General features: G+C 43.5%; 43 protein-coding genes, 6 tRNA genes and 2 riboswitches (2 of these 51 running past the window's edge). Of the genes, 25 read left to right on the top strand and 24 right to left on the bottom strand.

All coding sequences use genetic code 11. The features are described from left to right. The 9 genes in view from atpD to B151_RS0108985 are tightly spaced (at most 11 nt apart) and all read left to right on the top strand, a layout consistent with a single transcriptional unit that may run on beyond the window. Positions 1-1,183, top strand: the 3' portion of a protein-coding gene (gene atpD / locus B151_RS0109025; protein ID WP_020403298.1) for a F0F1 ATP synthase subunit beta. The gene continues 257 nt to the left of window position 1, outside the view; only the last 1,183 of its 1,440 coding nucleotides appear in the window; the start codon falls outside the window, past its left edge; the stop codon is at positions 1,181-1,183. Further along, positions 1,170-1,559 carry a hypothetical protein gene (locus B151_RS0109020; protein ID WP_051069733.1) on the top strand — a complete coding sequence of 130 codons (390 nt, stop codon included), beginning with the start codon at positions 1,170-1,172 and terminating at the stop codon, positions 1,557-1,559. Before atpD ends, B151_RS0109020 begins: the two co-directional genes overlap by 14 nt. Position 1,560: 1 nt before the next feature. Beyond that, positions 1,561-1,866, top strand: a complete 306-nt coding sequence (locus tag B151_RS0109015; protein ID WP_020403296.1) for an AtpZ/AtpI family protein — start codon at positions 1,561-1,563, stop codon at positions 1,864-1,866. Between the two features lie 11 nt (positions 1,867-1,877). After that, positions 1,878-2,153 (top strand): ATP synthase subunit I, encoded by a 276-nt coding sequence (locus B151_RS18345; RefSeq protein WP_169332202.1) that lies wholly within the window; start codon positions 1,878-1,880, stop codon positions 2,151-2,153. Positions 2,154-2,155: 2 nt separating this feature from the next. Continuing rightward, positions 2,156-2,866 carry a F0F1 ATP synthase subunit A gene (locus tag B151_RS0109005; RefSeq protein ID WP_020403294.1) on the top strand — a complete coding sequence of 237 codons (711 nt, stop codon included), beginning with the start codon at positions 2,156-2,158 and terminating at the stop codon, positions 2,864-2,866. A 2-nt stretch (positions 2,867-2,868) separates the two neighbouring features. Continuing rightward, positions 2,869-3,138, top strand: a complete 270-nt coding sequence (locus tag B151_RS0109000) for a F0F1 ATP synthase subunit C (RefSeq protein WP_020403293.1) — start codon at positions 2,869-2,871, stop codon at positions 3,136-3,138. 1 nt (position 3,139) lies between these two features. Next, positions 3,140-3,931, top strand: coding sequence for a F0F1 ATP synthase subunit B family protein (locus B151_RS0108995; protein WP_020403292.1), 792 nt, complete (start codon positions 3,140-3,142; stop codon positions 3,929-3,931). After that, a complete protein-coding gene (locus tag B151_RS0108990; RefSeq protein ID WP_020403291.1) occupies positions 3,928-5,454 on the top strand; it encodes a F0F1 ATP synthase subunit alpha in 1,527 nt (508 codons plus the stop codon). The genes B151_RS0108995 and B151_RS0108990 overlap by 4 nt, the downstream gene beginning before the upstream one ends. A gap of 2 nt (positions 5,455-5,456) precedes the next feature. Continuing rightward, on the top strand, positions 5,457-6,338 hold the full coding sequence (locus B151_RS0108985; RefSeq protein ID WP_020403290.1) for a F0F1 ATP synthase subunit gamma: 882 nt from the start codon (positions 5,457-5,459) through the stop codon (positions 6,336-6,338). Positions 6,339-6,347: 9 nt separating this feature from the next. Here the strand turns inward: B151_RS0108985 and B151_RS0108980 are convergent, their stop codons facing one another. After that, a complete protein-coding gene (locus tag B151_RS0108980; protein WP_020403289.1) occupies positions 6,348-8,180 on the bottom strand; it encodes an adenosylcobalamin-dependent ribonucleoside-diphosphate reductase in 1,833 nt (610 codons plus the stop codon). Positions 8,181-8,410: 230 nt separating this feature from the next. Between B151_RS0108980 and B151_RS0108975 the strand changes: the two genes are divergently transcribed. Together B151_RS0108975 and B151_RS18340 are read left to right on the top strand one after the other, a co-directional pair. Beyond that, on the top strand, positions 8,411-8,824 hold the full coding sequence (locus B151_RS0108975; RefSeq protein WP_020403288.1) for a DUF6567 family protein: 414 nt from the start codon (positions 8,411-8,413) through the stop codon (positions 8,822-8,824). A 91-nt stretch (positions 8,825-8,915) separates the two neighbouring features. Further along, entirely contained in the window at positions 8,916-9,218 is a 303-nt protein-coding gene (locus tag B151_RS18340) for a hypothetical protein (RefSeq protein ID WP_157470834.1), read from the top strand. A gap of 60 nt (positions 9,219-9,278) precedes the next feature. Here the strand turns inward: B151_RS18340 and B151_RS18335 are convergent, their stop codons facing one another. The 7 genes from B151_RS18335 to B151_RS0108930 all read right to left on the bottom strand — a co-directional run bounded on the left by B151_RS18335 (position 9,279) and on the right by B151_RS0108930 (position 16,905). Then, complete coding sequence (locus tag B151_RS18335) at positions 9,279-9,839, bottom strand: flavodoxin domain-containing protein (protein WP_020403286.1); 561 nt, start codon at positions 9,837-9,839, stop codon at positions 9,279-9,281. A 135-nt stretch (positions 9,840-9,974) separates the two neighbouring features. Continuing rightward, complete coding sequence (locus tag B151_RS0108960; RefSeq protein ID WP_020403285.1) at positions 9,975-10,469, bottom strand: BCAM0308 family protein; 495 nt, start codon at positions 10,467-10,469, stop codon at positions 9,975-9,977. A gap of 3 nt (positions 10,470-10,472) precedes the next feature. Beyond that, positions 10,473-11,150: a dienelactone hydrolase family protein gene (locus B151_RS18330; protein WP_020403284.1), complete on the bottom strand. Its 678-nt coding sequence runs from the start codon at positions 11,148-11,150 to the stop codon at positions 10,473-10,475. A 21-nt stretch (positions 11,151-11,171) separates the two neighbouring features. Continuing rightward, the gene (locus B151_RS0108950; RefSeq protein ID WP_020403283.1) at positions 11,172-11,831 is read right to left on the bottom strand and encodes a phosphoribosyltransferase; all 660 of its coding nucleotides are present in this window, start codon (positions 11,829-11,831) and stop codon (positions 11,172-11,174) included. 51 nt (positions 11,832-11,882) lie between these two features. Beyond that, positions 11,883-12,284: a TraR/DksA family transcriptional regulator gene (locus tag B151_RS0108945; protein ID WP_040516826.1), complete on the bottom strand. Its 402-nt coding sequence runs from the start codon at positions 12,282-12,284 to the stop codon at positions 11,883-11,885. 152 nt (positions 12,285-12,436) lie between these two features. Continuing rightward, a riboswitch (TPP riboswitch) is annotated at positions 12,437-12,529 on the bottom strand. 342 nt (positions 12,530-12,871) lie between these two features. After that, positions 12,872-12,963, bottom strand: a riboswitch (TPP riboswitch). Between the two features lie 269 nt (positions 12,964-13,232). After that, the gene (locus B151_RS0108935) at positions 13,233-15,761 is read right to left on the bottom strand and encodes an efflux RND transporter permease subunit (protein WP_020403279.1); all 2,529 of its coding nucleotides are present in this window, start codon (positions 15,759-15,761) and stop codon (positions 13,233-13,235) included. 4 nt (positions 15,762-15,765) lie between these two features. Beyond that, a complete protein-coding gene (locus B151_RS0108930; RefSeq protein ID WP_020403278.1) occupies positions 15,766-16,905 on the bottom strand; it encodes a bactofilin family protein in 1,140 nt (379 codons plus the stop codon). A 198-nt stretch (positions 16,906-17,103) separates the two neighbouring features. Between B151_RS0108930 and B151_RS0108925 the strand changes: the two genes are divergently transcribed. From B151_RS0108925 to B151_RS0108910, 4 genes are all read left to right on the top strand, one after another. Next, the gene (locus B151_RS0108925) at positions 17,104-17,430 is read left to right on the top strand and encodes a DUF5335 family protein (RefSeq protein ID WP_020403277.1); all 327 of its coding nucleotides are present in this window, start codon (positions 17,104-17,106) and stop codon (positions 17,428-17,430) included. A 10-nt stretch (positions 17,431-17,440) separates the two neighbouring features. Next, on the top strand, positions 17,441-26,125 hold the full coding sequence (locus B151_RS0108920) for a glycoside hydrolase family 94 protein (RefSeq protein WP_020403276.1): 8,685 nt from the start codon (positions 17,441-17,443) through the stop codon (positions 26,123-26,125). Positions 26,126-26,265: 140 nt separating this feature from the next. Continuing rightward, on the top strand, positions 26,266-27,387 hold the full coding sequence (locus tag B151_RS0108915; protein ID WP_020403275.1) for a chemotaxis protein CheB: 1,122 nt from the start codon (positions 26,266-26,268) through the stop codon (positions 27,385-27,387). Positions 27,388-27,425: 38 nt separating this feature from the next. Then, positions 27,426-30,140 carry a cation-translocating P-type ATPase gene (locus B151_RS0108910; RefSeq protein WP_020403274.1) on the top strand — a complete coding sequence of 905 codons (2,715 nt, stop codon included), beginning with the start codon at positions 27,426-27,428 and terminating at the stop codon, positions 30,138-30,140. A 9-nt stretch (positions 30,141-30,149) separates the two neighbouring features. Here B151_RS0108910 and B151_RS0108900 read toward each other — a convergent pair. The 7 genes from B151_RS0108900 to B151_RS0108870 all read right to left on the bottom strand — a co-directional run bounded on the left by B151_RS0108900 (position 30,150) and on the right by B151_RS0108870 (position 31,988). Further along, a tRNA-Glu gene (locus B151_RS0108900) sits at positions 30,150-30,222 on the bottom strand. 61 nt (positions 30,223-30,283) lie between these two features. Continuing rightward, positions 30,284-30,357, bottom strand: a tRNA-His gene (locus B151_RS0108895). Between the two features lie 11 nt (positions 30,358-30,368). After that, positions 30,369-30,441: transfer RNA gene (locus B151_RS0108890), tRNA-Glu, on the bottom strand. A gap of 48 nt (positions 30,442-30,489) precedes the next feature. Then, positions 30,490-30,560: transfer RNA gene (locus tag B151_RS0108885), tRNA-Cys, on the bottom strand. A 20-nt stretch (positions 30,561-30,580) separates the two neighbouring features. After that, positions 30,581-30,654 (bottom strand) — tRNA-Arg (locus tag B151_RS0108880). 69 nt (positions 30,655-30,723) lie between these two features. Further along, positions 30,724-30,797 (bottom strand) — tRNA-Pro (locus B151_RS0108875). 60 nt (positions 30,798-30,857) lie between these two features. Then, the gene (locus B151_RS0108870) at positions 30,858-31,988 is read right to left on the bottom strand and encodes a glycosyltransferase (RefSeq protein WP_157470831.1); all 1,131 of its coding nucleotides are present in this window, start codon (positions 31,986-31,988) and stop codon (positions 30,858-30,860) included. A gap of 123 nt (positions 31,989-32,111) precedes the next feature. Between B151_RS0108870 and B151_RS0108865 the strand changes: the two genes are divergently transcribed. Continuing rightward, positions 32,112-33,188: a hypothetical protein gene (locus tag B151_RS0108865; protein WP_040516793.1), complete on the top strand. Its 1,077-nt coding sequence runs from the start codon at positions 32,112-32,114 to the stop codon at positions 33,186-33,188. A gap of 91 nt (positions 33,189-33,279) precedes the next feature. Here B151_RS0108865 and B151_RS0108860 read toward each other — a convergent pair whose 3' ends face one another. From B151_RS0108860 to rpsT, 3 genes are all read right to left on the bottom strand, one after another. Next, positions 33,280-35,859, bottom strand: coding sequence for an ATP-dependent Clp protease ATP-binding subunit (locus B151_RS0108860; protein ID WP_020403271.1), 2,580 nt, complete (start codon positions 35,857-35,859; stop codon positions 33,280-33,282). Positions 35,860-36,003: 144 nt separating this feature from the next. After that, entirely contained in the window at positions 36,004-37,524 is a 1,521-nt protein-coding gene (gene gpmI, locus B151_RS0108855; RefSeq protein WP_020403270.1) for a 2,3-bisphosphoglycerate-independent phosphoglycerate mutase, read from the bottom strand. A 12-nt stretch (positions 37,525-37,536) separates the two neighbouring features. Beyond that, entirely contained in the window at positions 37,537-37,788 is a 252-nt protein-coding gene (rpsT, locus tag B151_RS0108850) for a 30S ribosomal protein S20 (protein ID WP_020403269.1), read from the bottom strand. Between the two features lie 129 nt (positions 37,789-37,917). On the opposite strand from rpsT, the gene cmk reads away from it, so the two are divergent. The 6 genes from cmk to B151_RS0108820 all read left to right on the top strand — a co-directional run bounded on the left by cmk (position 37,918) and on the right by B151_RS0108820 (position 47,341). Beyond that, on the top strand, positions 37,918-38,583 hold the full coding sequence (cmk, locus tag B151_RS0108845; protein ID WP_020403268.1) for a (d)CMP kinase: 666 nt from the start codon (positions 37,918-37,920) through the stop codon (positions 38,581-38,583). A gap of 60 nt (positions 38,584-38,643) precedes the next feature. Then, positions 38,644-40,665: a 30S ribosomal protein S1 gene (rpsA, locus tag B151_RS0108840; RefSeq protein ID WP_020403267.1), complete on the top strand. Its 2,022-nt coding sequence runs from the start codon at positions 38,644-38,646 to the stop codon at positions 40,663-40,665. 112 nt (positions 40,666-40,777) lie between these two features. Next, positions 40,778-43,654 (top strand): sensor histidine kinase, encoded by a 2,877-nt coding sequence (locus B151_RS0108835; RefSeq protein ID WP_020403266.1) that lies wholly within the window; start codon positions 40,778-40,780, stop codon positions 43,652-43,654. A 9-nt stretch (positions 43,655-43,663) separates the two neighbouring features. Further along, positions 43,664-44,296: a response regulator transcription factor gene (locus B151_RS0108830; protein WP_020403265.1), complete on the top strand. Its 633-nt coding sequence runs from the start codon at positions 43,664-43,666 to the stop codon at positions 44,294-44,296. Positions 44,297-44,390: 94 nt separating this feature from the next. Continuing rightward, complete coding sequence (locus tag B151_RS0108825) at positions 44,391-45,761, top strand: hypothetical protein (RefSeq protein ID WP_020403264.1); 1,371 nt, start codon at positions 44,391-44,393, stop codon at positions 45,759-45,761. Between the two features lie 44 nt (positions 45,762-45,805). After that, positions 45,806-47,341 carry a hypothetical protein gene (locus B151_RS0108820; RefSeq protein WP_040516789.1) on the top strand — a complete coding sequence of 512 codons (1,536 nt, stop codon included), beginning with the start codon at positions 45,806-45,808 and terminating at the stop codon, positions 47,339-47,341. Between the two features lie 85 nt (positions 47,342-47,426). Here the strand turns inward: B151_RS0108820 and corA are convergent, their stop codons facing one another. From corA to B151_RS18320, 3 genes are all read right to left on the bottom strand, one after another. Next, on the bottom strand, positions 47,427-48,527 hold the full coding sequence (corA, locus tag B151_RS0108815; RefSeq protein ID WP_020403262.1) for a magnesium/cobalt transporter CorA: 1,101 nt from the start codon (positions 48,525-48,527) through the stop codon (positions 47,427-47,429). Positions 48,528-48,756: 229 nt separating this feature from the next. Beyond that, positions 48,757-51,312: an ABC transporter permease gene (locus B151_RS0108810; protein WP_020403261.1), complete on the bottom strand. Its 2,556-nt coding sequence runs from the start codon at positions 51,310-51,312 to the stop codon at positions 48,757-48,759. Then, entirely contained in the window at positions 51,309-52,028 is a 720-nt protein-coding gene (locus tag B151_RS18320; RefSeq protein ID WP_020403260.1) for an ABC transporter ATP-binding protein, read from the bottom strand. Before B151_RS18320 ends, B151_RS0108810 begins: the two co-directional genes overlap by 4 nt. Before the next feature lie 115 nt (positions 52,029-52,143). Here B151_RS18320 and B151_RS0108800 point away from each other — a divergent pair, with 115 nt between their 5' ends. Both B151_RS0108800 and B151_RS0108795 read left to right on the top strand, forming a co-directional pair. Next, positions 52,144-52,761, top strand: a complete 618-nt coding sequence (locus B151_RS0108800; protein WP_020403259.1) for an arylesterase — start codon at positions 52,144-52,146, stop codon at positions 52,759-52,761. A gap of 99 nt (positions 52,762-52,860) precedes the next feature. Continuing rightward, a complete protein-coding gene (locus tag B151_RS0108795) occupies positions 52,861-53,751 on the top strand; it encodes a PIG-L family deacetylase (protein WP_020403258.1) in 891 nt (296 codons plus the stop codon). A 97-nt stretch (positions 53,752-53,848) separates the two neighbouring features. Here the strand turns inward: B151_RS0108795 and B151_RS0108790 are convergent, their stop codons facing one another. The 3 genes from B151_RS0108790 to B151_RS0108780 form a co-directional block, all read right to left on the bottom strand. Next, positions 53,849-54,517, bottom strand: a complete 669-nt coding sequence (locus B151_RS0108790) for an SIMPL domain-containing protein (RefSeq protein WP_245550385.1) — start codon at positions 54,515-54,517, stop codon at positions 53,849-53,851. Between the two features lie 46 nt (positions 54,518-54,563). Next, positions 54,564-55,088 carry a hypothetical protein gene (locus tag B151_RS0108785; RefSeq protein ID WP_157470828.1) on the bottom strand — a complete coding sequence of 175 codons (525 nt, stop codon included), beginning with the start codon at positions 55,086-55,088 and terminating at the stop codon, positions 54,564-54,566. 85 nt (positions 55,089-55,173) lie between these two features. After that, positions 55,174-55,890, bottom strand: a complete 717-nt coding sequence (locus B151_RS0108780) for an SGNH/GDSL hydrolase family protein (protein WP_020403255.1) — start codon at positions 55,888-55,890, stop codon at positions 55,174-55,176. A gap of 267 nt (positions 55,891-56,157) precedes the next feature. On the opposite strand from B151_RS0108780, the gene B151_RS0108775 reads away from it, so the two are divergent. After that, on the top strand, positions 56,158-57,671 hold the 5' portion of the coding sequence (locus B151_RS0108775) for a TonB-dependent receptor (RefSeq protein ID WP_020403254.1). It continues 1,324 nt past the right edge of the window; only the first 1,514 of its 2,838 coding nucleotides appear in the window; the start codon lies at positions 56,158-56,160; its stop codon lies off the right edge, out of view.

Below are 57,671 nucleotides of genomic sequence, written 5' to 3'. Positions count from 1 at the left end.
CTTATTTTATGATACCGGAGAACCTTTGAAGATCCCTGTTACCACAAACCTACAGGGACGAATGCTTAATCTGTTTGGGGAACCGATAGATGAAAAAGGAGACATCGAAGCCGGGGAATATCGGTCAATTTTTCAGCCCCCAATACCACTATCAGCCCAACAAACCGGGCAGGAAATATTAACTACGGGCATCAAAGCCATGGATCTGCTTTCTCCACTTGAACGGGGCGGAAAGGCCGGTTTATTTGGCGGGGCAGGAGTAGGAAAGACCGTCCTTATCATGGAAATGATCCGAAATATGGTAGCCCGCCATGAGGGTATTAGTTTATTTTGCGGAATCGGAGAACGTTGCCGTGAAGCCGAGGAATTACACCGGGAAATAAGCGCAGCCGGAGTGCTGGATAATACCATCATGGTTTTTGGGCAGATGAATGAACCTCCGGGAGCTCGTTTTCGGGTAGGACAAACAGCCCTGACCATTGCTGAGTACTTCAGGGATAATCGGCGAAGGGATGTTTTGTTGCTCATCGATAACATTTTTCGGTTCGTTCAGGCCGGCTCCGAAGTATCGGGACTGATGGGAAAAGTAACTTCCAGGTTAGGGTATCAGCCAACTTTGGGGAGTGAGCTGGCTCAGCTTCAGGAACGCATCTGTAATACCAAAAGCGGAAGTATCACCTCCATTCAGGCGGTTTATGTGCCGGCTGATGATTTCACCGATCCGGCGGTAACCCATACCTTTTCACACCTGTCCTCTTTTATCGTTTTGTCGAGAGAGCGGGCAAGTCAGGGCTTATATCCTGCCATAGATCTGTTAAAATCGGGATCAAAGATGCTGGCCCGCCATATTGTGGGAGACCGCCACTACCGGGTAGCACAGTCAGTTAAAGAAACGCTGGCACACTACGAAGATCTCAAAGACATCATTTCGATGTTGGGCATGGAGGAGCTTTCCGGTGAAGATAGGCAGTTGGTACATCGGGCACGGCGGTTGGAACGCTTTTTTACCCAACCATTTGCAGTCACAGAGCAGTTTACCGGGGTTTCAGGAAAGATGGTAAGCACGGAAGAAGTCATAACAGGATGTGAACGCATTTTGGATGGAGAGTTTGATGAGGTTCCCGAACAGCAATTATTCATGATCGGAAATATTGAAGAGGCACGGAAACATGATGCAGCTTAAAGTAATGGAGCCGGAAAAGATGATCGCAGATGTACATACTGACAAAATCATAGCGGAGGGGGTAAACGGGCATTTTTGCCTGAAGACAAAGCACGTTGATTTTGTGTCGGCTCTGGAAGCCGGGATCTTGCTATACACGGTTGGGGAAGAAGAACATTATATAGCTGTGGATGAAGGAATTTTGGTGAAGTGCGGCGAACAGGTACTTGTGTCTGTTTTGAATGCCATAGAAGGAACTGCGTTGCAGGAATTGCAGCAACGAATACTCAAGGAGTTCAAGAAAACAGAGGCTATGCATCGGGCTTCAAAAATAGCCATGAAAAGCATTGAGACCGATCTGTTGCTCCGTTTGTTAGAGTTTGAGAAAAATCACTGATATGGGAATAAAAATGGCCGAAGATCATAAAAAAGGCGAAAAATTGGCTGAAGAAATCGGTGAGAAATCATCCAGAAAGATCCGTGCCAAAAAAGAAAAACATAAGAACCTCTGGTATGGGTTGGGCATGTTTGGGCTTGTTGGCTGGGCGGTGAGCATACCGGCGTTGTTGGCTTTGGCTTTAGGCATATGGATCGATCACAGTTATCGCTCCAAATACTCATGGACGCTTATGCTTCTTGTACTTGGAATTGCCCTGGGTTGCATAAATGCCTGGTATTGGGTTACAAAAGAATCGCGGGGATAAATATGGAAATCTTGTCATATATATTATCCCTCTTCGCCGGCTTAGCACTTGGCGTGATCTATTTTGGAGGACTTTGGTTTACCGTGATCAAGATCAATGCTTCTGCGTCTCCGGGGTGGTGGGTTTTTGGCAGCCTTATTCTTAGAATGACCTTACTCATGCTGAGTTTTTATGCCCTCATTCAGTTTCATTGGTCATATCTCGCGGTTGCATTTTTAGGGTTTATGGTGGCAAGAGGCATGATCCTGAATCGAAAAGGTAAAGTGACGATCTCAGCGGGAGATTAAATATGGAATTGAATATTGATGATATCATATATTGGGATTGGGGATTCTTGAAAGTGAATGCAACTCTGCTTTTCACCTGGATCATTATGACGGTTTTAATCGGGATGGGAGCATTTGTTGCGGCTAACCTGACTTCCGGAACCGGTATCTCCAAAAGACAGGCTTTGTTTGAGTCGCTGGTGGTTTTCATTGTTACCCAAATTGAGGAAGCGACCCAACAAAAGGCGGATAAATATTTTCCCTTCATAAGTACACTGTTTCTGTTCATTACCTTTTCGAACGTAATGGGAGTGATACCGGGAGTGCATCCTCCAACCGTTTCATTGACTACAACCGCTGCACTGGCATTTTGTGTGTTCATAGCCGTCCCGGTCTTTGGAGTTAGTACCAGAGGATTCAAGACTTATTTCTCCCAATATGTAAAACCCACCCCGTTGATGCTGCCTTTTAACATCATCGGAGAACTTTCTCGGACGCTTGCTCTGGCCATCCGCCTGTTTGGAAACATTATGAGCGGCAGCCTGATCGTTGCTGTGCTGCTAAGTTTGAGTCCCCTGTTCTTTCCGGTGGTAATGCAAGCTTTTGGACTGCTGATCGGGGTTATTCAAGCATACGTGTTCTCCATTTTGGCATTGGTATATATCGCATCAGCAACCCGGACACATCAAGAACATGCCTCAGAAACCGAACCTTCAACTTTAGAACCGGAGTAACTATGGATATGCAAAGTATCATTGGAATGGTCTCAATAATAACAGCCGGATTTACCATTGCTATTGGCTCTATAGCTCCTGCGCTGGGAGAAGGTAAGGCCTTATCCCAAGCCCTGATGGCCATAGCTCAACAACCCGACGAAACGCCTGCGATCACCAGGACACTTTTTGTGGGATTGGCGATGGTAGAATCAACAGCGATTTACTGTTTCGTTGTAGCTCTTATCCTGATCTTTGCCAATCCGTTCTGGAATTTTGCGATAGGAGGTTAGTGTGGAATTGGACGGATTCACATTCATTGCGCAGATAATCAATTTCTTGATATTGCTTTGGTTGATGCAGCGGTTTCTTTATAAACCGGTTTTGAAGGTCATGCAAAAACGGGAAGATGAGATCACAGCACGGCTTGATGAAGCTCAAAAAACGCTGAAAGAGGCGGAAGCAAAACGAGAGGCTTATCAGCAAAAGATGGATCAGTTTCATCAAAATGAAAAAAACATGATGAATGAAGCCCGTCAGGAAGCGGAGGAATACCGAAAGAGTTTACTCACGCAGGCACGATATGAGATCGAGAAATTGCAGGACCGCTGGAAGAAAACGGTCGACGAAGAAAGAGATCAGTTCTTAACGGAACTGGGGAAAAAAGCTTTTGACACAATCATGGAAAGTGTACAAAATATCGTCAGAGAACTATCCGGACAGGAACTGGAGCATCACGTATTGGCGGAATTCATCCACAAGACAGGTACTATTACAGCGGAACAGATCGCTGCTTTCACCGAAAGTGACGACCACCATCTTGAAGTATCTACTGCTTTTGCACTCAAAGAAAAGGATCGTATAAAACTGAAGGCTATCCTAAAGGAAATTTTCTCTGATGACCTCAATTGTGAGTTTCTGGAAGAACCGGAACTTGGGCTTGGCATTGAGATCCGAACTTCAGGATGGAAAATGGGCTGGAGCCTTAAGTCATATATTGAAGTGCTTAAGGCTGAAATGGAATTCTTTCTTAAAGCGAAGGCACAGGATGAAGTTCATTCAGAAATCAAGGAGACAGTAGTATGACCGGAACCACTCTCATATCTGCAGCTGATCGAGCTTTAGCCGGAATTGAAGAGGCCTTGCAAACCCCAAAAAAGGTTCAGCTACGGGAATATGGAAAGGTGATATCGGTGGGCGAGGGCTTTGCAAAGGTAGACGGACTCCCCCGGGCGGGCACCGACGAGCTGGTTTGGTTTGAAAACGGTTGTCCGGGACTGATCTATAACCTGGATGATGAAGAGGCTGGAATTATCTTGCTGGGAGAAGAGCAGGAGATCGAGGCGGGAGATGAAGTATACCGATCCGGAGATGTCCTGAAAGTTCCGGTAGGTGAAGAGCTTTTGGGACGGGTGCTGGATCCGTTGGGCCGTCCTTTGGATGGCAAGAAACCGATCACCAGAAAAGAAGAATGGCCCATTGAACGGCCGGCACCTCCTATCATTCAGCGCGCGCCGGTAGAACGGCCATTGCAAACCGGCATCAAAGTGATAGATGCACTTTTCCCGGTTGGAAGAGGTCAGCGGGAGCTTATCCTGGGAGACCGTCAAACCGGCAAAACCGCGATCGCTGTGGATACCATCATCAATCAAAAAGACAAAGAGGTGGTTTGCATCTATTGTGCCATTGGCAAGCAAAAAACGGCTATTGCAAGGGTCATTGATGATATCCGTTCAAAAGAGGCACTGCCATTTTCGATAATAATTTCAGCCAGCAGCGACAGCCCCGTTGGAATGCAATACATTGCGCCGTATGCAGCTACCAGCATCGGGGAGTTTTTTATGGAGCAGGGAAAAGACGTTCTGATCGTCTACGACGACCTGACCTGGCATGCCCGGGCTTACCGGGAGCTGGCGTTGTTAATGCGCAGGCCACCGGGAAGAGAAGCCTATCCCGGAGATATTTTCTACATCCATTCCAGGCTGTTGGAACGGTCAACGCATCTGAAACCGCATTATGGCGGCGGTTCTATGACGGCATTGCCTATCGTGGAGACGCAAGCGCAAAATATATCAGCATTCATACCTACAAACCTGATATCCATCACCGATGGTCAGCTATACTTGTCACCCATTCTATTTCAAAAAGATGTGCTGCCTGCTGTTGATACCGGGAAATCAGTTTCGCGGGTGGGCTCAAATGCACAGCTTCCGGCCTATCGTTCCGTTACAAAAAGATTGAGGCTGGCTTATGCTCAATTTGAAGAATTGGAGTCCTTTTCGAGGTTCAGTTCCCGGCTCGATGAACCCACTCAGAACCTGATCCACCGGGGACGTTTAATTCGTGAGATTTTAAAACAACCGCAGCTCAGTCCGGTTTCGGTGGAAGTGCAGATCGCAGAGCTTTTGGCTGCCATGTCGGACCAGATGGATGATGTGCCGCCGGAGCGTATTTCCGAGATAAAATATGATCTGTCAAAGGCCATTCAATCCCATTCAGATGAGATCAGTAAAACCATAGATTGGGAACAACATCTGGATGATGAGGGCCGAACTTTTTTAATGGATATCATCAGCCCTCTAATAGCACCTTATGTGGCTAAGGAGTGATCATGCAAAAACTGGAACAGCTACAGAGAAAAGTAAGCAGCGCTGAGGAACTACAATCCATTACCCGGACCATGAAAGTCATGTCGGCAGTTAGTATTCGTCAGTTCGAAGAAGCTGTGAAATCCTTAGCCGAGTATTTCGATACATTGGAATTGGGAATGCAGATCGTTTTGCGGACTGCAAATGTGTACAGCATCCGGGATCTTGAAAAAGAAAGGGATCCCGGAACAGGGGTCATAGCAGTAGGTTCCGGACAATCGCTGTGTGGCCCGTTCGACGAAATGCTCACTTCATACATTTTAGAAAAAACAGAAGAGATGGACCCGGCAAAACTGCAGTTTTATGTGTTGGGAGAACGTCTTGCAGGGCATTTGAAGATCGAAAAAAAGCGGATCGACCGGATCTTTGCGACGCCGGCTTCGGTGGACGGGATCAATGATGTGGTTTTAGCCTTATTGAATGGGATCGAACAATGGCAATATGAAGCCGGTATTGGGTCTATCCTCGTAATTCACAACAAACCCCTTGCCAAAAAAGGATTCACACCAAGAACACAATACCTTTTGCCTCTCAATAAAGCCTGGCTGGATAGGCTTACCACCCGAAAGTGGCCTACCAACAATATTCCAACGTTTACCATGGATCCCGAAGAACTGTTTACGGCATTATTACGTCAATACCTGTTTGTGTCTTTGTTTCGAGCTGTTGCGGAGTCGTTGGCGGCCGAGTACGCCAGTCGGCTTGCAGCCATGCAGCGGGCGGAGACTAAGATCGAGGAGCGTTTGGAAATACTGAGAGCGGAGTTCCTGAGGGAAAGGCAAGCCTCCATCACCGAAGAATTGCTGGATATTATGGCAGGTTTTGAGGCGGTGAAAAATGCTTAGATGAAGCAATCAGTCTGCCTCCCTGTCAATGGTGCAACAGTGAACATTGGTTTCTCCATTGGTATGTTCTAAAATGGATCCGGTAACCCAATTGGGGCGAAATGTTGTACATCCTTTCAATTTGAGTTCATACGCAAGGTCATACACCTTTTTAAAATCATCAAAACTCATATTCTCGGGAATGTTGATCGTTTTAGAGATGGAACTATCCACATACTGCTGTATGGCCGCCTGCATTTCCAAATGCTGTTTAGGAGAAAGTTGAGTTGCAGTGACAAAATAGTCCGGCAACGGTATTTCCGGTGACTTGTATAAGATCCATTGCAAGTAGGCATAATCATTAACCACATTTGAGCTGCTATTGCCTTCAGCATCCAAAATATGTCGGTTGTAGTTGAGGTCAAATACAGGTTCAATACCGCTTGAGATATTTCCTGCCAAAAGGCTGATGCTGCCCGTGGGAGCTATAGACAATAAATGACTGTTACGAATGCCATGCTGCTCGATCTGTTCCCTGATATTATCAGGTAGTTTTTTAATGAAAGGAGATTGCAAATAGTATTCTTTATTGAAAAGGGCAAACGGCCCTTTTTCTTTTGCCAGATTGATGGATGCCTGATAAGCAGTATGACAAATCAGCTTCATGATCTTGGAAGACATTAATCGCGCTTCCTCACTTCCATAATGCAATCCCAGCATGATCAGAGCATCAGCTAATCCGGTTATTCCAAGCCCAATTCGGCGGGTTTGAATGGCTTGTTTTTGTTGCTGAGGCAATGGAAACTTTGAGAGTGAAATGACGTTATCGAGCATTCGAACGGCGGTGGTCACAATGGCTTTTAAATGTTCACCCTTAAGCGTGGCCCCTTCTAAAAAGGGGCGTTCAATAAACTGGGTCAGGTTGATGGAACCGAGATCGCATGCACCATAAGGTGGAAGGGGAACTTCCCCGCACGGATTGGTAGCAGAGATATGCTCGCAATAAGATAAATTGTTCATTTTATTGATTCGGTCAATGAACAAANCCCCCGGTTCTGCATACTGATAATTTGCTTTTAGAAGAGCCCGCCACAATTCCCGGGCTTTAATAACTTTCATTACAGAGCAGGAAACAGGGGTTTCCGAATGAGCCCATTTTCTCTTAAGAGTAGCCGGAGGAGTCGTTTTTTCATCCGAAAGGTATGCGGAAGGAAATACCAGAGGCCAGTCCTCATCTTTCCGGACTGCACGCATAAAGTTATCAGTGACCAGCACCGAAAGGTTGAAGTTGGTTAATGCACCGGATGTTTTTTTAGCACCGATGAATTCAAAAATATCCGGATGATCGCAACGCAAAGTGGCCATCATTGCTCCCCGGCGCGATCCTGTGGAAAGCATGGTGGCGCACATGGCATCCCATATCTTCATGAATGAAACCGGGCCTGATGAAACTGTATGACTGCTTTTGGCCCTGCATCCTTTAGGGCGTAAAGTTGAAAAATCGCAGCCGATGCCTCCGCCTTTTTGCATGGTGAATGCGCTTTCTTTCAGGTTCTCGAAAATGGAAGGGATGGAATCCTCTATAGTGCCCATCACAAAGCAATTGAAAAGAGTGACGTCATGTCCGGTTCCGGCTCCCGCCAGAATCCTTCCGCCGGGAATAAAATGGAAGCCTTCCAGTGCTTTATAGAATTCCGATTTCCAGTGCAGTTTATTCTCATTCTCCGCTGAAGCCAAAGCAGAAGCAACGCGCATCCAGGTATCCTCAATAGAAGTTTCTGTGATATCCGGACTTTCTTTCAAGCGATATTTTTGGTCCCATATTTTTTTTGAAACAGGTTGTTTGAGCGAAGAGGTTTCCATGACGTCAGATGCTTTAAAGCCCTCCCAATATTTAATTGCTTAGCTGTTTTATGGTACCGAAAGCTCATTTTGAAGGCCAAAAGCAGGAGTCGGAATTTGTTGTAAGGCTTTTCCCTAAGAAGTAATTGTGCCGTTAAGGATTACACCGAAAACAGAAATCGGCTTACAAATTATGTGGAGGATCTTAACTAAATAACCCTGCAAATCAACATTCAACAAACCTTATAAAAATGAAGATTCATTTGATATTATTGGCCATAGCGGGTGCTTTTTTGGCATCGGGATGTACCAGCACCGGAGCCTATCTTTCCGGAAACCAAACGATTGTTGAACTCTCTGAAGGGAATTATACCATTGCAGGCACCAATGTAAGTGGGGAATCAGAATCGGCGTATGTACTGGGTTTGAGCTATTCTACCGGAATCATGTCTACTACTTTTGCCGTCGCCAGGGTTGAGGGTACCGGTATGATCTATGCGGAAGCACTTGATAATTTATGGCAGAACTTTGAGCGCGATTACGGAATGAGCGCCAACCATAAATTAGCACTGGCCAATGTGCGTTATGATACGGACATCCTGAACCTGTTTTTCTACACTAAAATAAAGGTGATCGTAAGGGCAGACGTGATCGAATTTGACTAATACAAAAAGTAGGAATACACCTGTCATTGCGTTGATCCGGGAACAGGTATAATCCTGAAAGAAATCATAATAAGGAGGGATCATGATGAGCATGGGATCTGTATTTTCGTTTATAACGGTCGGCTTATTGGTAGGGTTTATCATTGGGTCATTGATCAAAGAAGAAGGGATTTCGCTTTATGCCAACATGTTCTGGGGCGTAATTTCAGGATTGATAAATGGCTGGATCGGCTTATGGTTTCTGCAGGGAGATGGTGTCTTTTTTGCTTTCCAGGGAACGTGGGCGTTTCTATTCCTGGTGAACGTGTTTCATCAACATCATGTGGAAGATGAACTTCCGCTACCTGAAACCAATGCCGCTATCATTCACAAGCTGACTTTCAAAAATAAATAAATGCTACCTGGAGGAAACCATAAGCATATTTGTTGATTCTCTGATCTCTTGCCGAAAAACTCAGGAACTTACTTTTTCGGAGCTGTGAGATTCTTTTACGGCATGCTCGATTTTCGTGAGAATACGCTTTACCTGTCCCCAGTCGGTGTATTCGTAATCTTCGGAAGTATTGGTTTGAGCATCATTTTTTGCAGCAATGTTTCGGAGAATGTATTTCTTGAACCAATTGTATTTTGAGTACCGAATAGCTCCGGCTACTTGTTCCACAAAGGTAGGATGCCACCCCGTCTTGCTGAGAAAGTCTTTGGTGATAATATCCAGTTCTTTCCATCCTTCGGGCACATCGTTAGCCGCTGTGAGGCTTACCGAGATAAATGCCCCGATCGTATTATTCAGGATCTTGGCATGCTCATGCACATAATGCTCAACAGAAGTTTGATATTTTTCATGGTGGATAGATGAGGCAATGATTACGGCATCAAAACCAAAGGGACTTAAATTGGGGCCGCTGGCATCGTTCATTGAAACAGTATGTCCACTCAGCTTGGCTTCGTTTCGCAATACTTCACAGATCTTTCGGGTCTGTCCTTCTACAGTTCCATATATAATGAGCAGTTTCATGGCAATTGGATGTAATTGAGAGGTTGAACTGAAGCTATCTAAAAGGAAACTGTTTTCAGGACAGGAAATATGACGAAGGCGAGTAGGGAATACCCTTACAGCATTAAAAGGCCTCTCAACATATAGCCTGAAAACTTAACGTACCCAATGAACACGGGCAATGCTTTCGGCATCATACGATATTTCAAGATCTCCCTGATAGGAATTCTTAAGAGCATCGCCGATCATACGTGGCAGATGCATCCCGGTAGTGGTGATCACCGTTTTCCCATCTTCTTCCGTAATGCGCATGATCCTTTCCATTGGATGTTCCTGAGTTTCCTGCTCTTCCAGGTTCCGAAACAAATGAAGGATCTCCTCTCTGTGTGTTTGATAAAAATCGCCTTCAACTTCTACGAAACCGGCAGGATAGCCATCCTCAATACGCTGGCATGCGGGACATAATTTCTCGTTCTCCACAAATTCGATCGATTCCCAGCTCCAGCGGCCTTTGGTGAAAACAGCCCCGCAATTGGGACATAGAGTTGGATCCGGTAATTTCTGTTTTTGTTGATAAGGATCGCCTCGTTTATCCTTAAAAATACGAGCCCGGTCTTGCTTGAAGAGATTTCCTTTTTTCTTTCGTTTCATATGTCACCTTTCGTCTATAAAATCTTTTTGAATACTTACTGTTGGCCAATACAAATATTTTCGAAACCAATTAGATGCCTCTTCGGCAACGCGTTCCAGAGTACCTGCCTCCTCAAATAAATGGGTAGCTCCCGGAATAACTTTAAGTTTTTTGGGAGAGGAGATCATATTGTAGGCGATCTCATTTAATTCCAGCACCACGTCATCATATTCACCGACAAGCAGTAATAGGGGACTTTTAAGCTGTTTTAGGAATTTTCTGGCTAAATCAGGCCGGCCGCCTCTTGAAACGACTGCCTGAATAAGATCATCACCTAAAATACTTGCGGCCTGAATGGCAGAAGCCGATCCGGTACTTGCACCAAAAAAACCAAAGTTCAAAAGCTGAAATTCAGGGTCTTTCCTGAGCCATTTGGTAACGGATATCAAACGTGAGCTTAGTAACTCAATATCAAACCGGCGCTCTTTTCTTTGATCTTCATCGGGCGTGAGCAAATCGAATAGCAAGGTTGAAAATCCCTGTTCGTTCAAATATTGAGCTACAAATTTATTCCTTGGGCTCAGTCTGCTGCTTCCACTGCCGTGAGAAAAGATGATAAGTCCCGCTGAATCGGTGGAGTGAGATAATTCACCTTGCAGGGTATTTTGTTCAATTGGGATATCTATTAGCTGATGGTTCATTTTACATGCAGGTCAAATAGTTCAGGTTTTAACCAATGCCTTCGACTTGTTTTGGATGATATTTTCAAGCCGCAGGAACTTCATAACGTCATCATCGGTAAGATTCTCAAAGTGATGATAGGCTTGGGAAACGGCGAAGAAATTTTGTGGAGTTTCCAGAACAATGACTTCATCCGCTTTTTCAAGGAGTTGTTCTGAAACTTCGACCGCAGCTACCGGAGCAGCAACCACAATCTTTCCCGCCCCTGCTTTTCGGCACAAGTCGATGGAGGCAAATACAGTGGCTCCCGTTGCAATACCATCATCAACCAAAATTACCGTTCGGTCTTTTATTTTAGGCAACGGAGCTCCATTTCGATACATTTTAGCCCTGCGTTCGATCTCCTTTTCCTCTTTTTTGATCACTTTCTCAATCAGCTCTTTGGAAAGCCGGGCTTTAGCTTTTGGGTTGAAGTAAAGGCTTTTATCTTCGGCAATGGCACCAAAAGCAGCTTCCGGCTGATCAGGATAACCCAATTTTCTGGTGATGATAACAGACCAGTCATAACCCAGTTCCTCCGCCAGAAAATACCCGACCTCTACGCCTCCCCTGGGTATGGCCAGTATAAGCGGATCTTCATTTTTGAAGGCTTCTAACTCGATTGCAAGCTCCCGGGCCGCTTCTTCTCTATTTTTGAACATAGTATTTCAGTCTGAACAAAGACTGCCTCTCTTGATTTCTGTTCGGGTTTATTATTCATCTTCGGCCAACCCTTTCTTTTTGGCGTAGATACTAAAGCGCGTATGCGGAACGGCTTCGAGCCTTGCCCGGGAAATAGGCCTTCCCGTTGCCTGGCAGATACCATACGTTCCGTTATCAATTCTTTCCAGGGCATCGTCAATTTGTTGGATATACTTTCGGGTGCGGTCCATCATTTGATAGTTAAATGAATCCCGTTCGGTGCCGCTGCCCAGTTCCTCCAGATCAGATACCGTCAGGTAGTCCGGGTCATTCTCACTGTCTCTGTTGTAAATATTATCGGAGGCTATGCGGATCTGCTCCTCGGCACTTTTCCGTTTCGCCAACAGTATATTTCTAAAGTGCTCGAGTGTTTTTTTGTCTAAGGGTGATTTTGAGACCTTTGTGTTTTCCATGACGTTGCCCACTGGTGAAGATTGAATAAATTCCATCTTTAGATAAGATCAAAAGTGGAATTATAAGGACAGCAGGACGGTATTTTTGATGTAGGATAAAACCCCGCAGCATAAAAAAGGCCCGAAGCGGTTAAGCTCCGGGCCACTCAATAATTAGAAAGTCACCATTTCCTTTCGCCGGTATGATCCGAATCAAGTTTTGGAGGTTTCCTCTCAGCTCGATGTGAGCACCCTCAATGGTCGGCTTTCGGGTTTGCTGATTATCATCAGCATCCCTTATCGATAACCGGAGCACACTGTTTGGAGAATCGGTCATGACCATTCCCATCAGTAACCGGCGGCTTCTTTTTCCGGTTGATCTCCGTTCTAATTAAAGAGCCGGAGACTGTGCCCTTTATCAACTATCAGTAGATCAAAGAATCTGGTAGAAATATAAACGAACATGACTCCGGGAAAAGCAGGGCAAAAGCAGAAGGCCTTGTAGGATTTTCACCGTTAAATTGTAAGGTGATTTTTCTGTTGTTAAGGAGTAAATAAGATCAAACAAAAAAGGCCCGAAGCGGTTAAGCTCCGGGCCAGTCAATATACCAGAAAGTCGGCCATTTCCTTTCGTCGGCATAGTCCGAATCAAGTTATAAAGGTTTGATCTCAGCTCATCACAAGCACCTCAATGGTCGGCTCTCAAAGTTGCTGATTATGCATCAGCAAAGATATTGAACCGGAGCATCACACCACAAAATGCTTATTACGGCTTTTAGTGCATGGAATCGGCGGGCATTTTTCCCGATTCATTACTTTCTGTCTAAGGAATAGTAATTGTGCTCTGTTTTTCGATTTCAGTCAGTGTGTCAAAGAATCTGGGTGCAACATACACCGTGTAAGAATGAACCGAAGCAGGAAAAAATAGGAGTGCATTGTAGGTTTTACGAACCGCAGTTTGTAATGAAATCAGCTACGGGATGAGTGGTCATTTTGCTCAATAATGTGGATGATGGCGGGTAAAAGCACCAGGGCAGCCAACAGCGATAAACCGATGCCAAACGTTGCTAATTCACCGATAGAACGAAGTCCGGGATGAATGGAAAAAAGCAAGCCGCTAAAACCAAGGATGGTAGTGAAAATACTAACGCTGATATGTTCACCGGTAGAATAAAGTACTTTGCGGATCGAGCCTTTGCCTTCCTCAAGGTATCGATGAACGATATGGATGCCGCTGTCATCTCCGATCCCCAGAATGGTCGGGAATACCACAAGATTATAGAAATTGATCTTCCAGCCGAATACTTCCATCAATCCAAAAAGCCACACAAAGCTGGCAACTAAAGGCAGTAAAGCCAGCAGAACCCATTTCACCTGGCGTAATATCAATAACTTAAAAATAACAATGAATGCAATCGTTAAAGCGACCATTAGCGGAGTCTCTTCCATTAAAAGTCGGAGCATATCTGAGGCGACGATAGATGTGGACCCGGCATAATAGGTCGTTCCGTCAGGCAGGGTAACAGAGCCCACATCATCGGCAAAATTCATGGAATTTCGGCCGTCAGAAAGGCTGAAAAGAGGACGTATGATCACCAGATTTCCGATAGTGCCGGTTGCGGAGGTAAAGGGGGCTTTCAGAAATTCGGGGACACTGTCGAGCGGAATCTCATTCCGGGTAGAAGCAGCCGTTCGAAGCCGAAGGATATCCTGATCTTTTGAATTGATTAGAAAAGGATCATCCAGCAGCGTTCGGATGTGGGTTATGCGAAGAAGTTTTGACCGTGCTTCTTCATCCGAAAAAGGATAGCGGTCCTGAAAAACCTCGACTTCTCTGATGGTAGGAGTCCGGTAATCCATTTCCATTCGCTTCCTCAAAATATCAGCTACTTCTGGGGCCTCTTCAGCATGGTCAACAATAATGTAAGCGGCATTGCGGTCGCTGCGTCCGCGAGATGCTTTTGAGGCGGTTCTGTATAGCTCATCATAGCGTTCGTAAGTGGGCTCCAGTTTCCCAAAGTCATATTCAAAGGAAATATGCGGGAGCTCAATCAAAGAAATGGCCGTAATTATCAATGCAGCCCCAAGAATTGAAAATGAAACAACCTTTTGGCGTTTTTGGCTTCCTTTTTCTTGGTGAGTTACGCTTGTCTCGGGACGGATGGGAATGTCGGTATGTAGGTTGAGCATAGGACTTCGCTCCAGGATCACCAGCAGGGCCGGTAAGAAAATAATGTAGGCAAATATGGCAAGTATCAACCCGATACCTGAAATTGCGCCGAACTCGCTGAAGCCTTTGAAATCAGCCAGCATCAGAATGAAAAAAGCAGCAGCGGTGGTAACTCCAACCGCAAAAATTGCCTGGCCGGTGGTCATAAACGTTGTTTCTATTGCTTCGGGTACCGACTCGCCTTTGCTGCGCTCTTCGGTATAGCGTGCAAAAAAGTGGATTCCGAAGTCAATCCCCATCCCAAATAGAAGCAATCCAAGCGTGGAGGTCATGATATTCAGGTGCCCATAGAAAAGGAAGGCAAGGCCAAAAGTCCAGCACAAGCTTACGAGCAATGGAAGCGCCATAATAATGGTGTGAGCCGGAACCTGAAGCAATTGTGAAAACAGCAGGGAAGGGTCAAAGCGATGACCGGCCCGAGCACGATAGCTTTTATAGAAAAAATAGGAGACAACGGCGATCATGAGCATTAAAACCCCGGCCCCAAACGAATTTTTGACATCATCGACAATGCTCTCAATTTCAATGAGGGTTCGGATCATTCGGCCGCCGGCCACCACTTTCATGTCGGGGTGAAATGAAGCAGGATCGAGTTGTTTTATGAGGGCATTTAGGTCATTGTAGGCATCTTCTATAAAACGGATCTCCGTTTGGGCATGACTTGGAAAAAACTTGACAACCAAGACCGTAGAGTCGGGAGAGATGTTGTACTCTGAGCCCACCAATTCCTCGTACTTGGTATTGAGTTCATCTCCCAGCGAATCAGTGTTTAAGCCTTCTTCTTCATCAAGCTCAAAATAAAAAGGGTTCGCTTTCTGTTTGGCATCTTCAATTTCTGCTTTCAGATAGTCTTCAAGGAGATCCAACTCCGATGAGGTTGCAAAATAAAGGGCGTTTCGCTTTAGAAATGAGATCTCTCGCCGATATTGTACTCGAGTAAAATAAGGAGCATTATATCGGGGACGTTCAAGCTGAAGGGCTTTTGGGATGAAAGCTTCTGCAAAATCTTTATTTGCTTTGAAGTAGGGACTTTCGATAGATACAGTAGCATCATGCTCGCCTCCAACCTGCTTTGTAAGCGTGTTCAAAGCCTGGACACTGTGGTAGGAATCAGGAATAAGGTTAGAAAGATCCGTATCAATGGTGAGCCGGCTTGCCAGCAAAAAACCTGCAATGGCCAATCCTACACAGGTCAAAAATACCGGGATCGGCTTTCTGATGACCCAATGGATGAAAGGACGAAGCAGGTTAAAGAGTTGATCGATCATGGTATCAGGCGCTTACCTCAGCTGAAGGCTGAGGAAGGGTCCGAATTCTCCAGATGTACAAGATCAGGCTTCCGAGCCCAAAGAAAATGAATATGGCGTGGAACAGCCATCCAAGAAACGGCAGGTTTACAATAATACCAACCAGTATCATACCGAGGAGTAATCCCCAGTAGTAAGAAACCTCTTTATCCTCTTTTTTCAGAAACCGGAGGGCGCCAACTCCCAAAACCAACGCCACCAACAGATACCCGGCCAATAAAAAAAATCCATATAACAGCAGAAGAATAAAGGAAAGGGGAAGGGTGATGATCAGTACTGCAAGAATAATTAAAATAATGGGGTATGCAATAAAAGAAAGTAATCCCATACCGGTATTTTTCCAGAACTGTTCAGTTGAAAACTTATAGAGATCTTTACTGGTGTTCTTAAAAACCGCGATTAGAATAAGCCCTGTTACCAACAAAGAAAGATAAATTCCACCTTTGAAAAGCAGCACTTCGGCAATATTCGGTTCTTCAATGTTGATGTATAAATTCTCCGGCAAATTACCCAGATTTTCATGGTACACAGGCCGGTCACTGTAGATATCGGTACCGAGCGGTGCTTCATAATTTGGTCCAAAATTGATCTTATAACTGTATAATTCTGTTTTTTTAAGTACAGAGCCGTTCAATTCCAGCTGATCACCGGCTATTTTGAGATTACCTTCTACAGTGCCGCCTTCGAATAAAACACGTTGTCCGGCAAGATTGGCATTCCCTCTGATTCGGGCATTTTCGGTAACCCGTACCGTTGCTCCCGCTGCAAATACATCTCCCATGACCTCTCCGTCTATGGTTACATTTTCACCGGCTGCCGCAAAGAGGTCGTGCACGGTGCCGCGCATATTGATCTCACTTGCGGCTACAATCGCATCATCCATGATTTCACCGGTTATAGTCAGTGATTCGGAAGCGGATACGATGTCGTTACCGACCCAGCCAAGTACTTCCACAATGTCTCCCGTGGTAAAAAGTTGACTTCGAATGGAATCCGTTTTTGTAATTCGTACAATTTCCCCACTGCGATAGGTACTTCCCTGTCCCCACAATTCACCGGCCAACAGGATGAGCGACAGGCCGGTTAAAATGATACTCTTCTTCATGTCAAGCTGAATTAGTTGTTTAAAAGGGCTTTAAAGCCTCACAATAATTAGAGGAAATAGTGCTGAAAAACTGTAAAGAGAGAGCTAATTAAACTGTAATAGTTTCCCCCTCAAACTTTGTTGAATCCTCCTGCCTTCCAAATAGGGCCTCAGTTTTGAAATTAGATAAACGCAAAAAAACCAACAGGAGGCGTTGAAATGGCTATCAAAAAAATAGAAAAGAAAGAGTGGCAGCCGTATTTCGATAACTTTTCAAAGAAATATTTGAAAGATAAAAAACCGGAATATGTTGAAATTCGAATTCTAAGCAAAGAGATAGGGGAACAGCCGGAAACAAAATGGATGCCTCTTAAAGGACTCAGCTACGACAGCAGGAGTGATACGTTTGAGGTACAGGTAGATGGATTGAACCGGGTCATCAATCATCCTCAGGAAATCTATGTGGATGAAGAAAAAAGCGGGTGGATCTTAAGTTTTGAAGTATTAGAAAAGGACGGTACCAAAAACATAATAGAAACCCGTTAACGGACTCATCATGGAGGCTGACTCCCCACTGTTATTCCAGCCTGAGTTACTCAAGAAGGATGCCAGGGAACTGTCCAGAAGGCATGAGATTTCCGGGAAAAAAAGGGAAATACACCCAGTTAAACCGATTCTTCTTCAGGATAAGGAAATACTTACAAGTGCTTATAGAATCCTTGCCCAATCAGCAAAGGAAAACCGGGATATATCGCCGGCGGCGGAATGGCTGATCGATAATTTTTACATCATTCAGGAGCAGATCGTACAGATAGAGACGGATTTCCCGATCGGTTTTCAGCGTAATATTCCGCATTTGCGATCGGGTGTGAATAAAGGGTTGCCCCGTGTCTATGACCTGGTTCACAATCTTACCATTCATACTGATAACATCATCAGCTTGGAAAACCTCACGTTGTATACTCAGCATTATCAGGAAGAAGTTACGCTTAGGTTGGGTGAGCTTTGGGCGATTCCCATTATGGTTCGGTTGGTGCTGGTTAATCAGCTGGCACGCAAGGCAACTTCCATCTTAAAACACCGGGAACTCAAGGAAAAAGTACATGACCTGGTTGTGAACCTTCAGTCTGCAGAAACCGGAGAACCGGGGTTATTGCTGCGGAGTATTATTGATTGGCTTAATGCAGAGGAAAATGGATTTGAAAACCGGCTTTTGTTAATAGAACTGGCTCATCAGCTTCAGCTGGAAGGGATGATGTCGGAGGAGTTAAAGCGGTGGTTCGAATATCGTCTGAGTTCTTTTGGAACTACCCTTGAAGAAGGATTGAGGGAAGACTTGCAACGGCAATCTAAAATTCAGGTGAGTATCCAAAATGCGGTGATCTCATTTCGGAATTCCACCGAGATAGAGTGGGAAGATTTTGTAGAAGACTGTTCCATCGTTGACCGAATCCTGAAGCTTGATCCCATGGGTATTTATACGCTTATGGATCATAAAACAAAGGACGATTACCGTCGCGTGGTAGAGCGGCTTAGCGGGAGGTCGGCTTTTACGGAGACTGAAGTAGCAGAAAAAGTACTGAAGTTGGCAGAGATAAACCGGGGTGATGCCGGTATGGAAACCGACAGGAAGCTATTCGACCCTTCTGTTTTAAAAACACACGTGGGTTACTTCCTGATCGGAAAAGGATACATCAAACTAAATAAGGAGTTGAAAACACACCGCTCTGCGGGTGAGCTGGTACGGAGTGCTTTTGAAAAACAGTCGTTCTTATATATCCTGTTTATTCTGGCAACTTCGGTTCTTCTTTTATTGATACTATGGCATCTGACCGGTTTAGCGGACAATCGGTTTTATATCAAATTGACGGTCATGCTGGTTGCCCTGTTCCCCTCTCTTGAATTAGCCATTTCGATTGTGAACCGGTTTTTTGCATTTACCCTGCCTCCCCGTGTACTTCCAAAAATGAGAATCAAAGAGGATATCCCGGATCAGGACCGTACGTTGGTGGTTGTGCCGGTAATCCTGAACAATGAAAAAGATGCGGAACGATACCTGGAGAAGCTGGAGATCACAGCACATGCTAATCCTGATCCAGGCTTACAGTTTGCTCTGCTTAGTGATTTTGCGGATGCCGAGAGAAAGATCATGCTTTCGGATGGGCCGGTTCTTCAAAAGGTAGAAGAGGGAGTAAGTCAACTGAATGAACAGTATTCCGGTAAATACGGAGATAAATTCTTTGTATTGCACCGGAAAAGAGAATGGAACGAGAAGGAAAGAAAGTGGATGGGATGGGAGCGAAAACGAGGCAAACTGGAACAGCTTAATCATCTGCTGTGTAATCCAAAAGAGCACGCTCCATTCAGCTATATATATGGAAATTTTTTTGAAAGTATAGCGCACAGCCCCATACGCTTTGTGCTCACTTTGGATGCAGATACCCGCACGCCTCCCGGGAGCATCAAAGAATTGGTGAAGATCGCTTCGCATCCATTAAACCGTGCCGTTCTTGACCCGGAAAAGAATATGATCACTGAAGGGTACGGCATCATTCAGCCCCGTATTTCTATCGCCCCTGATTCCGCTTACCGAACGAGTTTTACCCGGTATTTTTCCGGGAATGTTGGAATCGATATTTATACTACAGCCGTGTCGGATGTGTACCAGGACCTTTTTGGATATGGAGTTTTTACCGGGAAAGGTATCTACGATGTATGTGCATTTGATACCGTAATGCATAACCGGTTGCCTGAAAACCGTGTGCTATCGCACGATTTGCTCGAGAGTTCCTACATAAGAACGGCACTAAGCACCGATACTGAACTTTTTGACGATTACCCGGGAAATTACAACAGCTACTGCAAACGAAATCACCGTTGGGCTCGGGGGGACTGGCAAATAGCATCCTGGTTGTTACCTAAAGTTCCGGAACGGAAGCAAAGCACCGCCAACCCCATCGGCCTGCTTTCGCGATGGAAGATATTTGATAATCTCCGGCGCTCATTAAATCCATTATTTCTAATGATACTTTTTATAACCGGTTGGTTTTGGCTGCCTGGGTCTGCTTTTCTATGGACTTTGGTAGCCTTTGGTATCCTTGCTTTTCCTATTTATGTGAGCTTTTCAACAGATATCCTGAACCGTCCCACCCGGACCAAATGGAAATTATATGTTGAGAAAGTCCGGCTGAACCTGAAAGTAAACACCATTCAGGCCATATCAACATTAGCGATACTTCCTCACCAAATGATCCTAAACCTTGACGCCATATTTCGGGCTCTGTGGCGTGTTCATGTATCAGAAAAGAAACTGCTGGAATGGATCTCGGCATCCCAAACGGAACAAATGGCCTTAAATACATTGCTCTCCTATACACGATCAATGACTACCTCCATGGTTTTTGGACTTTCAGTGTTGATATTAGCTTTCTTTATCAACCCTCAGGATCTATGGGTGATCGCTCCATTTTCTTTGTTATGGATGAGCTCTCCTGTTTTTGCATGGTATTTGAGTCAACCTCAAAAGGATCGGTCTCCCGGGTTATCTGAAGACGCCCGAATGGAGCTCAGAAGTAGCGCCCGGCGTACCTGGTTCTATTTTGAACGGTTAGTAACAGAAGAGTATTCATGGCTGCCGCCTGACAATGATCAAAAAGATCCGGATCTGCCTCCCGTGGCACGTACTTCTCCCACAAATATTGGGCTCACGCTTGTTTCCACGGTTTCAGCATTTGAAATGGGCTATATCACCGCAAGGCAGCTGTTCTCAAGACTCGAGCGTACATTAGCATCGTTAGCAAGGCTTGAGCGGTATAAGGGACATTTCTTTAATTGGTATGATATTCGCCTGGGAGAAGTCTTGAATCCCAAATACATTTCTACGGTAGATTCGGGAAATCTTGCAGCCGGACTGATGGTGGTGGAACAGGCGGTAGAGCATATATGGCACAGAAAATCAGTCAATGATGCTTTTTGGGATGGATTATTAGATACGGTTCATACCGTTAATGCGGTTGTAGAAGAGTATCGGTTAGAATTTGAGGAACAGCCGGAAGTATATCAAACCATTGGCATCTGTATTCAGAATATGCTGGAAAAGCTTTCAAAAACAGAAGCCAAAGTACTCAATGTTCAGGAATCCATTCGAAAACTCAAATCACTTAAAGATTGCGCCAGTCATTTAAGTGCATCAAACCTGATGTTGATGAGAAATATTCTGGGAGATGAGATCGTCGATGATCTGCTATACTGGCTGGAATCACCATTACAGCAAATAGAGGCCTATCTTGAAGAATTAGAACTGTTAGAAGATGAAGAAGTGTTTTCAAGTTCTCTTGAAGATCGCTATAGAAGAACCGGAGATTCGATCGTGAGGAAGATGAAAGAGCAGGTGCAAACGATCAAAAAAACGTGCAGGCTGTTGGTTGATGAAATGGATTTCAGTTTCCTGTATATGGAAAAGCGGGGCCTCTTCAGCATTGGGTATAATGTAGACCGTGCACAGCTCGACAAAAGTTCGTACGATTTGTTGGCAAGTGAGGCAAGGATCGCTTCACTGATCGCCATTGCAAAAGGGGATGTTCCCTCCGAACACTGGTTTCGCCTGGGCCGAAGGTTAACAAGCCTTAACAGGAATGAATTTTTACTTTCGTGGGGTGGCACAGCTTTTGAGTATTTGATGCCGCTGCTCTTCATGCGCGCATATCCGCACACACTGTTAAGCCATACCTATAAATACATTGTTGAATGGCAGCGTTCGTATGCAAACCGCTTTAAACGGCCATGGGGATTTTCGGAAAGTGCATACAATGTGTTGAACATGGATCTGAATTATCAATACAGAGCTTTTGGAGCCCCCGGTCTTGGGTTAAAACGAGGACTGGCAGAGGAATTTGTGGTAGCCCCGTATGCTACGTTACTTTCGTTGATGGTTAATCCGGTTTTATCTTTTGAGAACATGAAAGAACTCAACAAATTAGGAGCTTTTGGCCTTTGGGGTTACTACGATGCAATTGATTTTACCCGTGAGCATCTGAGCGAAGAAGAAAGCTATAAAGTGGTGAAAATTTATATGGCCCATCATCACGGAATGAGCATGATCGCGCTTGTGAATGTGTTGAAGGACTGGCCTGTTCATGCCTATTTCCATTCCGACCCAAAGATAAGATCATGTGAATTATTATTACAGGAACGTATTCCACGCGGCATCCCGATCAAGGAACCACATCCAATAGATGTTGAACTGGAACCCGGTGAGCAATTCAGCCCAAAACATGTTATAGAAAATGCGACCGAAAACGACCTGATAAATGCCCCTCCCAGAATACATCTACTATCGAACGGTAAGTTGCATGCCTATGAAGGACACGCCGGTACGGGGCGTTTAAAATATAATAATACCATTTTAACGGGATGGAAACCCGATGCTACTGAAGACCCATTGGGTACTTTTGTGTATATCAAAGATTTGGAAACCGGTGTTTTCTGGTCTTCCCATCATCAACCGGTGCAACGTAAACCTGATCGTTACGATTCTTGGTTTCATCACAGTAAAATACAAACGTCACGCGTAGATCAATGGGTCGAGACAACCACTGAAATCACGATCTCGCCCGATCATCCTATTGAGCTGAGGAAGATCACCTTAACAAACTACTCTGACCGGCCGCGAAAGCTTGAGCTTACCAGTTACGGTGAAATTGTTTTGAATACATGGGAGGCTTACACCGCTCATCCTGCATTTTCCAAGTTATTTGTGCAAACAGATTACCTGGCAGAGAATCATTCTATTATAGCGTGGCGGCGGCCAAGAAGCAGCGATGAACAACCCGATTTCCTGGTTCACACACTGGCAGCTCATGATCTTGATCACCTTACGGAACCTCTTCAGTTTGAAACGGAACGTGCTAAATTTATAGGGCGGGGGCGATCACTTAAAAATCCCCTGGCAATGGAAGAGGGCAATCGCTTAAGCGGTTCATTGGGGAATGTTTCGGATCCTGTTTTTAGCATTCGGAGAGTGGTACATCTTGGCCCGGGAGAAAAAAAAGAGGTTACTTTTGGGACCGGATGGGCGCGTTCCAGGGAAGAGGCTGCCAAGATCACTGATCTTTTTGATAATCCTTATGCGGTAAACCGTGCATTCGACCTTTCGGTGATCTACAACAATGTGGAATTGGAACATTTGGGCATCAGCAGCGGACAGTTTCATTTATTCCAAAAAATGGCCGGCTATGTTATCTATAATGACGGAAAGCTTCGGGCTGAGCCGGAAATAATAAGCCAAAACAGGAAGTTTCAGTCAAATTTGTGGGGATATGGAATATCTGGAGATTTACCACTTATCGTATTCAGAGTAAGCAATACCGATCAACTGAAATATGTAAACAGGATGTTGAATGGGCATTTACTCTGGAAAAACCGGGGTTTATACACCGATCTGTTGATATTGAATGACCACCCGCCCAGCTACGCAGATGAAGTTGAAGAAGGCATAAAGAAAGCGATTGAACACCATCAAAGCCGGCAAAAAAATCATGATACAGGAAAGGTGTTTCTGCATCGTACAGAAAGACTGCCCGAAGAAGATCTGAATCTTATGCTGACCTATGCATCTGTTATACTCAACGGAGAATTTCCGAATATAGATGAATTGTCGGGTCGGCAAAGAAGTGAAGTTATGGCAAGTGGACATCCGGTGTTTTCAAAAGTAAAAGATGCGGAAATTCGTAAAGTCCGGGATCAGGAAGAAGCTGAATCACTTTCATTTTTTAACGGATATGGTGGATTTACCGAACAGGGAAAAGCCTACAAGCTGCTTATCAACAGGGATAAAAATGGGGAGTTACGTTTGCCTCCTGCTCCCTGGATAAATGTGATCTCTAATCCTGATTTTGGATTTTTAGCCACCGAAAGCGGCGGAGGTTATACCTGGAGTGAAAACAGCCGGGAAAACAAATTGACCTCATGGGCAAACGATCCGGTTTTAGACCCATCTTCTGAGGCTTTCTATATCCGTGATTTCAAATCAAAGCGGTATTGGTCGTTGACGCCTCAGCCCGCTCCGGGTGCTGAGGGATACGAAGTAATCCACGGGTTTGGATATTCAACATATAAACACACCTCTTTTGGGATCAGATCAGAACTCACCCAATTTGTTGATCTAACGGATCCGGTTAAGATCTCGAGGATCAGGGTTCAAAATATCGGATCAACCCGAAAGATCATATCGGTGGTTAATTACAACGAATGGGTACTTGGTATTCAGCGGGATAGATCATCACGATTTGTACTGCAAGAATTCGATGATGCCCAAAATGCTCTGTTCGCACAAAATTGGTACAACAATGAGTTTGCTCCAAGGACGGCCTTTGCTTCCGTACGTACCGGTGAAGGTTTGGGAGCTGAATTCTCTTTTGCAACAGACCGGCAGTGGTTTATAGGGCGAAATAACGGTTTGGAGGCTCCGGAAGGGATCTCAACGCACTCGGTACTTAACAACGAAGTCGTTACCGGAGGTGATCCTTGTGCGGCTTTTCAAACAAATGTTTGGCTGGAACCGGGTGAGGAAAAAGAGGTGGTTGTAATTTTAGGAGAAGCAGAATCAAAAGCGGGTGCAATTCATTTCATTGATAAGTATTCCAAAACTGAAGAGACAAGTTCATCTTTTGAGAAAGTAACCTCCCATTGGGATCAAACGCTTTCGGCTATTCAAGTAGAAACTCCCGATGATTCACTCAATACGATCATGAATGGCTGGCTGATGTATCAAACCATAGCTTGCCGGATGTGGGCTCGCACAGGATATTATCAGGCCGGCGGCGCGTTTGGTTTTAGAGATCAGCTTCAGGATTCCATGGCCGCACTCTTTGCAGATCCCGAACTGGCAAGAAAGCAAATACTGCTGCATGCTTCCCGGCAGTTTCCCGAGGGGGATGTGTTGCATTGGTGGCATCCGCCAACAGCACGGGGAATCCGTTCACGTATTACAGATGACCGGTTATGGCTGCCGTATGTAACCTATCATTACATTCGGATTACAGGCAAAGCCGACATACTCGAGGAAATGGTGCCATTTATAACGGCAAGGCAACTTGAGCAAAGTGAGCATGAAGTGTATCTGCAGCCGCATATCAGTTCTGAAAAAGCGAATTTATATGAACATTGTTTACGTGCCGTTAGAGTTTCACTGAAATTTGGTCCGCATGGATTGCCGCTTATGGGTGGAGGAGACTGGAATGACGGGATGAACCGGGTGGGGCACCAGGGGCAGGGTGAAAGCGTGTGGCTTGGTTTCTTCCTCTATCAAATATTAACCCAGTTTGTGGGTATCGCTGAAAGCAGAAATGATCATGAAACCGCGAATGAGTTCAAACTTCAAGCTGAAGAATTATATCAGAAATTAAACAAAGAGGGATGGGATGGAGAGTGGTATCTTCGGGCATTCTATGATGACGGTACTCCATTGGGTTCATCAAAAAATGCTGAATGCCGGATTGATGCGATATCTCAATCGTGGGCGATTTTATCCGGAGTTGCATCCCGTGAGAGAGCTGAGAAAGCACTCATTTCACTCGAAAAATATTTAATATCAGAACAAGACGGGATCATCAGGCTGTTGGATCCTCCATTCGACAAGACGGAAAAAGATCCTGGATATATCAAAGGGTATGTACCGGGAGTACGTGAAAACGGAGGGCAATACACGCATGCTGCAGTTTGGGTCATCAAGGCTTTTGCTGAGCAAGGGCATGGTGAAAAGGCCGTTCGATATCTGCATATGATCAATCCGGTCAATCATGGCAGAGATCACGATTCCATTTCCAGATATAAGACTGAACCGTATGCTGTAGCGGCCGATGTGTATGGAGAACCTCCATTTGTAGGGCAGGGAGGCTGGACCTGGTATACCGGTTCGGCCGGATGGATGTATCAGGTTATTCTTGAATCTGTTTTGGGACTAAAATTAGTTGGGGATGAACTCTGGGTGAAACCCTCAATCAGTGCAAGTTGGAGCTCATACCGTGTGAAATGGCGCTTACCGGATGGTAAAACCACGTATGAAATAGAAGTAGAGAATAGAGATGGGGTTGAAGGTGGTTTTTTAGAAATTGAGGCAGACGGAGCACTGTATGAAGGGCAAAAAGCTCAGGCCAAAGTGAAGCTGAAGTTCGACGGTGGCACACATACCATCAAAATGCATTTATTGAAGGCAGAGTCGGTTGAAGAGAACAAAGGATGATTGACCATCAAAAACGTTCGTAATGAAAAATCTTACAGAGGTGTACTAATATTCCGTACATAATTTAAGCCGTTAGCTGACTATGATTTAGAATAAAAAGAGAGCAAAAATTCTGGCTTGAGCCTGAAAGATGTAATGTTATGGATACAGTAAAAGTCTTGGTTATTGATAACGATATTATTGGAAGACGCCTTTTTTACAATGCCCTTCAAAGGATCAAAGAGGTTGAGGTTCGGGTTTTATGTGACAGTGAAGACCCTCACGCAATTCTGAATAACGAGGAGTTCGATATAGTCTTATTGGGAGCAGAATCAGGCCGAAAACCGGTAAATCTTGACCTTAAGACTGTTAAACAAACATATCCGGCATTGTGGGTAATTTCTACGGATGAACGAACCAAGAAAGGAGCAATATCCATCATTAATGCCATTGAACAAGGTGCCGTTGATTTTATCACAAAGCCGGCAAAACACAACTCTTTACTGCTTGCCAATAATCATTTTGAAAAACGCTTAAAGCCTATTATCGAAAATGTGAGACGGATGAAGTTCAGTGGAAGTGCAGGCCGTTCCAGTATAAGGCCAAACATAAAACTTAGCCGCCAGCGGGCAAGAATGGTGGTAATAGGCAGCAGCTCAGAAGGCATAAGAACACTGGCAACGATATTCAAAAAACTGCCCGGAAATCTAGCAGCCCCTATTTTGGTAGTCCAACACTTCCCGAAGATCTTTACTCGGGTATTGGCAGAACGATTTAATGAGATGTCTGAACTCCGAATAACCGAAGCATATGATGGCGCTCAGTTAGAATCGGGTACCGCTTGGATAGTTCCGGGAGGAATGCATGCAGAAGTGGTACGGGAAGATGCCGGATATTCTGTGAGATTGCATCGCGGCCCCAGGGAAAACGAAATGAGACCCTCCATTGATGTCACCTTTCGGTCTGTTGCACGTCTGTTCAGAGAGCATGCGTTAGGCGTTATTTTGGATGGTTATGGCTTGGATGGATTTGCTGGGGTTCAATCGATCAAGGAATTTGGCGGACAAATATTACTTCAAGTACCTGATCATCTGTTTACAAAGCAGTTAGCTGAAAAGATTTTTGAAGCCGGATTAGCAGATCAGGTATGCACAAAAGAATATTTAAGTTGGGAGATCATGAAAAGAACACGACTTAGCCATCCCAAGGAAAAAGATTTTTCTGCTACGGGCAGCCATACGGCCTTTTTAGAAGACAATACAACCATATTAAGCCCTAAATAACGGATCGGGTTGTTTCCGCAAAAGGGGTAACAATTCACATGACATCATCAGACTTGACAGTATCTGTACACCCCGGAGATGAGAACATATGGGCTCTTTCAACAGAAAAAGCGCTTGAGCTATTTGATGTTGAATGGGAAAAGGGGCTGAATGAAAATGAAGTTCGGCGAAGGCTGCAAAAGTATGGGCCAAATCAGCTAAAAAAACATGAAACACGAAGTATTTGGGCGATCTTAGCGGCTCAGTTCAAAAGCATTATCATTGGATTATTGGTTACAGCGGCAGGACTTGCCTTTATTTATGGCGAGTGGATAGAAGGATGGGCTATCGTGGTTGTCATCCTTATAAATACTCTCATAGGATTTGGCACTGAAGTGAAAGCCATCCGTTCAATGGAAGCTCTTCACAAGCTGGGAACCGTTAGCACAAGAGTGCGAAGGAATGGGAGGATCTTAGAAATTGATGCTGCTGAATTGGTTCCCGGGGATATCGTGATTATAGAAGGAGGAGATGTGATCACGGCCGATATACGGATCATATCAAGTTCAAAACTCCAGGCGGATGAGTCAACTTTGACCGGAGAAAGCTTGCCCGTCAGTAAATCGCCTGAGGCTATTTCGGAGAATACCGTTTTGGCCGAACGGAAATGTATGCTTTATAAAGGCACAGCTATAACAAGAGGGGCTGCAGAAGGCGTAGTTTCCTTTACGGGACTGAATACCGAACTGGGAAAAATATCGTCTTTAGTAGAAGCCACAGAAGATGAGAAAACGCCCCTGGAAGAACGTCTCGATAAACTGGGTTTTAAGCTCATTATTGTCACATTGGGAATTGTCGCTGTGATCGTTATTTCCGGAATATTCTCCGGCCGTTCTTTATTTCTGATGATCGAAACCGGGATAGCTTTGGCTGTGGCTGCAATTCCTGAAGGGCTTCCCATAGTGGCAACCATATCCCTGGCGCGGGGACTCAGAGCGTTGGCCGGGAAAAATGCATTGGTTAACCGGTTGTCTTCTGTAGAGACGCTGGGGGCGACCGATATCATTTGTACTGATAAAACAGGAACGCTCACAGAAAATAAAATGACCGTTGAAGGGATTTACTTATTCAGCCGAACCATATCCCTCAAGGAGAATGAATTTATTGAAAGCGGTACTGTGATAGATCCACTTAAAGATCAGGACCTTAAAAGAGCAATTAGTATTGGCGTGATCTGCAACAATGCTGCGTTATTTGAAAAGCAGGAAGGAGGCTCGGGAGATCCCCTGGAAGTTGCACTATTAGAAGCCGGGAGTAAAGCAGGCCTTACATTTGAAAGACTATCAAAAGAACATCCCGAAAGAAAGGAAGCTGCCTTTGATCCTGAAATAAAAATGATGGCCACCTGGAACGAGTGGGATCATCAAAAATATCAGGTAAATGTAAAAGGAGCTCCGGGAGAAGTACTTAACGTTTCCACAAGTTATCTTGAAAACGGAGAAGTCAAGCAGCTGAATCATAAAAGCAAGAACAAGATACTGGACTTGAATACTCGTCTTGCATCCCACGGTTTTAGAATGATTGCCTTAGCCTGCAAGCTCGTCGATACCATGGAGGAAGATCCGTATAAAGGGCTTTGCTTTGTAGCACTTTTTACCCTGCTTGATCCTCCCAGAAATGATATAAGGTCAGCAGTTGAGGACTGTACAAAAGCGGGAATCCGGGTGGTAATGATGACAGGAGATCAGATAGAAACGGCTAAATATATAGCAGGAGAAGTAGGTTTGGGCGGTAATGGGGATAAGCACGTGATTCACAGTATCGATCTCGAATCAAAGTCTGATAAGGAACGGCTTGAAGCAGATATTTTTGCCCGTATAAGTCCAAGACAAAAACTGGACCTTATCTCTCTGTATCAAAGAACCGGGCATATAGTGGCTATGACGGGAGATGGAGTAAATGATGCCCCGGCGCTTAAAAAAGCTGACATTGGAATAGCAATGGGCAAAAGGGGGACACAGGTAGCAAGGGAAGCTGCTGACATCGTACTAACAGACGACCGTTTTTCAACGATGGTTGTTGCTGTTAAACAAGGCAGGATCATTTTTTCCAACATTAGAAAGTTTGTTCTCTACCTGATATCATGCAATGTAAGCGAGATCCTGGTGGTTGGAATTGCCTCTTTTATAGGAATGCCTTTACCTATTCTTCCTCTGCAGATATTATTTCTTAATTTAGTAACGGATGTATTTCCGGCACTTGCTTTGGGTATGGGAGAAGGAAAGCCGGAAATAATGAAAGAGAAGCCAAGGCCGGCACAAGAAGCCATTCTAACCCGTAGCCATTGGATTTCTATTATTGGATATGGCCTGTTGATCACAGCATCAGTTTTAGGAGCCTTTTTCTGGGGCGTTCACATGGTTGGCTTTAATGCTTCGGAGGCAGTCACCCTTAGTTTTCTGACCCTTGCCATGGCTCAGCTTTGGCATGTATTCAACATGAGAGGTACCCATAGTAAACTGATAGTAAATGAGATCACTTCCAATAAATGGATCTGGTTTGCTCTTCTGATTTGTTTTGGATTGATTGGGATGGCCATCTACGTTCCACCACTGGCAAATGTTTTGAAACTGATCCAGCCAACGCTCTCCGAGTGGAAGGTTGTTTTTGTGATGAGCCTGATGCCATTGATCATAGGGCAGCTAACTCTGTTATTTATTGATCTATTCAAAATTAAGACAAATAAAAAAGCCCTACACATCAAAGATATATAGGGCTTTGGGTACCGCGTACGGGATTTGAACCCGTGCTACCGCCGTGAAAGGGCGGCGTCCTGGACCCCTAGACGAACGCGGCTTAAAAAACTGTTCAATAAAAAAACCGTGGATGTTTTAAATATCCACAGCTTTGTAAAAAGGGAGCCCGATGGGATTTGAACCCACGGCCTCCAGGGCCACAACCTGGCGCTCTAACCAACTGAGCTACGAGCTCCATTTTAGAAGTACCGCGTACGGGATTTGAACCCGTGCTACCGCCGTGAAAGGGCGGCGTCCTGGACCCCTAGACGAACGCGGCATTTTAAATCGAAATCAATATGTCAAAAAGAACAAAACCAAATGAATGAGGCGACAGGCGGACTCGAACCGCCGTACGAGGTTTTGCAGACCTCTGCCTAACCACTCGGCCATGTCGCCTTTTAAAGCAAGTCAGTTAGTACGCCCGACAGGACTCGAACCTGTAACCTATTGCTTAGAAGGCAATTGCTCTATCCAGTTGAGCTACGGGCGCTCAACTTAACAAGATGTCAAAAAAAGTGAGATTTCCTGATCAACAAACGGTAATCAGGAAATCTCGGTGTCGGGGAGACAAGATTTGAACTTGCGACCCTTCGCTCCCAAAGCGAATGCGCTACCGGACTGCGCCACTCCCCGGTTTCCGTCTTCAAGACAGATTCCAAAAATACGAACCATTCATTTCGCAGGCAAATACTTTTATGGATTTTCTTTAGATATTTCTGACAAAAGCCGCGTACTAAAGTTTTGCCAACTCAACTTTTCTTTTAATGGAATCAACCGCTTTTTAATATCGGTTCTTATTTCTGCTTCAGACAGTTTTTTTATGGCCTTGGCAAGTTCTGATGGATCCTCTTTAGGCACGATCCATGCTGTTTTTCCATGATCTATATGCTCTGTTAATCCTTTCAGGTCTGTGACAATGGATGGAAGCAGAAAATTAATGGCGTTAGCCAAAATTCCACTTTGGGTTGCTGAGCGGTATGGCATCACTAAAACATCAGAAATGAAAAAGAGCTCGGCCATTTCCTGATCGCTGACAAAACGGTCAATAACGGTATAATCACTTTTGTGTTCGGGCTCGATCTGTGACAGTAACGTTGTTTTGTCTGTATAAAATTCGCCGGCTATCAAGGGTTTTATCTGATCCATTTTCAGGTCCAGGGAGTTTAGCGCATTGATGAAAATATCCAATCCCTTGTAGGGTCTGACCAAACCAAAGAACAAAGGAATGTAGTCTTCCTCCAGGAATCCATATTTCTCCCTTAACTCTTTTCTGGAAGATCCGGGAAATGGCTGTTCATACACAGGATGAAAGAGCACAGATATCTCACTTTCTATATGTAAAGCGTTCGCTTCATTCAGGCTCTTTTCAGAAAGTAAAAGGATTTTGTCGGCAGTATTAAGGAGCTTTTGAGATAGGTTTTTCCCAAATGGGAAACGTTCATGGGGCATTACGTTGTGAGCCAACACACTGATCTTTACTCCCGGTTTTTTCTTTTTTATAAGATGAACGATCCTTAGGTAAGCAGCAGCAAAGAAAGGATGCCAATAGGTAAATAAGACCTGATCGGGATCCGTTTCCAATATTTTTTCTGCACTTTCTCCCCAATTGAAAGGATTCCAGGAATGAATTACCCGTTTGGCATATTCGGTTTGTGTTTTATGGATGTCAAATTGTGTTTTTCCGGGGAACAGAATGCCGGGATATAAGTGAGAAAAGTTGATGGCTTCAATATCCGCCATCGTTTTGAGGTTTTGGTAGAGATAATCACTAAAAGTTGCAATCCCTCCCCGATAGGGTGGAAAAACACTGACTATGGTAATCACAAATTTTTCTTTTGATGGTAATGGATAGTTCAGGTAATCACAAACAGAAAGGATAGTTTTTGTGTCATTTTTGCCTAATTATGCCTTTCTTTGCATGGAAATTTTTACGACCAATTTTACATCATGAGACAATTAGTTTTAGGGTTATTATTAGCATGCTTTGCCTTTGTTGAGGTAAACGCACAATCGATACGGATTACTGAGAGAGGAAATACTCGGTCTTTTTCTTATGATCAATTCTATATAGCAGGCCATAAAGTTGATATTTCAGAATTGGGTTTAACAAATTCAGGAAGATCTTCTTTAAATAAAGTTACTGCAGTATCAGGTGTTATAGGGCTTGGAAAAGTTACTCTCTACAGTGGTTCAGGAAAGAAAATTACTGAAGTCCCTTATAGCATTGGAAACGGAGATGATTCCATTAAGCTTTATGTAAAGCCTGACGGAGGGTTCATATTAAGAGAAAATATCGCCAACTTTTTGTTCTTTGGCCCAAATGGGAAGATCCAAAATTCGATCTCGAACAGTTCGCAAAGTCCGGAAGGAGAGGCTGTCTCAGAGCTATCTGCCGACCCTATGTTCAAGACGGTGGTGCTTTACAACCCTAAGATCATACGTAACGGAGGGGAACAGTCTCGCGCCCGGGTAATTGACAACAGAGGAAACGCTACGGAGATTTTTTATGATTCTGACCGGGCTATCAAGGAAATATTTGTTTCCAACAATGGACAGTTTATCGCAATTGTTACTATGGCTCAGGGCTCAGACGACAGAGTTGAAGTGATGGACCGGTTTGGTAATGACCTGGCTGACTTTACTTTCAATCAGAATATTAACGGTATTGAGTTTTCTTCTGATGGAAGGTACATAACCATTCATTCAAACAGCAGGGTAGGAGTATATTCGTTGATAACAGGAGAAAGGGAAGGAAGCACAAGTTTCAGAAATATGTTACAGTACGCTTCTTTTGTACCCAGCGATAAAAATATCATAGCAATAACGGCTGAAGAAACAGGGAATAAATTATCTGATGTTGAATTCCATGCGATCAATCTATCGGCTCGTTCTATTGAAAGGCAGGAATACAATGGGGCACTCGGTATTTCAGATTTGTTGCCTATTTCTATGGAAAGAACCGGCTCCAATACCTACATGTTTATGGGGCTGAACAAGGTGTTAAATGTTTCGATCAGTTTTTAGAAGCACGAACAAATTTTCCTTAGCCAAATAAAAAAGCCTTGCTCAATGTCATATTAAGCAAGGCTTTTTATTATTGTGTGAGATATTTAGATTATGCTTCTTTGGGCTTTTCTTCAGAAGCATCTTCTTCATCTTTTTTCTCAGATTTCGTCTCGGTTTTAGGCTCAGCCTCTTCCCAGTCAAAATCCAGACCGTCTCGCGATTTGTTCATCTTGATCTTGATCACCGAACCTTCGTGATGTTCGTTCTCAAGTAATTCTTCAGCAAGCGGATCTTCAATATATTTCTGAATCGCTCGCTTCAGCGGGCGGGCTCCATATTTTTGGTCAAACCCTTTATCCGTGATGAATTCTTTAGCTGCTTTGGTGACATCAATCTCATATCCAAGCTCTTTGATTCGCTTGAACAGATCTTCATTCATGATATCGATGATCTTGAAGATATCTTCCTTCTCAAGCGGACGGAAAGTGATAACATCATCAATACGGTTCAGGAATTCCGGGTTGAAAACTTTTTTCAGCGCATCCTGAATTGTGGATTTCATCTTGGCATAATCGAAAGCAGAATCATCCGTATCAAAACCGATTCCTTTACCCATGTTGCGGATGTCACGAGCCCCAATATTGGAAGTCATGATGATAATCGTATTTCGAAAATCAACGCGACGACCGAGGCTGTCGGTAAGGATTCCATCATCCAGCACTTGTAGCAAGATGTTAAATACATCCGGATGGGCTTTTTCAATTTCATCCAGCAGAACTACGCTGTATGGTTTGCGGCGGACTTTCTCAGTCAGTACACCCCCTTCTTCATATCCAACATAGCCCGGAGGCGCTCCCACCAGGCGAGAAACGGAGAATTTCTCCATGTACTCACTCATGTCGATGCGAATAAGCGTGTCTTCTTTATCAAATAAATACTTGGACAGAACTTTTGCCATTTCGGTTTTACCCACACCGGTAGGCCCGAGGAAGATAAAAGAACCGATAGGACGAGAAGGGTCTTTCAATCCGGCCCGTGTTCTTTGAATAGCTTTGGTTAGTTTGATGATAGCCTCTTCCTGACCAATCACTTTTCCGGACAGGCTTTCCTTCATCTTGAGGAGTTTTTGTCCTTCTTTTTGAGTGATTTTATTTACAGGAACACCGCTCATCATAGCGATTACGGAAGCTACATCTTCTTCATTTACATCATAAATGATGTTTTCAGATTCTTTTTCCCATTCACGCTGAGCCATCTCCAATTCTTCGATCAGGCGTTTCTCTTTATCACGGAGTCGGGCAGCTTCTTCAAAACGCTGTTTCTTAACCATCGAATTTTTCTCTTCGCTGGTTTTTTCGATCTCTTCTTCAAGGTCGATGATATTTTGAGGAACCGTAATGTTAGACAGGTGAACACGAGCACCGGCTTCATCCAAAGCATCTATGGCTTTATCGGGAAGGAAGTGATCGGTTACATAGCGATCGGTGAGTTTAACGCAAGCCTGAATAGCATCATCCGTAAAGTGAACACTGTGGTGCTTTTCGTACTTGGGTTTGATCTGGTTGAGAATTTCGATGGTTTCTTCAGGAGTAGTCGGATCAACCATGATTTTCTGAAAACGTCGTTCCAGGGCGCCATCTTTCTCAATAAACTGTCGATATTCGTTGAGCGTGGTTGCTCCAATTGCCTGAACATCACCGCGAGCCAAAGCAGGTTTCAGCATGTTGGAAGCATCCAGTGAGCCACTTGCGCCGCCGGCTCCAACAATAGTGTGAAGTTCATCAATAAAAAGGATGACATTATCGGTTTTTTCGAGTTCTGTCATAACCGCTTTCATGCGCTCCTCAAACTGCCCGCGATATTTGGTTCCGGCCACCAGAGCGGCCAAGTCCAATGCAATAACACGTTTGTCATAGAGCACCCGCGATACTTTTCGTTCAACAATGCGGGTGGCTAATCCTTCAGCGATAGCGGTTTTACCCACACCCGGTTCACCAATAAGAACGGGGTTATTTTTCTTGCGTCGGCTCAATACCTGGGCCACACGTTCAATTTCTTTTTCCCGGCCAATAATAGGGTCGAGGCGGCCTTCTTCGGCCATTTCAGTAAGGTCTCGGCCAAAGTTGTCGAGAACCGGTGTTTTTGATTTTTCCATTTTCTTTTCTCTTGAGCTTCCGGAACCGGATGATGATCCCTTTGAAGTGGAAGCACTTGCGGTCATGGAAGAGGCATCATTTGGCTCTTCCCGGGATTTCCCTGAAATGATGAGGTCGAGTTCCTCGCGAACGGCATCATAGGAAATACTAAACTGCTGCAAGATCTGTGCAGCTATATTTTCGTCATCTCTGAGCAGCGACAATAGTAAATGCTCAGTACCAATTGTATCACTTTTGTAGAGCTTAGCTTCGAGATAAGTGATGCGTAAAACTTTTTCTGCTTGTTTGGTAAGCGGAATATTTCCGACTTGTACAGAGCCACCGGTACCTCTAACCGTATCCTCAATCGTTTTTTTCAGTTTAAAGAGGTCGCAGTCTAAATTCTTGAGAATTCGAACAGCCACGCCATCTCCTAAGCGAACGATACCTAATATTAAATGCTCGGTTCCAATGTAATCATGTCCGAGCCGAAGAGCTTCCTCCCGGCTGAATTGGATAACATCACGAACTTTGCTTGAAAAATTTCCCTCCATCTGACGAGTTCCTTACGTGCTTTTTTTGAAAATAATTTTTCTGTAATTCAGATAAAAAAACGTGCAAAACGCAGCTTTAGTTCATTACTACTCGAAGGTAGTAGCGCGGAAAAGTAAATGCAAACTAAATGCCAACGGATTGTATTAAAATAATGAAGAACCGGTCATCTCTTCCGGTTTCTCTAATCCCATGAGTTTCAGAATAGTAGGCGAAACATCCGCAAGAATCCCATCTCTCAGTGTAATATTTTCGGGATAATTGACAACAATCGCGGGTACCAAAGCGGTAGTATGTGCGGTGTGCGGACTCCCATCTTCCTTGATCATGCAATCGGCATTCCCATGATCGGCTATAATCAATGATCGGTATCCGTGTGCATTGGCTGTTTCAATTACTCTCTTGAGTTGCTTGTCAACGGTTTCTACGGCTTTAATAGCTGCTTCCATAACACCGGTGTGGCCTACCATGTCAGGATTGGCAAAGTTGAGTACTATAAATTGATACTCTTCAGAACTCAGTTTTTCTATCAGCGTATCCGCTACCTTTTCAGCACTCATTTCAGGCTGAAGGTCATAAGTTGCCACTTTCGGGCTGGGAATCACAATACGATCTTCGCCTTCATTCGGAGTCTCCACTCCACCATTAAAAAAGTAGGTGACATGTGGATACTTTTCGGTTTCTGCTATTCGGAATTGTTTAAGTCCTTGTTTGCTGATCCACTCGCCCATCGTGTTTTTCAAATCCTGGGGAGGATATGCGACATGGGCAAATTCAAAAGTTTTATCGTAAGAAGTAAAAGTGGTGTAATGCAGGTCAAGTTTTTCCACATCAAACTCATCGAATCCCTTTTCATTGAGAGCTCGTGAAATTTGCCGGGCCCGGTCTCCGCGAATATTGTAGAATATCACAACATCACCTTTCTGAATACGTGACTCCGGAGAACCATCCAAAAGAACAGGCTTGATGAACTCATCGGTTACATCACTTTTGTACGTGGCTTGAAAGGCTTCCTCAGCAGAGTTGAATTTTTCGCCTTTCCCGTGAACCAGCAAATCGTAGGCAAGTTTGATACGTTCCCAGCGGTTATCACGATCCATTGCATAATAACGTCCCACAACCGATGCAAGTTTTCCAACTCCGATCTCCTTGGCTTTAGCTTCAAATTCCCGGGCGTATTCAATTCCTCCTTGTGGAGAGGTATCCCGGCCATCGGTAAATGCGTGAACATTCACGTTGTCGATCCCGTGATTTTTACAAAGTTCAAGAAGTGCAAAAAGATGTTCATTATGACTATGAACGCCTCCATCCGAAAATAATCCCATAAGATGGATCTTATTTTGGGATTTGGCTTTCTCAGCTGCAGTAAGAAGTTCTTCATTCTTGAAAAAAGAACCGTCTTTAATGGCTTTGTTGATGCGGGACAATTCTTGCCAAACAATTCGTCCGGCTCCTATATTAAGGTGGCCCACCTCAGAATTCCCAAATTGTCCATCCGGGAGGCCTACATTTTCTCCACTTGCAGAAAGTTTAGAATGTGGATTGTTTTGGAAGAGGGAATCTATAAAAGGAGTGTCAGCTTGATCCACGGCGCTGACGCTCGGATCTTCAGCCAACCCGAATCCATCTAAAATGACGAGCAATGCTTTTGATTCGGGATTGGCCATCCGTCAATATATTTATAGGTTGTTAACGTACTTCGTGAGCTGAGCTTTTTTGCGTGCAGCATTATTCTTGTGAATAATACCTTTTACGCTCATTCGGTCGAGAAAAGAAATAGCGTCTTTAAGCGCTTTTTCTGCTTCCGCTTTATCGTTGATTTCATACACATTCTTAACCAGTTCTCTCATTTTTGAGCGGCGCGCACGATTGTGCTTTCTGTTTTTCTCAGCCTGACGAACTCGTTTTTTGGCTTGTTTGGTAATTGGCATTGGTAAACTGTGCTTTTTGATTTGGTATTACCCGATTTTTATCGAGAATCCAAAATTAAGAGTTATGAAAATATTAAACAAGAATTGATTGAATAATTAACAAGATAAGTTTAATTTAGCTGATCTGTTATGATAGTGGTAATCGATGGGCCCGCAGGGTCAGGAAAAAGTTCAACAGCAAAAGCCGTAGCGGCAAAACTTCAGATTCAATTTCTTGACTCGGGAGCTTTGTACCGAGTGGCTACGCTAATTTTTTTGAACGCCGATAAAGATTACCAAACGTTCTTTGACCGGTTGGAAGAAAGCAAAATCTCATTTCATTTCAAAGATGGAAAATTTCATGCCATCCTAAATGATCAGGATGTAAGTGATGAGATTCGTTCAATGGAAGTTTCAAAACATGTAAGCGATGTAGCTTCAAATCCTGATGTCAGGAAGTATGTAAATGATTTAATGCGAGAAGTTGTTAAATCTAATGTCTATATCGCTGACGGTCGGGATCTTGGTACTGCAGTATTTCCCGATGCAGCTCTAAAATTTTATATGGTTGCTGACTTGGAAACCCGGGCTCAGCGCCGTTATGAAGAAGTTAGGGCAAACGGAAAGAATGTAACACTCGAAGAAGTGAAACAGAACATCACTCAACGGGATGATACAGATTCAAACCGAAGTTCAGATCCTTTGAAACAAGCCGATGATGCTATTTTAGTAGATACATCGGATATGACTTTTGATGAGCAGGTTGCTTTCATTTGCCAGAAGATCGAACAATTAATTTCACAACAGAAAACTTAAACTTTAAACTTATCCCACAGTTGAAAGTCAATTGTGAGGTAAACCAATAACCAAAACGTAATGACTGAAGAAGTAAAACAAGAACAACAAGAACAAGAAGCAGCCGAAGAAACGGTTGAGGAAACTACAGCTACTGCCGAAGAAACTACGGATGAAGCATCAACTTCAGAGACAGAAACAAAAGAAGTTGAAGCAGTAGAAAATGAAGAAACAGCGGAAGAAGCTGAAGAAAGAGAGAGTGAAGAAGAAACTCTGACGCACGTATTTTCCGGGGATGTTGAAGGAGAAGTGTACAATATTGAAGATCTCCAACGCCCTTCTGATGAATATTCAGATGAAGAATACGAAGAAATGGTGGGTATGTACGAAAATACCCTCAATGAAATTGAAGAGAAAGAAATTGTTACCGGCCGTGTAGTTTCTGTTGATGAGAAATACGTTGTTGTTGACATTGGTTTCAAATCAGAAGGTATTATCCAGGTCAATGAGTTTTCGAATGAAGCCCTGGAAGAAATGGAGCCCGGCGACGAGATCGATGTGTTCCTCGATCGCGTAGAAGACAAAGAAGGACAGCTGATCCTTTCCCGCCGAAAAGCCGACATCCTGCATGCCTGGGAGAAAATCGAAGCATCTCACGAAAATGGCGATATTATCGAAGGTTACATCAAGCGACGTATCAAAGGTGGTATGGTCGTGGATGTGATGGGAATCGATGCCTTCTTGCCTGGCTCACAAATTGACGTGCGCCCGGTTCGCGACTTTGATGCTTATGTAGGTAAAACCATGGAGTTTCAGGTTGTTAAACTCAACATGGCTGCCGAGAACGTTGTTGTTTCTCACCGCGCACTTATTGAGTCTGATCTTGAGGAGCAGCGTGAAGAAATTCTCGAAACCATCGAAGCCGGTCAGGTGCTCGAAGGTACCGTTAAAAATATTACCGACTTCGGTGTATTCATCGACCTTGGTGGCGTTGACGGCCTGTTGCACATTACCGACCTTTCTTGGGGACGTGTGGATGATCCAAACGAGATCGTATCGCTCGATCAGCGCATGAACGTTGCCGTTATCGACTTTGACGAGAAGAGCAAGCGAGTATCTCTTGGATTGAAGCAACTGCAACCGCACCCGTGGGAAGCTATCAACGAGAAATATCCTGAAGGCATGAAAGTTCAGGGCCGTGTAGTTTCTATCGCAGATTACGGTGCATTCATCGAGCTCGAAAAAGGTGTTGAAGGCCTGATCCACATTTCTGAAATGTCATGGACACAACACATTAAGCATCCATCTCAATTAGTAGAGAAGGACGACATCGTAGAATGTATTGTGCTGAACATCAACGAAGAAGAGAAGAAAATTTCTCTCGGTGTGAAGCAGCTTGAGGATGATCCATGGGCTGATATTGAAGATCGCTTCCCGGTTGGCTCCAAGCATACCGGCGTTGTTCGCAACCTCACCAACTTTGGTGTATTTGTTGAACTTGAGCCAGGTATCGACGGCTTGATCCACGTTTCTGACCTAAGCTGGACAGAGAAAGTTGACCATCCAAATGAAGTGGTTGATAAGGATCAGGAGATCGAAGTGGTGATTCTTGGAATCGATTTTGATAACCGTCGAATCACTCTTGGACACAAGCAAGTGGAAGACAATCCCTGGAAGAAATATGCTGAAGAATACGCTCCCGGCAACAAAGTTGATGGTGAAGTAGTGAAAACTACCGATAAAGGTGTATTTGTGAAGCTACCTTTAGGTGTTGAAGCATTCTTGAATTACAGCAAATCAGTTGAAGCTGAGTATAAAGAAGGCGACAAAGTAGAAGACGCTTTTGTTCTGAACTTCGATGAGCAAAGCAAGAACATCGAACTCAGTCAGCTCGACTCTGACAAATCCAAGGCTAAGAAAGCCAAGAAAAAAGTAGAAGAAGCCGATATGGAAACAGGCGCACCTACTCTTGGTGAAATGTCCGGATTAGCAGCATTGAAAGCTGATATGGAAAAGCAAGAGCGCGAAGAAGCTCAGAAAAAAGCTGACGCTGCCAAAGCAAAGAAAAAAGCTAACGAAGATAATTCTGACGAAGAAGAATAATCTTAAGCTTCATTAAGTTGGAAAGCCGCATTCATTAAGTTGAATGCGGCTTTTTTATTGGCTGAAAATTATGGACTACTAATCTCCCAAGCTTTGCGTTAACTTATCCGACATGAAAAAAATACAACTTATCATATTTCTGCTGATTGGGATTTTTCAGCTTGCGGAAGCGCAACGTTATCCATTCCGAACCTTTTCTATTGAGCAAGGACTAAGCGAGTCGGTGGTGTATGACATGGTTCAGGATGATGATGGCTATATTTGGTTAGGCACCGGTTTTGGGTTAAATAAGTTTGATGGGATCCGGTTTCAGACCTACTTCGAAAATGATGGGCTTAACAGTAGTCGAATTCGTTCTCTTCATAAATCTCGGGACGGGAAGATCTGGATTGGTTCAGAAGGAGGAGTGAATTACCTGAATGCAGACAGTATACAATCCAAGCCTGTTTTGGAACCGTTAAATACGACTACTGTCATTTCTATTTTTGAAGATAAAGCCGGTAATTTATGGTTTGGAACCGATGGTAATGGGGTATGGCAATATGACGGGGAAGAATTCTTGACCCAGTATACGACCCTCAATGGATTGGTTGATAACAGGATTCGTGCTATCGAAGAACGACCAAACGGAGAACTTTGGTTTGGTACACGGGCAGGAATCACGATACTAAAAGATGGCAATTTTGTGAATTTAACCCGGGAAAACGGACTCAGAAATGAAAGGATCCGAACTATCAAAGCTGACCCGAATGGTGGTGTTTGGATAGGTTCCAGGGACGGTTTACTTTATTATAACTTGGGAGAATTCAAAAACTTTACTACCGATGAAGGACTTGTGAATAATTTGGTTCAAACGATCACAATAGACGGAGAGGAGGGTGTTTGGATTGGCACGGAAGAAGGAGTAAGCTTTTTTGATGGTTCAGGATTTAAAAATTATACCGTTGAATCCGGACTTTCAGCCAAGATCATACAATCTGCACTAAAGGATAATGAAGACCATATTTGGTTTGGGACGTATGGCGGCGGCGTTAATCTTTTTCTGGGAGACTATGTAGCTAATTATAACAATGAACAGGGTTTGCCAAATAATCTGGTGACTTCCTTTTCTGAAGATGAAAATGGGGTCATTTGGATTGCCACTTTTGGTGGCGGGATAGCCGCCCTGCAGAATGATATATTTATAGATCATAGTTTAAATGAAGACCTTCCCGATAATCAGATCTATACTTTATTCCGGGATTCAAAACAGCGCACCTGGGTGGGCATGGGGGACGGCCTTGCATATATAGAGCAGGGAGAAGTGAAGGTCTTTGATGCAGAAACATTTCCATATCCCCGGGTGAGAAATATTATGGAAACTTCGGAAGGAGTCTTTTGGATAAGTACTTATGATGATGGAATCATACGCTATAATGGGGAACAGTTTGAACAGATTTCGGTGGGCGATGGTTTGGTAAGTAATCGTGTCCTCGTTTCAGTAGAGGGAGATGATGGCTCAATATGGATTGGTACTTACGGTGGTATTACCCGGTATAAAGATGGGGAATTTCAGAGTTTTGCAATTCAGGAAGGGCTCCCAAACAATGCGGTGATGAACCTTGAAAAAGATGATGAAGGCACTATTTGGGCATCAACATTCGGAGGAATTGCCTGGTTTGATGGACTCAAGTTCCAAAGCATTACCCGAAATGATGGACTCCCTGACGATGTGTGTTACTTTATACATCAGGGAAAAGACGGACTTTTCTGGATTGGCACGACCAATGGGGTTGTCCGTTTTGATGCAGATATCTACTTCGGCCGTAAAAAAGCGGACAGGGCTTCGGCCTTCAAGGTATTGAATACAGAACAGGGGCTTATTGCCGATGAACTCAATTTAGGTGCAGTTTATGAAGACCGTTCGGGGAAGCTCTATTTTGGGACAGTAGAAGGATTTAGCAGGTTCGATCCTGATTCCTATGAAGGAAATCCGGTGCCTCCAAAAGTTCATATAACAGAAATCATAGCTTCCGGAAGACAGTATCAGGCAGGAAAGCCATTCATATTATCTCATGAAGAAAATTACCTCGAGATACAATATGCAGGGATAAATTTTACAGCGCCAAATCAGATTCTTTATGAATATAAATTAAGTGGTATCGACCCTGACTGGCAACAGACCTCTGATCGCTTGGTTAAGTATCCTTCACTGCCGCCCGGAGATTATGTCTTCAAAGTACATGCCCGAAATATCAACGGAGCCTGGAGCGAAGAAGTTGAAGAGGTTCGGTTTAGTATTACCGCTCCATTTTGGATGCAATGGTGGTTTTGGATATTGATCATTCTTGTAATTGTGGGCATCATTTATCTCTTTTATAACTACTATCGCGCACGTAAAATGATCGATATTGAACGAATGCGGGTGCGTATTGCCAGTGATTTGCACGATGATGTTGGAGGCAGCCTGACAGAAATAGCATTGCAGTCCGATTTTTTGTTGGCAGGTGGAGCCGATCCGGAAATAAAGAAATCATTAGAGCAGATCGGAAAGCAAAGCCGTAAAATTGTTTCCAGCCTGGATGATATAGTTTGGTCGATTGATGCCCGAAATGATACCCTTGGTGACCTTACAGACCGCATGCAGGATTACATTCTCCACACTCTTGAACATAAGAATATGGTGGTAAATTATGATTTTGAGGAGCTTAATATGGATAATAAGCTTCCGGTGTCGGTGAAGGAAAATGTGTATCTGATTTTTAAGGAAGCTGTTAACAACATTGCGAAATATTCAAACGGTGATCAGGTAGACATAAAGATGGAAAATGATCACGGAAATTTTGTATTTGAGATCACGGATAATGGCACTTCAGGAAAAGGCACTAAGAAAACCGGTCATGGTTTGCGTAACATGGATATGCGAGCGAAACGGATTGGAGCAAATATTACTATTGACACGGAGAATGGATTCACCATAAAAGTTGAGGGAACGTTAAACGCTAACTAAGGAGATGTTATGGCAATTATAGGTATTGTAGAAGACAACAAGAAGATCAGGGATCTGATACAAAGATATTTGGATATGCAAGATGGAATGACCTGCCCGGTAGCCGTTGATTCAGTGGAAGAGATGCTGGAGTATCTGGATGAGCATCAACGGCCGGATGTGATGTTGATGGATATACAGTTACCAGGCATGTCTGGCATAAAAGGCATGGAAGTTATTAAGTCAAAGTACCCGGAAATCGAGATTATAATGCTCACCGTATATCATGATTCCCACAAGATCTTTGATTCTCTTAAAGCGGGAGCTTCCGGTTATTTGTTGAAACACACTTCTCTTCCTGAGATCAAAGAATCTATAGAAAACTTGCTCAAAGGAGGAGCCCCAATGTCTCCGCAAATAGCGCGCAAAGTGATCTCTCATTTTAACGAAGAAGCTCCCAAGAAAAATGAAGACAGTATGCTCACCAATCGCGAACAAGATATCGTAAATGGATTGGTAGATGGACTAAGTTATAAAATGATCGCCGACCGCTACGATATTTCTATCGACACCGTTCGGGCGCATATTCGAAACATCTATAAAAAATTGCATGTTAATTCTAAGGCAGAAGTCATTGCAAAATCGCTTCGAGGCGAGATTTAGTCTCTTATTAACATCATCATGTGATAAAATGTAAGGAGCAGGATGTCTATTTTAATCGCAGAAGCAAACCCAAAGCCCCAGCGAGGTAACTGAGATGAAGTCACAATCAATATCGCACCGTTTATTTCTTTTAATACTTCCTTTTCTATTAACCGGGTGTTACACTCAGTTCCGCACATACGATCAGTTTCCCATTGATGATGTGTCTTATTCCGCTAATTATTCATGGGACGAATACAAAAATCAAACAGCTCATGAAGCGGACAATAGTGAGGAAAAATTAAGTCCTGAAGAAGAGGCTTTACTCATGCAAATGGAACTCGAAGAAATGGGTATCTATTATCAAAATTATGAAGTTCGGAAGTGGTATGAGGAACATTACGCAAACAAGCTTTATTGGGAAGGATATCATGATGGATTTGCCGATGGCTATTCAACAGGATATTCTGATGGGTGGCTGGGTAGCGGTTATTTCCCTTTCAGTGCCCGCTTTAGCATAGACCGTTATCGGTACCTTCGAGGTTATACCGGTGCATTTGATTATTACAACTTCTACCATTATCCAAGATATTATTCTTACTTCTGGTTTGGATTTGGAAGTTTTTATCAATCTGGATTTTATGCCGGTTTGTATAACAATTGGGGCTACTACGGTCCTTATTATGGTGATTATTATTGGGGCTATAATCCATATTATGGATACTATGTTTCTTATAATAATTACAATTGGAACAGGAAATATAGTAGAAGTGCAGACCTTTACAGAAAAGGTCCTCGCAACAGCAGGCTGGTCAATAGAGATGAGTACAGAACCCGTGGCAGCAGTAGCCTTAACCGGAATAGCGGAGATATAAGATCTCGCAGTAACGGCATTACACGTACCCGTACCGCCAACAGCGGAACCCGTAGTAGAATAACAAACGGAAGCTCGGTTGGACGAAATTCATCCGGAACCGTAGGGCGAAGTCGGGGTTCATCAATAGGTAAATCACGTTCATCAGGGAATGATAGCAGAAGTCGTGGCAATGGTTCATCGGTAGGTAAAAGATCTTCTAATGGCGATAGTGGGAAAAGCCGCGCAAGAGACCGGAATAATTACCAATCCAGCTTTGGACAAACCTCGGTAAGAGATATCAATGTGTCGGATGTCAGGAGTCGAACATTCACAATCCCTGCAAGACAAATTTCAAGACCAGATTTCAATTCAAGAAGATCAAGCATTTTTGATCTTTTTAAGACCAGATCAAATTATAACTATGAAAAATTTGATGTTAACTCATATAATGATAAAAGATTTCGGTCTGTAAGTTCTTCCTCTGGTAGAAACAAAGGAGTAAGAAGTAGTTCATCAAAGTCTTCATCAAGAAGTTCAAAGGTTTCCAGAAGTTCTTCGTCAAGTAAATCATCGGGAAGCAGAAGTCGCAGCTCTTCAAGCTCAAGTAAGCGAAGCCGCGGCGGAAACTGAAAGACTCCACATTCCCCCAATTATAATTACCATTTAATATGCTCATGAAGAAAATATTATTTCTTCTGATAGCCCCCTTACTGTTGGTGAAATCCATACAGGCCCAGGACGGAAATCAGCCTTCATCTTATGCAAACCTGGCATTGCAGTTCAGTACACAAAATTTTAATGGCGATGCCGCTAATGGTTTTATGCCTTCGGTCTCCTCAGCTTATGGTTTTGGTAGCTATGTGGATAATCCCGCAAGTGTTGCTCTTCTGGATAAGAGTGCTTTCAGCTTTGGATTATACAATTCTGACGTAGAATCGGAGAATAATTACAAAGAAAATGTAATTGTTGCTGAAAATAATAACCTCGGTTTTGGTGATGTAGGAGTGATATACAAGTTACCTACAACGCAGGGGAGCTTTGTTTTTGGAGGGGGGTACAACCGGTTAACCAATATGAGAAGTACAAGCAGGTTGAGCGCAAGAAATAATGAAAGTACGATTACGGATGAATTTAGGGAACCCGATAGCGATTATTATGAAATCGCATATAATACCTATGCCACCGATTGGGGAGATGTAGATGCTACCTACAGGGAGTCTATTTTTAGAATAGGATTTAATACCTATCCGGGTATTACCCAGGAAGCCGAAATCACTCAATCAACAAATATTGGTGAATACTCAGTCTTTTTTGGGACGGAGTTTCAAAAGAATTTGTTTTTGGGAATTTCAGCTGGCATTACCTCCGGTACTTATAGATATCGCAGAGACTTTCTTGAATTGGATGAATTCAATGATTACAACGCCGAATTCATTCCCTCTGACACGGAAGGGGAATTTACAGATGTAGATAATATCCTCACTTCTGACGAAATAGATTCAGATATCTTCGGTTTCGCTTTTCGGGCAGGATTCATTTATAAATTTAATCCGAATGTAAGTGTGGGGGCAAGTTACTTATTTCCTTCAACACTGGTAGTTCAGGAAGAATATTATTCATCCATTACCACAGAACTTGACGACGGCTCAACTCCATTTCAATCTGATTTTGCCAGCGATGGGGCTTACGAGTATCGCATTAAGAAACCCGGGGAAATAAAGGCCGGATTGACCTTCACCGATATGGGTAAATTTGATCTTTCCATAGCAGGTGAGTTAACGGATTATTCTAACATTCGGTTAGATTTTATTTCCGGCAATGATCTGGGTTTTATTGATGAAGTTGAGCTAAGAGAACGACAGGATGAGATTGCTGCATTCGTGGAAGCTCAATATAAGCTAACGGCTAACCTAAAAATGGGGATAGGTTATTCAGTGAATGATGACTTAAAGCTGAAGGTGGGATATGGCTATTTACCCGGTAAAAGTTCTGTTTATGAGGCAACCAAAAATATATTATCAGCCGGGTTAAGCACAAATATTACCAATAGCATTGTGTTTGACGTGATGGGGCAATATTCATTTTGGTCGGACCGTTCAGTAGCATATTCGTACTTTGATTACGAAGATGGAGGAATAGCTCGATCCGAAACCATAGATCATGAAATTAAAGCTATAAAAGTAATGGCAGGGATAAGATTTTTATTTTGATCAAGAGTACATAGTAGTAGATCCATAGATCCAAAATGTAAACTCCGTAGTTAGTTAGAAAAGGCCTCTTGATTGAGGTCTTTTTTTATATCCAGTTTTTCTTTCTAAAGTAGTAGATCATCACTACGGTAGCAGAAATCATAACAACCCAAACGGCCGGATACGCCCAGCGAACAGATAGCTCGGGCATATACTGAAAGTTCATTCCATATATTCCTGCAATAAAAGTAAGAGGAATAAAAATCGTGGCAATGATAGTGAGTACTTTCATAACCTCGTTCATCTTATTGCTTACCTGGCTCATATACATATCCAGCATGCCCAATACCATATCGCGGTAATTTTCAAGTCCGTCTATGATTTGAACCAAGTGGTCGTGTACGTCTCGGTAGTAGATCTTATTTTCTTCATTTATTAGGTGCGATTCTTCCCGAAGAAGTGTATTTAAGCTGTCTCTTAAGGGCCAAAGTGCTTTTCTGAAATAAATAAGTTTTCGGCGTAATGCATGGATCTGTTCGGGGATAGTATCATCAAAGTCCTCCAATATCTTCTCTTCCAGGATCTCGATCTCATCTCCAAGTTTTTCCATCACCTTAAAGTAATGGTCTACAACCGTGTCTATCAGGGCATAGGCGAGGTAATCTGGTCCTTCTTTGCGAAGTCTTGGGGCACTATTGCGCAACCTGTGCAAAACGGGCTCAAAGATGGGAAAATCATCCTCTTGAAAGGATAATACACTGTTTTTTGAGAGCACAATGCTTACCTGTTCCACATTCAAGTCGCCCGTTTCTTCAACAAAGCTCATCATTCGCAGTACAAAAAACATATGTTCCGGATATTCTTCGATCTTGGCACGCTGGTTGGTATGTATGATGTCTTCCTGAATAAGGGGATGCAATTCAAAATAGCTCCAGATGTGCTTTAGCTTTTCTACATCGTGAAGACCACATACATTAACCCATGTTTTTGAAGGGGATTCAAGATAGGGTTTACTTTCTTCGATCTCTGTGATGTCATATTCTCCCAACTGATCTACATCATAATCATAGAGGTTCATAGTGATGTGTTCGAGCCTTTTTTCTCCGGTAAAATGCAGGGTACCGGGGGCTTGACCAGGTTTTTTAAAGCTCTTTCTTTGCTTTAGGAAATGGGGAATGGGAAGTCGCTTTGTAATCTTTTTTACCATGCTAATCTGGTTTTTTTCTAAGGGTAATGGACAAAAGGGTTTGTAGCAAATTAAAAAACTAACTCCAATACCATTTGGGATTTATAATAGAATGTAAGTTTGAATATTAAATATGCCCCGAAAACCAATAAGGGGGATGAGTCAAAAAATTAGTGAACCTTAGTATCCTTATGTTTTGGTAGTAGAAAATGAGTCAATCAGATATAAGATTTTGTAACCAAATTTTATTCTAAGCCACTTCAGCTCGTAAAACTTCCAGTGGAGGTTTGTTGTGAACCCCTCTTGTGTTCAGAAGGCCAATGAGCAATACTAATGCCGTTAAGATCAGGATTTCAACGCCAATGATGTAGAAGTTGGGCACGAAATCAATTTCGAAATAGAAATTTCCGATCAGGATACTGGCCCCTACAGACAGGATCAATCCGGTAATGGAAGCCATGATCCCCAAAAGTGCGTATTCTATGACCTGTATTTTCACAACCTGTTTTTTTGCTGCTCCTAATGTTCGCAGTAAAACAGCTTCCCGTATTCGCTGAAACCTTGAAGTGGCGGCCGAACCAGCCAACACAATGAGGCCGGTTATAATGCTAAAAAGCCCGATGAACTGAATTACAAAAGTAACTTTATCCAAAAACTCACGAACGGTTTCAAAAACAAGGCCCACATCAATGGCTGAAACATTAGGATAAGCTTGCACGAGCTCTTGTTGTAGTCTCAGCGAAGATTCACGGCTTCCGGTATTGATGGTAGTAGCAAAAAACTGAGGTGCACTTTCCAAGACACCGGCCGGAAATACGACAAAAAAGTTAGGGGAGGGTTGATCCCATTTTACCGTGCGGGTACTGGCAATGTAGGTCTGAATTGGTATTCCCTGCACATCCCATGTCAGTGTATCGCCAAGGGAAGCATCAAGGTCTTCCATTTGATCTGCTTCCACGGAAATTGGGACAATATTATTAAATCCATCTGCCCGGCCAATCCATTCTCCACTGGCCAAAGTTTCAGTCTCAAGTAAAGAATCCCGGTAAGTAGAGCGATATTCCCGGTTCAAGGCCCAACCGCGAGGGTTAGTGGTGGTGTCTTCCCGAAGTTCTTCGGGGCTCATCCCGTTGATAGACTGAATGCGCATGGTGACGATCGGTACATTCTGAAGAATTTCATGTCCACTTGCAGAGATGATCTCATTTACACCATCATTTTGATCGGATTGAATATCATACAACGCCAGGTTCGGGAGGTCGCTCTCATCCCCGAAATCAATTTGTGAGAGCAGCATATCCTGGGTGAGATACAATGAACTGATCATAGTGACTCCAAGCCCGAAGGTTAGCAGCAAGGTCGTAGTTTGATTATTCGGACGGTATAAATTGGCTAACCCTTGTCTTAATTCATAGGAAAAACCCGCTCGTAAAAATCGCCGGGAACCTTTCATGATCAGCTTTGCAAAACCGGTCAGCAGCGTAAGGCAGGCAATCAGCCCCAATGTGAAAAACAATGCGGGTACTATCTCACCGATCATCAACCAGGCATAGCCTGTTACAAATACCAAAAGGGTTACAGAAAGCAATACTTTAGTCTGCGTTGTCAGAAGTTCAACCAGGTTTATGCTAATGCTTCTTAATGAGTAAAGAGGAGATATTTTTTTGACGGCCAATAATGGAAAGAGGGCAAATAAAATAGAAATGAGCAGTCCGGTGCCGACCCCAATCCCAACAGAAGACCATGAAATGAACAATTCGATATCCACCGGTAAGAAGTCTTGCACCAAAACCGGCAGGTAAAATTGAATGAGAGAACCAAAAAGTGCTCCAAGTACAGAGCCGATCAAACCCATTCCTGCGGCTTGTATTAAGTAGATCATCAAGGCTTGATCTGAAGATACCCCCACACAACGAAGTACTGCAACGGTATTTATCTTTTGCCTGATGTAAACAAATATAGAACTGGCAACTCCGATTCCACCTAATAGCAGAGCAATAAAACCAATTAAGTTTAAAAAATTGGAGAGATATAAAATCGCTTCACCCACTTCTTCTTCCCGCTCATCCACCGTGTCATAACCAAAGCGAAGTCCTTGTTCATCCCGAAGTTGATCGAGACGATCATCCACATAGGCCATATCGGTACCGGCGGGAAATTTATGCCAGGAAACATATTCAAGCCTGCTGCCTCGCTGCAATAAACCGGTTTGTTCTACACTTTTCTTCGGGATGAAAATTCGGGGCCCAAAGAAAGACGCAGCCACAGGTTGACCGGGAATCTCAATCAGCGTTCCTCCGATTTCATAGGTAACCTGCCCGATCTTGACTGAATCTCCGGGTTCAAGTTCAAAAAGCCGCATAACCGGTTCATCAACCAGCGCGGTTCCGTTTTGCTGAAAGGTTTGAGCCGCCGAGGCAGGTTCTGTGATTAACTCACCGTAAAATGGAAAACTCCCTTCAACGGCTGAGATCTGAGAGAGGCGCGTATTCCCATTTAAAGGAAAATACGCCATGGAGTTGAACTTTAAGGCGGTTGATACCTCGCCGCCCAGCGAATCTAATACAGCTTGTAACTCATCTTGAAAGGGTGCATTTCGTTCTACTTCAAGATCGGCACCAAGTAATTCTTTGGCTTGGTTTTCGATACTTTGGTTCAAATTGGCACGGAATGATGTGATTGCCACCTGTGCCGCAACCCCGACAATAATGGCAGCCATGAATAAAAAAAGTTTAGACCGGTTTGAGCGTGAATCACGCCAGGCCATTTTCAGGGTCCATACCCAGGAGTTAGATCGTTTACTCATAGGGATTCAGCCGCAGTTTCAGGTTTTGGTTCTGCTTGAGAATCCTCAAAGATCTGACCATTTTTCAACTTGATGATCCGGTCACATTTTTTTGCCAGTTCCAGATCGTGAGTAACCAGAACTAAGGTCGTTCCCTGTTGTTCATTCAAATCAAAGATGAGTTTTTCGATGTATTCTCCGGTTTCAGTATCAAGATTACCGGTCGGTTCATCCGCGAATAAGATCTTAGGTTGATTGATAAATGCCCTTGCGATGGCCACCCTTTGCTGCTCCCCTCCGGAAAGTTGGGTAGGATAATGATGAGTTCGGTCACCAAGGCCAACACTTTCGAGCAGTTTTTGAGCACGTTCGCGGACTTCCTTAGTAGCTTCGCCTCGCAATTCCAGCGGAACCATCACATTTTCGAGCGCCGTAAGGGTTGGAACGAGTTGGAAGGTCTGGAAAACAAACCCCACATGCTGATTCCTGACCTGTGCTCTCTCGTCTTCATTGAGCGGATTGAGTGGGATTCCATTTAAATTTACGCTGCCTGAAGTTGGACGATCCAGGCCCGCGCAAAGCCCCAATAAAGTTGTCTTACCGGAACCGGATGGCCCTACGATAGCACAGGATATTCCCTTCGGAATTGAAAAATTGATATCATTGACCACAGTGAGCGTTTTATCGCCGCTCTGAAATTCACGAAAAAGCTGATGTACTTCGAGTATATTTGACACGTTTCTTATTTGATTTGAATGATACCGACACAAACAACGGTTTATTACTGAAACATTCCTTTAAAATTTGAGAAAGAGTACGTCACCTTAATTTAAAAGTTGTCCAAATAATTCTATGAAATTACTGCTGATCTTTTTTGCCTCAATAGTATCAATCTCTTCTTATGCGCAATCAGCTTCCTCCAAAACTATTTTATTTTTTGGGGATAGCATCACGGCTGGGCTCGGGGTTGATAAAAGCAAGGCATTCCCCGCTCTAATACAAAACAAAATCGATTCTGCCGGCATAAATTATGAGGTGATAAACGGAGGTTTAAGTGGCGAGACTTCGGCCGGCGGATTGCGACGAATTGATTGGGTTCTGCAACGGGAGATCGATATTATGATTTTGGAATTGGGAGGAAATGATGGTTTAAGAGGAATTGACCTGGCTGATACCCGGCAAAACCTCCAGCAGATCATAAATAAAGTACAGACAAAATATCCCGACGTCCGCATTATTCTTGCAGGCATGCAGGTTCCTCCAAATTTGGGACAAGAATATACCCGTGAGTTTCAACAGATCTATCCTGATTTAGCTGAAGAAAACGGCCTCCCGCTAATTCCCGGAATTTTAGACAAACTGGGAGGGAATGAGGCACTAATGCAGTCTGACGGTATCCACCCAACGGTAGAAGGACACAAAGTGATCGCAAATAACATTTGGCAAACGCTGGAACCTATGCTAATGTAAACGAGGCCAACAGTTGGCGCTGTCGCTACATACATGCATACTTTTTCAATCTCCGGCTTCAACCTTAAATTGTAATGATTTGAATTTAAACTATATAAGATGAAAAAATTATTTTTACTTCCCATTCTGATCTTAATTTCAACATTAACACTTGCACAGGATTCTCTGCTCAGCTACCAGCCCAAAGTGCTTTTAGTTACCGCTCATCCGGATGACGATGCTTTATTTTCTGCTACGGTTTTCAAAACCACAAAATTGTTGAATGGAAAGGTGGATCTTGCGCTCATGACCAACGGTGAAGGCGGTTATACCTATTCTACGCTTGGAAATTACATCTACAACAAAGAATTGGATAAAGAAGAAATTGGCCGGCAATATCTTCCGGGTATTCGCAAGCAGGAATTAATGGCCGGAGGGGAGATCGTTGGCATTAGAAATTATTTTTTCCTGGATCAGCCTGATTTTTATTACACCGAAGATGTGGAAGAAACCCTCGATAAATGGAACAAGGATTGGGTTCATGAACGAATGGTTCAGATCCTTGAAGAAGGAAATTATGATTTCATGTTTCTGATGTTGCCTTTCGAGAATTTTCACGGACATCATAAGGCCTCGGCAGTTTTGGCTTTACGAGCCATGAAGGAGTTGCCAAAAGAAGAACGGCCAATTGTGTTACAAGGGTTTATTCGCCGTGGTGATGATCCGGGTGTCTCATTTACAGAAATGGAGGGATATCCGGATACCAAGGTGATGAAAGGAGAAATCTTTGAATTCGATCGAAGCCAAACATTTGGAGCTAATGACCGGCTCAACTATAATATTATCTCAAATTGGGTGATTGCCGAGCATAAATCGCAGGGTACCATGCAACTGCTTATGCAAACCGGGGAAAAAGTGGTGGAGCAGTACTGGTACAACGAGATCAACGGAACAAATGGTTTAGAAAAAGCAGCTGAGTTTTTTGAGGCAGTCAATGCAGTACAACCTTAGTTTGATGAAGTGATTATGTAATAGAGTGATGAAGCCTCTGATAAAACATCTCTGACAGCTACTTCATCACTTAATCACTTCATAACTATGTCACTATTCACTCAATGAAATAGGAAATACTTACGCTTGCCCGTACTTCTACCGTTTGGGAGAAATCCATCATGGAGGCATCACGGGCGGCTGACATCATTTCCATAGAACTGGATGTTTTTTGAGGCAGGCCGATGTAATGATCGGAGTAGTTAATATTGGATACCGGGCCGATATCAACCCCGGAGGTTTTGGCGATCAATTCTGCCCGTTCTTTGGCAGCTTCGATGGCCGAGATCAATGCTTTTTCTTTGCCTTCGGCGATCTTGGAAGAGGAAAACTGCCCGTTAAAAGAATCAAAGCCATTTTCGATGAGGGTAAGCTGAATTTTTTCATACATCGAAAAATCCTCGAAGGTAATGCTCACCGACTGATTGGTTGCGGTAATGTACTCGGGGTTCTCGGTATTGTATCGGTTTCCATTTATCTGGCGACGATTCATACGCACCGGTTCGTAATCAATATTTTCTTCTTTGATATCAAGATCTTTGAGTACACTTGCCAGCAGCGATTCACGCTCTTGATGCAATTTATATGCTTCCTGTGGAGTTTTCCCTTCTGCATTGATGTTTACATTAAAAATGATCAAATCTGCAGGCAACATTTCGGAAGCGCTCATATTAATGGTGATGATCCGTTCCGAAACAGGCTGTTGAGCGAGTGTAGTGCAACTCATCCCGAAAAAAAGAAGACTGACAGTTAGCGTTATTTTGCTCAGCTTATTACCACTCAATTCCATACTCTTGTTTGATTTTTTGAACGTCTGCATAATTTTTTCCTTGATTTAACTTGAAAACGCGGCTACCCAGTTGATCAAATTCTCTGATCTCGTAACCTGCTCTGTACCAACTCTCTAATACTTCATAATATTGCTGATGTTTCTTTTTATTTCTCAAAACTATTCCAAAATCTAAAGGATCTTCAATACCCAAAATCTCAACATGAAGCAGTGTTCTGTGAACGGGAAACCGAGTTGCTTGAATCACACTCAGTCGGATTTTAGAATTTTCGTTCAGATTGATAGGGGAACTAGGGAAGGCGTCTTTATTTTTCTTTGGGGTGATGCTAATTTTGTCATGGTCAATCTTCACAGATCCGGCATTTCTACTAAAAAAGAGGGCGATAAAGGCAAAACTGTATCCAAGAACAGTACCCATAGAAATAAAGAAATTCGCCCATTCGGGGACATCAAAATCCAGAAGGGTAAGAGTGGATATACTGAGGATTGCAGCCACAACAATTCCCATGGATATTTTGAATTGAATAGATTCCGTAAAGGACACTCTGCCGGTAAGCGGATCTTTTTTCGAGCCGATCTTCAGAAGGTCAAATTCAGTCATTTTGATCAAGGATTTGAGTCACCGTTGGCAATATTTCTTTCACCCACAGGGCATACATTCTGGCAGAAGGGTGAAGGTCATCCGGGGCTATGAGGGTACTGTCATCAGCAGCAAGTTCTGAGATGGGAGTTACATTCACAAATGGGATGTTGTATTCAGCGGAAATATCACGGGCAATATCGTTGTACACCTGCAACTCCTGCCGTATCACAACCGGATTTCTGGATTGCCCAAATGGCGTTACCCCATAATTAGGAATGGAAATGACCCAAACATTTGAAGTGTCTGCGCCTGCAAAAGCAATGGCTTGTTCTAAAAGTTGACGAAATTCAACCTTGTATAGATCCAACTCCAGCCCCTGATATTGATTGTTTACTCCAATTAACAAAGAAACAATGTCGTAGGATGAGTCCGGGTTTGAAGCTTTGATGCCTTTTTTGAGGTCGCCGGTCGTCCAGCCGTTTGTTGCAATAACGGCCGTTGAGTCTATAACATATCCTCTCATTTCCAGGGAGTCAGCAAGCTGATTGGGATAATTTCTCACCGTATCAATACCGGTTCCAATGGTATAAGAATCTCCCAATGCGAGATATCGGACCGGATCTGGTGAATTGGACTGATCTTTTTGGGAAGCAGGCGAACAGGCCGAAATAATACATATAATAAGACTTGCTAAAACAGAGGGTGAAAAATAATTGTAAAGCTTCATTGATTTACGATTGTTCAGATTAAGTAAAAATGAAAGGATACAGTTTCAATCCAAAATATGCATAATTAAAATAATGGAAGCGCTTGCATTTATCCCCAAAACACACGTTTATTTGGTTAATAAATAATACAGGCTACGCATATAAAACAACTGCTTCCGTCGGACTAAAACCGGTGGGTTTGCTATTTAAAGTTTAACCTAAACAATCTTGTTATGCATAAAATGATACAGAAGGTACTAAAAGTTGGGTTAGTACTCAGCTTATGTATGAGCACTTTAGGATATGCTCATACATCAACTCCCCTTGAGGATGAAACAGAAATTTCCGGAATCGTTACCGATGTTAACGGTGAACCTTTGGCGGGTGTTAACATCCGTGTGGAGGGTAGAGTAATTGGTACTGCCACCCAGCCGGATGGAACTTTTAGTCTTACTGTTCAACAAGATCCGCCTTTTACACTATTGGTTTCTATTGTTGGATTTAAAGCCAAACGGGTAGAAATTACGGAATCAGTTGTGGAGGACCTTGAGATCGTATTAGAGGAGGAGTTGATTTCAGGAGGAGATTTTGTTGTTTCGGCATCGAGGGTTGAAGAAAGTATTTTGAAGTCACCTGTATCCATTGAAAAGATGGATGTGTTAGATATTCAAACTGCTGCTTCCCCTTCTTTTTATGATGCTATTTCTAACCTTCAGGGTGTAGATTTCAGTACACAAAGCTTAACTTTTAAGTCGATAAATACTCGTGGATTTGGAGCTAATGGGAACACCCGATTTGTACAATTAATAGATGGTATTGATAATCAGGCTCCGGGTTTGAATTTTTCTGTTGGTAACATTGTGGGAATCTCGGAACTGGATCTTGAAAGTGTAGAATTAATTCCTGGTTCAGCTTCAGCACTGTATGGTCCAAATGCTCTAAATGGTATTTTGTTGATGAACAGTAAAAGTCCTTTTGATTATCAAGGACTTTCATTTAGCATCAAGCAAGGCGTAAACCATATTGACAGCGAAGTTGAAGACCCCTCACTCTACCAAAGTTATGACTTCCGTTACGGAAATTCGGTCAACAATAAATTTGCTTACAAAGTAACAGCATCATATCTGAGAGCTCAGGATTTTGTAGCACAGGATTACAGGGACCAAAGCGGAATTGTTGAGCGGGGTGATTATCCAAGAGGAGATCGCCGTGTTTTTAATGGAGTAAATATTTATGGTGATGATATCCTTACCATAGGTGGCATCGCTGATGGTGTAATATCTGCTGGTCAGCGGCCGGGAGCTACTCCGGAAGAACAGGCTCAGGCTGCTCAGATATCGGCAATTCGAAGCTTGTTACCGGATGGTGCCGCAGGTGCTTTTTCTGCCCCGGGTTTCAGAGAGTCAGAATTTGTTGATAATACTACAGAGAGTTTAAAACTGGGAACTGCTCTTCATTACCGTATCAATGATAATTACGAAGTTCTTGGGCAATATAATATCGGATTTGGGAGCACAGTTTATACAGCAAACGATCGCTTTGTGCTAGATGATTTCAATATCTGGACTGCTAAACTCGAGCTCCGAAATCCTAACTTCTTCCTGAGGGCTTACACTACGCAGGAAGATGCCGGTAATACCTATGCAGCTAATACAGTTGCTACAAGGGTTAATCAAAAGGCCTATATCACTCCTTATTTTCAGGCTTTTGCAAATGCACGAACACAAGGAGCTACAATTGAAGAAGCTCATCAGCAGGCTGATCAGGTTGCTACAGCCAACCAACAACAGTATTTGCCGGG

Source organism: Gracilimonas tropica DSM 19535, assembly GCF_000375425.1.
In the GTDB taxonomy this organism is placed as follows: Bacteria; Bacteroidota; Rhodothermia; order Balneolales; family Balneolaceae; genus Gracilimonas; species Gracilimonas tropica.
Note: the sequence above shows the minus strand (reverse complement) of the source record. Positions and strands in the feature narration are given on the sequence as shown.

What these genes read in the sequence shown, in the direction of transcription:
- B151_RS0108925 (WP_020403277.1), top strand. Translation starts at nt 17,104, where the DNA reads ATGGCTATCAAAAAAATAGAAAAGAAAGAGTGGCAGCCGTATTTCGAT.
- B151_RS0108830 (WP_020403265.1), top strand. Translation starts at nt 43,664, where the DNA reads ATGGCAATTATAGGTATTGTAGAAGACAACAAGAAGATCAGGGATCTG.
- B151_RS0108800 (WP_020403259.1), top strand. Translation starts at nt 52,144, where the DNA reads ATGAAATTACTGCTGATCTTTTTTGCCTCAATAGTATCAATCTCTTCT.
- B151_RS0108930 (WP_020403278.1), bottom strand. Translation starts at nt 16,905, where the DNA reads ATGAAGAAGAGTATCATTTTAACCGGCCTGTCGCTCATCCTGTTGGCC.
- B151_RS0108825 (WP_020403264.1), top strand. Translation starts at nt 44,391, where the DNA reads ATGAAGTCACAATCAATATCGCACCGTTTATTTCTTTTAATACTTCCT.
- B151_RS0109020 (WP_051069733.1), top strand. Translation starts at nt 1,170, where the DNA reads ATGATGCAGCTTAAAGTAATGGAGCCGGAAAAGATGATCGCAGATGTA.
- B151_RS0108960 (WP_020403285.1), bottom strand. Translation starts at nt 10,469, where the DNA reads ATGAAACGAAAGAAAAAAGGAAATCTCTTCAAGCAAGACCGGGCTCGT.
- cmk (WP_020403268.1), top strand. Translation starts at nt 37,918, where the DNA reads ATGATAGTGGTAATCGATGGGCCCGCAGGGTCAGGAAAAAGTTCAACA.
- B151_RS0108915 (WP_020403275.1), top strand. Translation starts at nt 26,266, where the DNA reads ATGGATACAGTAAAAGTCTTGGTTATTGATAACGATATTATTGGAAGA.
- B151_RS0108920 (WP_020403276.1), top strand. Translation starts at nt 17,441, where the DNA reads ATGGAGGCTGACTCCCCACTGTTATTCCAGCCTGAGTTACTCAAGAAG.
- B151_RS0108935 (WP_020403279.1), bottom strand. Translation starts at nt 15,761, where the DNA reads ATGATCGATCAACTCTTTAACCTGCTTCGTCCTTTCATCCATTGGGTC.
- rpsT (WP_020403269.1), bottom strand. Translation starts at nt 37,788, where the DNA reads ATGCCAATTACCAAACAAGCCAAAAAACGAGTTCGTCAGGCTGAGAAA.
- B151_RS18335 (WP_020403286.1), bottom strand. Translation starts at nt 9,839, where the DNA reads ATGAAACTGCTCATTATATATGGAACTGTAGAAGGACAGACCCGAAAG.
- B151_RS0108820 (WP_040516789.1), top strand. Translation starts at nt 45,806, where the DNA reads ATGAAGAAAATATTATTTCTTCTGATAGCCCCCTTACTGTTGGTGAAA.
- B151_RS0108795 (WP_020403258.1), top strand. Translation starts at nt 52,861, where the DNA reads ATGAAAAAATTATTTTTACTTCCCATTCTGATCTTAATTTCAACATTA.
- B151_RS0108835 (WP_020403266.1), top strand. Translation starts at nt 40,778, where the DNA reads ATGAAAAAAATACAACTTATCATATTTCTGCTGATTGGGATTTTTCAG.
- B151_RS0108990 (WP_020403291.1), top strand. Translation starts at nt 3,928, where the DNA reads ATGACCGGAACCACTCTCATATCTGCAGCTGATCGAGCTTTAGCCGGA.
- gpmI (WP_020403270.1), bottom strand. Translation starts at nt 37,524, where the DNA reads ATGGCCAATCCCGAATCAAAAGCATTGCTCGTCATTTTAGATGGATTC.
- B151_RS0109005 (WP_020403294.1), top strand. Translation starts at nt 2,156, where the DNA reads ATGGAATTGAATATTGATGATATCATATATTGGGATTGGGGATTCTTG.
- B151_RS18340 (WP_157470834.1), top strand. Translation starts at nt 8,916, where the DNA reads ATGGGATCTGTATTTTCGTTTATAACGGTCGGCTTATTGGTAGGGTTT.
- B151_RS0108780 (WP_020403255.1), bottom strand. Translation starts at nt 55,890, where the DNA reads ATGAAGCTTTACAATTATTTTTCACCCTCTGTTTTAGCAAGTCTTATT.
- rpsA (WP_020403267.1), top strand. Translation starts at nt 38,644, where the DNA reads ATGACTGAAGAAGTAAAACAAGAACAACAAGAACAAGAAGCAGCCGAA.
- B151_RS0108945 (WP_040516826.1), bottom strand. Translation starts at nt 12,284, where the DNA reads ATGGAAAACACAAAGGTCTCAAAATCACCCTTAGACAAAAAAACACTC.
- B151_RS0108950 (WP_020403283.1), bottom strand. Translation starts at nt 11,831, where the DNA reads ATGTTCAAAAATAGAGAAGAAGCGGCCCGGGAGCTTGCAATCGAGTTA.
- B151_RS18330 (WP_020403284.1), bottom strand. Translation starts at nt 11,150, where the DNA reads ATGAACCATCAGCTAATAGATATCCCAATTGAACAAAATACCCTGCAA.
- B151_RS0108810 (WP_020403261.1), bottom strand. Translation starts at nt 51,312, where the DNA reads ATGAGTAAACGATCTAACTCCTGGGTATGGACCCTGAAAATGGCCTGG.
- B151_RS0109015 (WP_020403296.1), top strand. Translation starts at nt 1,561, where the DNA reads ATGGGAATAAAAATGGCCGAAGATCATAAAAAAGGCGAAAAATTGGCT.
- B151_RS0108790 (WP_245550385.1), bottom strand. Translation starts at nt 54,517, where the DNA reads ATGAGTTGCACTACACTCGCTCAACAGCCTGTTTCGGAACGGATCATC.
- B151_RS0108860 (WP_020403271.1), bottom strand. Translation starts at nt 35,859, where the DNA reads ATGGAGGGAAATTTTTCAAGCAAAGTTCGTGATGTTATCCAATTCAGC.
- B151_RS0108865 (WP_040516793.1), top strand. Translation starts at nt 32,112, where the DNA reads ATGAGACAATTAGTTTTAGGGTTATTATTAGCATGCTTTGCCTTTGTT.
- B151_RS0108785 (WP_157470828.1), bottom strand. Translation starts at nt 55,088, where the DNA reads ATGGGAATTGTTGTGGCTGCAATCCTCAGTATATCCACTCTTACCCTT.
- B151_RS0108910 (WP_020403274.1), top strand. Translation starts at nt 27,426, where the DNA reads ATGACATCATCAGACTTGACAGTATCTGTACACCCCGGAGATGAGAAC.
- B151_RS0108975 (WP_020403288.1), top strand. Translation starts at nt 8,411, where the DNA reads ATGAAGATTCATTTGATATTATTGGCCATAGCGGGTGCTTTTTTGGCA.
- B151_RS0108985 (WP_020403290.1), top strand. Translation starts at nt 5,457, where the DNA reads ATGCAAAAACTGGAACAGCTACAGAGAAAAGTAAGCAGCGCTGAGGAA.
- B151_RS0109000 (WP_020403293.1), top strand. Translation starts at nt 2,869, where the DNA reads ATGGATATGCAAAGTATCATTGGAATGGTCTCAATAATAACAGCCGGA.
- corA (WP_020403262.1), bottom strand. Translation starts at nt 48,527, where the DNA reads ATGGTAAAAAAGATTACAAAGCGACTTCCCATTCCCCATTTCCTAAAG.